This is a genomic window from Hydrogenophaga sp. (assembly GCF_026125825.1).
GTDB lineage: Bacteria > Pseudomonadota > Gammaproteobacteria > Burkholderiales > Burkholderiaceae_C > Hydrogenophaga.
In genome coordinates this window covers 1-48,731 of sequence record NZ_JAHCKK010000027.1, presented here as the reverse complement: position 1 = coordinate 48,731, position 48,731 = coordinate 1, and the positions used below count along the sequence as shown (strand labels likewise).

At 67.4% G+C, this 48,731-nt stretch carries 50 protein-coding genes and 1 pseudogene; 13 read left to right on the top strand and 38 right to left on the bottom strand.

Annotation, left to right across the window (positions count from 1 at the left end; translation table 11 throughout):
• Nucleotides 1-142 (top strand): helix-turn-helix domain-containing protein (locus tag KIT86_RS11345; RefSeq protein WP_297398368.1); only part of this gene is annotated, 142 nt, incomplete at its 5' end.
• Between the two features lie 36 nt (nucleotides 143-178).
• Here KIT86_RS11345 and xth read toward each other — a convergent pair.
• The 3 genes from xth to KIT86_RS11330 all read right to left on the bottom strand — a co-directional run bounded on the left by xth (nucleotide 179) and on the right by KIT86_RS11330 (nucleotide 2,827).
• Nucleotides 179-955: an exodeoxyribonuclease III gene (xth, locus tag KIT86_RS11340; RefSeq protein ID WP_297398366.1), complete on the bottom strand. Its 777-nt coding sequence runs from the start codon at nucleotides 953-955 to the stop codon at nucleotides 179-181.
• Between the two features lie 102 nt (nucleotides 956-1,057).
• On the bottom strand, nucleotides 1,058-1,375 hold the full coding sequence (locus tag KIT86_RS11335) for a tetratricopeptide repeat protein (protein WP_297398364.1): 318 nt from the start codon (nucleotides 1,373-1,375) through the stop codon (nucleotides 1,058-1,060).
• A 9-nt stretch (nucleotides 1,376-1,384) separates the two neighbouring features.
• Complete coding sequence (locus KIT86_RS11330; protein ID WP_297398362.1) at nucleotides 1,385-2,827, bottom strand: MFS transporter; 1,443 nt, start codon at nucleotides 2,825-2,827, stop codon at nucleotides 1,385-1,387.
• Nucleotides 2,828-2,897: 70 nt separating this feature from the next.
• On the opposite strand from KIT86_RS11330, the gene KIT86_RS11325 reads away from it, so the two are divergent.
• Nucleotides 2,898-3,557, top strand: a complete 660-nt coding sequence (locus KIT86_RS11325; RefSeq protein ID WP_297398360.1) for a transcriptional regulator — start codon at nucleotides 2,898-2,900, stop codon at nucleotides 3,555-3,557.
• Here the strand turns inward: KIT86_RS11325 and KIT86_RS11320 are convergent.
• Genes KIT86_RS11320 through KIT86_RS11310 form a run of 3 tightly spaced genes read right to left on the bottom strand, consistent with a single transcriptional unit; the run spans nucleotide 3,533 to nucleotide 5,784 of the window.
• Nucleotides 3,533-4,042, bottom strand: coding sequence for a dihydrofolate reductase (locus tag KIT86_RS11320; protein WP_297398358.1), 510 nt, complete (start codon nucleotides 4,040-4,042; stop codon nucleotides 3,533-3,535). The genes KIT86_RS11325 and KIT86_RS11320 overlap by 25 nt on opposite strands.
• A gap of 4 nt (nucleotides 4,043-4,046) precedes the next feature.
• Nucleotides 4,047-4,949 carry a DMT family transporter gene (locus KIT86_RS11315; RefSeq protein WP_297398356.1) on the bottom strand — a complete coding sequence of 301 codons (903 nt, stop codon included), beginning with the start codon at nucleotides 4,947-4,949 and terminating at the stop codon, nucleotides 4,047-4,049.
• A 22-nt stretch (nucleotides 4,950-4,971) separates the two neighbouring features.
• Nucleotides 4,972-5,784 (bottom strand): thymidylate synthase, encoded by an 813-nt coding sequence (locus KIT86_RS11310; RefSeq protein ID WP_297398354.1) that lies wholly within the window; start codon nucleotides 5,782-5,784, stop codon nucleotides 4,972-4,974.
• 87 nt (nucleotides 5,785-5,871) lie between these two features.
• Between KIT86_RS11310 and KIT86_RS11305 the strand changes: the two genes are divergently transcribed.
• Nucleotides 5,872-6,450, top strand: coding sequence for a PAS and helix-turn-helix domain-containing protein (locus KIT86_RS11305; protein WP_297398352.1), 579 nt, complete (start codon nucleotides 5,872-5,874; stop codon nucleotides 6,448-6,450).
• 7 nt (nucleotides 6,451-6,457) lie between these two features.
• Here the strand turns inward: KIT86_RS11305 and KIT86_RS11300 are convergent, their stop codons facing one another.
• The 12 genes from KIT86_RS11300 to KIT86_RS11245 form a co-directional block, all read right to left on the bottom strand.
• Nucleotides 6,458-6,988, bottom strand: coding sequence for a cupin domain-containing protein (locus KIT86_RS11300; protein WP_297398350.1), 531 nt, complete (start codon nucleotides 6,986-6,988; stop codon nucleotides 6,458-6,460).
• A 34-nt stretch (nucleotides 6,989-7,022) separates the two neighbouring features.
• Nucleotides 7,023-8,030, bottom strand: coding sequence for an MBL fold metallo-hydrolase (locus KIT86_RS11295; RefSeq protein ID WP_297398348.1), 1,008 nt, complete (start codon nucleotides 8,028-8,030; stop codon nucleotides 7,023-7,025).
• A gap of 37 nt (nucleotides 8,031-8,067) precedes the next feature.
• The gene (locus KIT86_RS11290) at nucleotides 8,068-8,832 is read right to left on the bottom strand and encodes an ABC transporter permease (protein ID WP_297398346.1); all 765 of its coding nucleotides are present in this window, start codon (nucleotides 8,830-8,832) and stop codon (nucleotides 8,068-8,070) included.
• Nucleotides 8,829-9,605, bottom strand: a complete 777-nt coding sequence (locus KIT86_RS11285) for an ABC transporter permease (RefSeq protein ID WP_297398344.1) — start codon at nucleotides 9,603-9,605, stop codon at nucleotides 8,829-8,831. The genes KIT86_RS11290 and KIT86_RS11285 overlap by 4 nt, the downstream gene beginning before the upstream one ends.
• 1 nt (nucleotide 9,606) lies before the next feature.
• Nucleotides 9,607-10,377 carry an ABC transporter ATP-binding protein gene (locus KIT86_RS11280; protein ID WP_297398341.1) on the bottom strand — a complete coding sequence of 257 codons (771 nt, stop codon included), beginning with the start codon at nucleotides 10,375-10,377 and terminating at the stop codon, nucleotides 9,607-9,609.
• 40 nt (nucleotides 10,378-10,417) lie between these two features.
• Nucleotides 10,418-11,362: an ABC transporter substrate-binding protein gene (locus KIT86_RS11275; RefSeq protein WP_297398339.1), complete on the bottom strand. Its 945-nt coding sequence runs from the start codon at nucleotides 11,360-11,362 to the stop codon at nucleotides 10,418-10,420.
• Between the two features lie 42 nt (nucleotides 11,363-11,404).
• Nucleotides 11,405-12,352, bottom strand: coding sequence for an ABC transporter substrate-binding protein (locus KIT86_RS11270; RefSeq protein WP_297398336.1), 948 nt, complete (start codon nucleotides 12,350-12,352; stop codon nucleotides 11,405-11,407).
• A gap of 36 nt (nucleotides 12,353-12,388) precedes the next feature.
• Complete coding sequence (locus tag KIT86_RS11265) at nucleotides 12,389-13,336, bottom strand: fumarylacetoacetate hydrolase family protein (RefSeq protein WP_297398334.1); 948 nt, start codon at nucleotides 13,334-13,336, stop codon at nucleotides 12,389-12,391.
• Entirely contained in the window at nucleotides 13,333-14,865 is a 1,533-nt protein-coding gene (locus KIT86_RS11260; protein ID WP_297398331.1) for a class I adenylate-forming enzyme family protein, read from the bottom strand. Before KIT86_RS11260 ends, KIT86_RS11265 begins: the two co-directional genes overlap by 4 nt.
• Before the next feature lie 162 nt (nucleotides 14,866-15,027).
• Nucleotides 15,028-15,942 carry a lytic transglycosylase domain-containing protein gene (locus KIT86_RS11255; RefSeq protein WP_297398329.1) on the bottom strand — a complete coding sequence of 305 codons (915 nt, stop codon included), beginning with the start codon at nucleotides 15,940-15,942 and terminating at the stop codon, nucleotides 15,028-15,030.
• The gene (locus KIT86_RS11250; RefSeq protein WP_297398327.1) at nucleotides 15,939-17,423 is read right to left on the bottom strand and encodes an FAD-binding oxidoreductase; all 1,485 of its coding nucleotides are present in this window, start codon (nucleotides 17,421-17,423) and stop codon (nucleotides 15,939-15,941) included. Before KIT86_RS11250 ends, KIT86_RS11255 begins: the two co-directional genes overlap by 4 nt.
• Nucleotides 17,420-17,875: a DUF2069 domain-containing protein gene (locus KIT86_RS11245; RefSeq protein ID WP_297398325.1), complete on the bottom strand. Its 456-nt coding sequence runs from the start codon at nucleotides 17,873-17,875 to the stop codon at nucleotides 17,420-17,422. Before KIT86_RS11245 ends, KIT86_RS11250 begins: the two co-directional genes overlap by 4 nt.
• Nucleotides 17,876-17,924: 49 nt before the next feature.
• On the opposite strand from KIT86_RS11245, the gene KIT86_RS11240 reads away from it, so the two are divergent.
• Nucleotides 17,925-19,214: a YihY family inner membrane protein gene (locus KIT86_RS11240; protein WP_297398323.1), complete on the top strand. Its 1,290-nt coding sequence runs from the start codon at nucleotides 17,925-17,927 to the stop codon at nucleotides 19,212-19,214.
• 9 nt (nucleotides 19,215-19,223) lie between these two features.
• On the opposite strand, the gene KIT86_RS11235 is transcribed toward KIT86_RS11240, so the two are convergent.
• The gene (locus KIT86_RS11235; protein WP_297398320.1) at nucleotides 19,224-20,507 is read right to left on the bottom strand and encodes a cytochrome P450; all 1,284 of its coding nucleotides are present in this window, start codon (nucleotides 20,505-20,507) and stop codon (nucleotides 19,224-19,226) included.
• A gap of 103 nt (nucleotides 20,508-20,610) precedes the next feature.
• On the opposite strand from KIT86_RS11235, the gene KIT86_RS11230 reads away from it, so the two are divergent.
• Entirely contained in the window at nucleotides 20,611-20,880 is a 270-nt protein-coding gene (locus tag KIT86_RS11230; protein ID WP_297398318.1) for a hypothetical protein, read from the top strand.
• A gap of 19 nt (nucleotides 20,881-20,899) precedes the next feature.
• On the opposite strand, the gene KIT86_RS11225 is transcribed toward KIT86_RS11230, so the two are convergent.
• A complete protein-coding gene (locus KIT86_RS11225) occupies nucleotides 20,900-21,718 on the bottom strand; it encodes an alpha/beta hydrolase (protein ID WP_297398316.1) in 819 nt (272 codons plus the stop codon).
• A 2-nt stretch (nucleotides 21,719-21,720) separates the two neighbouring features.
• Nucleotides 21,721-23,031: an O-acetylhomoserine aminocarboxypropyltransferase gene (locus KIT86_RS11220; RefSeq protein ID WP_297398313.1), complete on the bottom strand. Its 1,311-nt coding sequence runs from the start codon at nucleotides 23,029-23,031 to the stop codon at nucleotides 21,721-21,723.
• A 127-nt stretch (nucleotides 23,032-23,158) separates the two neighbouring features.
• Between KIT86_RS11220 and KIT86_RS11215 the strand changes: the two genes are divergently transcribed.
• Nucleotides 23,159-23,626, top strand: coding sequence for a CBS domain-containing protein (locus KIT86_RS11215; RefSeq protein WP_291114768.1), 468 nt, complete (start codon nucleotides 23,159-23,161; stop codon nucleotides 23,624-23,626).
• Nucleotides 23,627-23,690: 64 nt separating this feature from the next.
• Here KIT86_RS11215 and KIT86_RS11210 read toward each other — a convergent pair whose 3' ends face one another.
• A complete protein-coding gene (locus tag KIT86_RS11210) occupies nucleotides 23,691-24,902 on the bottom strand; it encodes a polyhydroxyalkanoate depolymerase (protein ID WP_297398309.1) in 1,212 nt (403 codons plus the stop codon).
• Nucleotides 24,903-25,039: 137 nt separating this feature from the next.
• Here KIT86_RS11210 and KIT86_RS11205 point away from each other — a divergent pair, with 137 nt between their 5' ends.
• Nucleotides 25,040-25,696: a glutathione S-transferase gene (locus tag KIT86_RS11205; protein ID WP_297398307.1), complete on the top strand. Its 657-nt coding sequence runs from the start codon at nucleotides 25,040-25,042 to the stop codon at nucleotides 25,694-25,696.
• Nucleotides 25,697-25,759: 63 nt separating this feature from the next.
• Here the strand turns inward: KIT86_RS11205 and KIT86_RS11200 are convergent, their stop codons facing one another.
• Nucleotides 25,760-26,182 carry a cupin domain-containing protein gene (locus KIT86_RS11200; protein ID WP_297398305.1) on the bottom strand — a complete coding sequence of 141 codons (423 nt, stop codon included), beginning with the start codon at nucleotides 26,180-26,182 and terminating at the stop codon, nucleotides 25,760-25,762.
• 144 nt (nucleotides 26,183-26,326) lie between these two features.
• Between KIT86_RS11200 and aroC the strand changes: the two genes are divergently transcribed.
• From aroC to KIT86_RS11180, 4 genes and pseudogenes are all read left to right on the top strand, one after another.
• Entirely contained in the window at nucleotides 26,327-27,427 is a 1,101-nt protein-coding gene (aroC, locus tag KIT86_RS11195) for a chorismate synthase (RefSeq protein WP_297398303.1), read from the top strand.
• A 165-nt stretch (nucleotides 27,428-27,592) separates the two neighbouring features.
• A pseudogene (locus KIT86_RS11190) lies at nucleotides 27,593-28,762 on the top strand (MFS transporter); the annotation flags it as partial.
• Between the two features lie 157 nt (nucleotides 28,763-28,919).
• The gene (locus tag KIT86_RS11185; RefSeq protein WP_297398301.1) at nucleotides 28,920-29,834 is read left to right on the top strand and encodes a 4-hydroxyphenylpyruvate dioxygenase; all 915 of its coding nucleotides are present in this window, start codon (nucleotides 28,920-28,922) and stop codon (nucleotides 29,832-29,834) included.
• Between the two features lie 4 nt (nucleotides 29,835-29,838).
• Nucleotides 29,839-30,750, top strand: coding sequence for a sugar phosphate isomerase/epimerase (locus KIT86_RS11180; protein WP_297398299.1), 912 nt, complete (start codon nucleotides 29,839-29,841; stop codon nucleotides 30,748-30,750).
• Between the two features lie 52 nt (nucleotides 30,751-30,802).
• Here KIT86_RS11180 and KIT86_RS11175 read toward each other — a convergent pair whose 3' ends face one another.
• From KIT86_RS11175 to KIT86_RS11135, 9 genes are all read right to left on the bottom strand, one after another.
• The gene (locus KIT86_RS11175) at nucleotides 30,803-31,678 is read right to left on the bottom strand and encodes a DMT family transporter (protein ID WP_297398297.1); all 876 of its coding nucleotides are present in this window, start codon (nucleotides 31,676-31,678) and stop codon (nucleotides 30,803-30,805) included.
• A 5-nt stretch (nucleotides 31,679-31,683) separates the two neighbouring features.
• Entirely contained in the window at nucleotides 31,684-32,517 is an 834-nt protein-coding gene (locus tag KIT86_RS11170) for a shikimate dehydrogenase (protein WP_297398295.1), read from the bottom strand.
• A gap of 15 nt (nucleotides 32,518-32,532) precedes the next feature.
• Complete coding sequence (gene aroQ, locus KIT86_RS11165; protein WP_297398293.1) at nucleotides 32,533-32,979, bottom strand: type II 3-dehydroquinate dehydratase; 447 nt, start codon at nucleotides 32,977-32,979, stop codon at nucleotides 32,533-32,535.
• 233 nt (nucleotides 32,980-33,212) lie between these two features.
• On the bottom strand, nucleotides 33,213-34,214 hold the full coding sequence (locus tag KIT86_RS11160; protein ID WP_297398291.1) for a TRAP transporter substrate-binding protein: 1,002 nt from the start codon (nucleotides 34,212-34,214) through the stop codon (nucleotides 33,213-33,215).
• An 88-nt stretch (nucleotides 34,215-34,302) separates the two neighbouring features.
• Nucleotides 34,303-35,586 carry a TRAP transporter large permease subunit gene (locus KIT86_RS11155; protein WP_297398289.1) on the bottom strand — a complete coding sequence of 428 codons (1,284 nt, stop codon included), beginning with the start codon at nucleotides 35,584-35,586 and terminating at the stop codon, nucleotides 34,303-34,305.
• 18 nt (nucleotides 35,587-35,604) lie between these two features.
• The gene (locus KIT86_RS11150) at nucleotides 35,605-36,141 is read right to left on the bottom strand and encodes a TRAP transporter small permease (protein WP_297398287.1); all 537 of its coding nucleotides are present in this window, start codon (nucleotides 36,139-36,141) and stop codon (nucleotides 35,605-35,607) included.
• Between the two features lie 99 nt (nucleotides 36,142-36,240).
• Entirely contained in the window at nucleotides 36,241-36,921 is a 681-nt protein-coding gene (locus tag KIT86_RS11145; RefSeq protein WP_297398285.1) for a TetR/AcrR family transcriptional regulator, read from the bottom strand.
• A 34-nt stretch (nucleotides 36,922-36,955) separates the two neighbouring features.
• Nucleotides 36,956-39,190 (bottom strand): arylsulfatase, encoded by a 2,235-nt coding sequence (locus tag KIT86_RS11140; RefSeq protein WP_297398282.1) that lies wholly within the window; start codon nucleotides 39,188-39,190, stop codon nucleotides 36,956-36,958.
• A 17-nt stretch (nucleotides 39,191-39,207) separates the two neighbouring features.
• Nucleotides 39,208-40,191, bottom strand: coding sequence for a tripartite tricarboxylate transporter substrate-binding protein (locus KIT86_RS11135; RefSeq protein ID WP_297398280.1), 984 nt, complete (start codon nucleotides 40,189-40,191; stop codon nucleotides 39,208-39,210).
• A gap of 182 nt (nucleotides 40,192-40,373) precedes the next feature.
• Here KIT86_RS11135 and KIT86_RS11130 point away from each other — a divergent pair, with 182 nt between their 5' ends.
• Entirely contained in the window at nucleotides 40,374-41,315 is a 942-nt protein-coding gene (locus KIT86_RS11130) for a LysR family transcriptional regulator (protein WP_297398278.1), read from the top strand.
• Here the strand turns inward: KIT86_RS11130 and KIT86_RS11125 are convergent.
• Both KIT86_RS11125 and aroE read right to left on the bottom strand, forming a co-directional pair.
• On the bottom strand, nucleotides 41,312-42,193 hold the full coding sequence (locus KIT86_RS11125; RefSeq protein ID WP_297398276.1) for a DMT family transporter: 882 nt from the start codon (nucleotides 42,191-42,193) through the stop codon (nucleotides 41,312-41,314). The two genes, KIT86_RS11130 and KIT86_RS11125, sit on opposite strands and share 4 nt — an antisense overlap.
• Nucleotides 42,190-43,011: a shikimate dehydrogenase gene (gene aroE / locus KIT86_RS11120; RefSeq protein WP_297398274.1), complete on the bottom strand. Its 822-nt coding sequence runs from the start codon at nucleotides 43,009-43,011 to the stop codon at nucleotides 42,190-42,192. The genes KIT86_RS11125 and aroE overlap by 4 nt, the downstream gene beginning before the upstream one ends.
• Before the next feature lie 88 nt (nucleotides 43,012-43,099).
• Here aroE and KIT86_RS11115 point away from each other — a divergent pair, with 88 nt between their 5' ends.
• Nucleotides 43,100-43,765, top strand: a complete 666-nt coding sequence (locus KIT86_RS11115; protein WP_297398271.1) for a DsbA family oxidoreductase — start codon at nucleotides 43,100-43,102, stop codon at nucleotides 43,763-43,765.
• A 27-nt stretch (nucleotides 43,766-43,792) separates the two neighbouring features.
• Here the strand turns inward: KIT86_RS11115 and KIT86_RS11110 are convergent, their stop codons facing one another.
• The 4 genes from KIT86_RS11110 to KIT86_RS11095 all read right to left on the bottom strand — a co-directional run.
• The gene (locus tag KIT86_RS11110; RefSeq protein ID WP_297398269.1) at nucleotides 43,793-44,947 is read right to left on the bottom strand and encodes a serine protease; all 1,155 of its coding nucleotides are present in this window, start codon (nucleotides 44,945-44,947) and stop codon (nucleotides 43,793-43,795) included.
• Complete coding sequence (locus KIT86_RS11105) at nucleotides 44,913-47,030, bottom strand: S8 family serine peptidase (RefSeq protein ID WP_297398267.1); 2,118 nt, start codon at nucleotides 47,028-47,030, stop codon at nucleotides 44,913-44,915. The genes KIT86_RS11110 and KIT86_RS11105 overlap by 35 nt, the downstream gene beginning before the upstream one ends.
• Nucleotides 47,031-47,032: 2 nt before the next feature.
• A complete protein-coding gene (locus KIT86_RS11100) occupies nucleotides 47,033-48,055 on the bottom strand; it encodes a hypothetical protein (protein ID WP_297398265.1) in 1,023 nt (340 codons plus the stop codon).
• Nucleotides 48,056-48,209: 154 nt separating this feature from the next.
• Nucleotides 48,210-48,731, bottom strand: a 522-nt coding sequence (locus tag KIT86_RS11095) for a TonB family protein (RefSeq protein ID WP_297398263.1), incomplete at its 5' end; no start/stop codon positions are given.

The following is a 48,731-nucleotide window of genomic DNA, read 5'->3' as shown; positions in this document are numbered from 1 at the left end:
CACCCTGGTCGGCCGCGCCGAGGCGCGCCTGATCCAGGCCGCGCTGGCCAGCACACGCGGGCGCCGCATCGAGGCGGCGCACAAGCTGGGCATCGGCCGCAACACCATCACCCGCAAGATCCAGGAACTGAACCTGGAGTAGGCCGCGACGGGTTTGGTTCGCCTTGGTGCGGCTGGCTCAGCCCAGCGTCACCACCACCGGCGCGTGGTCGCTTGGCTGGGGGTTCTTGCGCGGAAGCCGGTCGATCTGGCAGGCCGTCACGCGGCCGCGCAGCGCCTCGCTCACCAGAATGTGGTCGATGCGCAGCCCCCGGTTCTTCTGGAAGCCCAGCATGCGGTAGTCCCACCACGAGTAGCTTTTCTCGGGCTGCTCGAACAGGCGGTAGGCATCCGTCAGTCCCAGGTCGAGCAAGGCCTGGAAATGCGCGCGCTCTTCCACCGTGTGGTGGATCGTGTCTTTCAGTCCGACAGGGTCGAACGAGTCGCGGTCTTCCGGCGCCACGTTGAAATCGCCCATCAGCACCAAACGCTGGTGCACCTTCAGTTCTTCCTGCAGCCAGCGGTGCAGCGCCTCCAGCCAGAGCATCTTGTAGGCAAACTTCTCGCTGCCCGGCGCCTGGCCGTTGACGAAATAGCAGTTGACCAGGCGCAGCGGGCCGTCGGGTGTGTCCAGGGTGGCGGCGATCACGCGCGACTGGTCGTCGGTGTGCTGCGGGATGTTGCGCACGATGTCGGTGACGGGGGTGCGGCTGAGGATGGCCACGCCGTTGTAGGTCTTCTGGCCGAAGACGGCGGCGTGGTAACCCGCTTCCTTGAGCGCGTCGTGCGGGAACTTCTCGTCCACGAGCTTGAGTTCCTGCAGTCCCAGCGCATCGACCGGATTGGCGGCCAGCCAGTCCAGCACCTGAGGCAGGCGCACGGAGAGGGAGTTGATGTTCCAGGTGGCGAGTTTCATGGGGGACCCATCGGAATGGTTGGTCAGCGAAATGGTGCGTGCCGGCCGTGCAGCCGGAAGTGCCAAGTATGCGATGAACCGCGGCCCGGCCGCAGGGGGGTGTCACTGCGCGGGAGGGCGCCGCAGGCGTCGGAGGAAGACCCTCATCTCCTTGACCGACTGGTGGTCGCCCTGTTGTTCGGCCACCGCCACGCCTTGGGTCCAGGCCGCTTCGGCCGCGTCCAGGCGCTCGAGGCGGCGAAGCGCCACGCCCAGGAGTTTCCAGGCGGCCGAGTGCCTTGGGTTCTGCGCCGTCGCCTGGGTCAGGTGCAGGGCCGCCGCTTCGGCGTCCTCGTCTCTCAGGCAGGCCTGTCCCAGGCCGAAACGCAGCAGGGCGTTGTCGCGGCCCTGGGCCAGCATCTGCTCGAGGCGTTCGCGCATGGCATCTCCTTAGGGGTGAACGCCCGGCGCGCGGGTGATGCGGCGCGCCAGCCAGGTTGCCAGGGCCGGTGCCAGGGAGAAGCTCGCGAACAGCCAGACCGCGGCAGAGCGCGCGCCGGCCGGGCCACCGGGGTCGCTGAGGCCTGCGGCGTTTGCCACCAGGCCCGCCACCGCAGCGCCGATCGCCATGCCATAGAGCTGGATGGTGGTGATGGCGGCCGATGCCACGCCGCCTTCGCCGGCCGGCGCGAGGTTGAGCACGCGGTTGAGCAGATGAGGCCAGCCGATGCCCACGCCGGCCCCGGCACCGGCCAGGGTCAGGCCGCAAAGCAGCAGGCGAACCCCCGGGCCCAGGTTTTCGCCGACCGGTATCACCACCGCCAGAGCCAGCAGGCTGAGGGTGGTCAGCAGCGGGCCGGCCCGCAGCAGGCGGTCGGCCGTGGTTCCGCCGCGCCCGGACGACAACAGGGAGCCTGCGCTCCAGCCGGCAGCCATGGCCGCGGTGAGGTAGCCCGCCGCGAGCGGCGTCTGGCCGTGCAGCATCTGCAGGAAATAGGGCACGTAGATTTCGGTCGTCATGCCCACCAGCAGCAGCGCCACGATGGCGTACACCGAACCCAGCGGTGAGCCCAGCGCCGTCGCACCTGACGGCAGCAGGCGCACCACCGCCCGACGGTCCACCGCGACGGCGGCGGCGCCCAGCGCCAGGCCACCGGCCACGCCCAGGCCTTGCCACAACAGCAGCGGCGACAGGCTTCCTGCCGCGATCAGCAGCACGGAGCCGGCCAGGAGACCCACTTGCACCAACGGCACCTCCGGTTTCTGCCCGCGGCTCGCGGTGGCACCGGGCGCGGGGCGCAACTGCACCATCACCACCAGGGCTTGCGACAGCGAGATCGGCAGCAGGATCCAGAACGCCCAGCGCCAGTGGCCCGCTTCGGCAAACAGCCCGCCGGCCGCCGGGCCGCACAGCGTGGCAATGCCCCACATGCCGGAGACCAATGCCACCGCGCGCAGCCACAGGGCGGGCTCGAACACGACCCGGATCAGGGCGTAGCTCAGGGCCGCCAGGGTGCCGCCCCCCAGGCCCTGCACGCTGCGGCCGATCAACATCCACCCCATGGTGCCCGCGCTGGCGCACACCGCCGAACCGAGCGCGAACAGGCCCAGCGCCGCCAGGCAGGCGCCGCGTGGCCCGAGCGAGGCCAGCACGCGCACCGAAAGCGCGGCGCCGATGATGGAGGCCACCACGAACAAGGTGGTGTTCCAGGCGTACCAGTCCAGCCCGCCGATGTCCTTCACCACGGAAGGCAGCACCGTGGTGACGATATGCACATTGATCGCGTGCAGGGCAACGCCACCGGTCAGTGCCAGCGCGAGCCAGCCGTTTTTGCCCTTGAGCAGATCACCCCAGGAGGCCGTGGCGGGTAAAGGGGCGGTGAGTGAAGACATGGGCGGTTCTCGACAGTGCGCAGCAGCGCGGCTATTATCCAAGCAATTGTTTGCATATTAGGACCCGGCCATGGTGAATGCAAGTAAACACCCGGAAAACCCAGGTGCATCGCCCACGGCGGAACGCATCCTGTTCCTGATCAAGACCAGGGGGCCGACCGCCACTGCCGACCTGGCGCGTGCGCTGGACCTCACGCCAGAGGCGGCGCGCCTGCAGGTGCTCAAGCTGGTCGCGGCGGGTTGGCTCGAAGGCTTTCAGGAGGCTGCGCTCGGCGTGGGTCGGCCGCGTCAGAGCTGGGCGCTCACCGAGGCGGGCCACCGCCGTTTTCCCGATGCCCATGCGCATCTGACCGTGCAGTTGATCGGCTCGGTGCGGCAGCTGTTTGGCGAGCAGGGGTTGGCGCGCCTGATCTCACAGCGCGAGGCCGATGCCCGCACCCTGTACCAGCAGCGCTGCAACGGCAAAACGCTCGCCAGGCGCCTGGAGCAACTGGCGGCGGTGCGCAGCGAAGAGGGCTACATGGCGCGGGTGGAGCGCGATGGCAAGGACTGGTTGCTGATCGAGGACCATTGCCCGATCTGTGCCGCCGCCCGCAGCTGCCAGGGCTTTTGCCGATCGGAGCTGCAACTGTTCCAGGACATCGTCGGCTGCGACGGCCGCGTCACGCGCGAGCAGCACGTGCTCGCCGGTGCGCCGCGCTGCGTCTACCGCGTGGTGGCCCGGGCGTAGTTGACGAACGCGAACGGCAGGCCGTTGGCGGACGTGTGTGCTTCGCGCGAGGTCTCCCGCCATTCGGGGCCCAGCACCGGTGCGTGGGCATCGCCCTCGAAATCGCGCGCGATGTCGGTGACCACCACGGTCTGGGCCAGCGGCAGGGCGGCGGCGTAAATCTGCGCGCCGCCGATCACCCACGCGTCCGAGCCTGCCGGACACAAAGACACGGCCTCGGGCAGCGAATTCGCACGGGCAGCGCCTTCGGCGTGCCATTGGGCATCGCGCGTGACGACGATGTTGAGCCGCCCCGGCAGCGGGCGGAACTTTGGTGGCAGCGAGTCCCAGGTCTTGCGCCCCATGATCACGGGATGGCCGAGCGTGGTGCGCTTGAAGTGCGCCATGTCCTCAGGCAGGTGCCAGGGCAGGGCGTTGTCCTTGCCGATCACGCCATTGGCGGCGCGCGCGAAGATGAGGTGCAATCGGGTGGTGGGCTGGAGCATGGGGCTATTGTGCCGCCCTGGCTGCCGCGGTCGCGCCGCGCGAGGGCCAGAGGACGCTGGCGATGGCCATCATGACGAATCCGATGGCGGCCCAGTCCTGCCAGTGCGGCACCTCGCCCACGATGAAGGTCGCGCTCAGCGTGCCCACCAGCGGGATCGCCATGACGCTCATGGCGCTCGTGGCCGGAGGCAGGTTGCGCGCCATGCCGAACCAGATCAGCTGGGCCACCCCGTAGTTGATCAAGACGCCATAGAGCAGGCTGATCCACATCGGCGCCGAGAATCCGGCCAGCCGGGGCACCGGTTCCAGCGCGACGGCCAGCGCCCCCACCACCCCGCTGCCCAGCAGCAGCATCCACACCGTGACCACCATGGGAGAGAGCGTGAGGTGGGCGCGGCGGAACTGCAGCGTGCCCACGCCCCAGCAGAAGGCAGCGCCCAGCATCCACGCGATGCCCGTGGGCCGGCCGCTCAGGCTTTGCAGCTCGTGCCACAGCAGCAGCGCGATGGCGGTGCCTGCGCACACCACGGCCGCGCGCACGCGCGGCGTGATGCGCTCGCCGAAGAAGGCCGCGCCGATGAGCACGGTGAAGATCGGCATGGTGAAGCCCAGGATGGCCGCGCGGCCCGAGGCGAGTTCCTGCACGCCGAAGATCGACAGGGTGTGCCAGCCCAGCACATTGGGCAGGCCAAGCCAGGCGATGGCGGCCCATTCGGCGCGCGCAGGGCGCATGCGCTCGCCTTGGCTGGCAACATAGATGAACAGGCCGAGCGCACCCAGCATCATGGTGCTGGCGCGGAAGTAGAGCGGCGTGAGCTCCTGCAGCGAGAGCTTCATCATCGGCCAGTTCACGCCCCACATGATCGTGAGGGCGAGCAGCGCCCAGAGCTGGCGGCGGGTGATCACGTGGCCGAGGGCGGGTGCGGGTTCAGACCGCCACCGGCGCCTTGATGGCCGGGTGGTGCTGGTAGTCCAGGATCTCGAAGTCGTCGAGCTCGTAGTCGAAGATCGATGCGGGGCGCCGCTTGATGCGCAGCGTGGGGTAGGGGAGCGGGGCGCGCGCGAGCTGCGTCTGCACTTGTTCGTGGTGGTTGCTGTAGATGTGGCAGTCGCCGCCGGTCCAGATGAACTCGCCCACGTCCAGGTCGCATTGCTGCGCCAGCATGTGCGTGAGCAGCGCGTAGCTGGCGATGTTGAACGGCACCCCCAGGAAGATGTCGGCGCTGCGCTGGTAGAGCTGGCAGCTCAGCTTGCCGTTGGCCACGTAGAACTGGAAGAACGCGTGACAGGGCATCAGGGCCATCTTGTCGAGGTCCGCCACGTTCCAAGCGCTCACGATGATGCGGCGCGAGTCGGGCTGGGTCTTGAGCTGCTTGACCACCTCGCTGATCTGGTCGATGTGCCGCCCGTCCGGTGTGGGCCAGTTGCGCCACTGAACGCCATACACCGGGCCGAGGTCGCCGTCTTCGCGCGCCCATTCGTCCCAGATGGTGCAGCCGCGTTCCTGCAGCCACTTCACGTTGCTGTCGCCACGCAGGAACCACAGCAGCTCGACGATGATGGCCTTGGTGAACACCTTCTTGGTGGTCACCAGCGGGAAACCTTCATGGAGGTCAAAGCGCATCTGGTGGCCGAACACGCTGGTGGTGCCGGTGCCGGTGCGATCGGTTTTCTGCACGCCCGTGGTGTAGACGTGGCGCATGAAATCTTCGTACTGCGAGCGGATGGGGCGGTCGGTCATGGTGGGAATTGTGCCTGTTTCGGGCCGGGGCCGAGGCGGCTGCGGGCCGAACCCCTGCGCCATAATGGCCCATCACGCCGATGCCCGATGAATCCCAAGACCCTGTCTGAATCGATCGCCGAGCCCGAGATGATCTTCGAACTGGCGCCCGTCGGTTTGATGGTGACCCGTCAGCGCATCATCGAACGCTGCAACCGCGCCATGTCCGAGATGTTCGGCTACCCGGTCAGTGCCCTGGTCGGGCAATCGACCGAGATGCTGTACCCCTCGCACGAAGAGTTCGAGCACATCGGCGAGACCTGGGTGGCCAGCATGCGGCAGAACGGCAACCACCGGGACCAGCGCATCATGCGACATGCCAACGGGCGCATGTTCTGGTGCGCGGTGTCCGGGCGCTCTTTCACGCCGGAGTCGCCCTTCGCGTCGGTGATCTGGGTGTTCGACGACATCAGCGAGGCCCGCCCGGTGAACGCGCCGCTGACCGCGCGCGAGCGCGAGATCGCGGCGCGGGTCATCACCGGCCTGACCAGCAAGCAGATCGCCAAGGACCTCAACGTCAGCCACCGCACGGTGGAGGCGCACCGCTTGCGGCTCATGCGCAAGCTGGACGTGAACTCCACCGGCGAGCTGATCGCGCGCATCCTGGGCATGCCGCCCTCGCCCTGAGCGCGGCTCAGGCGTGCGGCGTGGCCCCGATGAGGATGGCCGCCACGATGCAGGGCTCGGTGCCGCGCACGCTCCAGGAGTGCATGGTCCCGCGCTGCACCAGCACGTCCCCGGCCTTGAGCAGCGTCTCGCCCGTGTCGAGGATGGCGTAGATCTCGCCCTTGAGCACCACGATGTAGTCGATGGTGCTGGTCTTGTGGCGCATGGGGTCGTCCGAATGGGCGTCGGGCGCGTGCCCCGCGCCGATGGACTCGAAGGCCTTGGCCGCGTCGGCGCCCTGCCACATGGTGTCGGGCGGGAACTCCACGATGCGCAGAATGCTGCCCACCTGCGGCGGCTCGAGCTTGACCGGGCGCGCGGCGGCGTCCGCCGTGCCGGTGTTGTCCGCCGGTGCGGTGGTGGTTTCCCACAGGTCGGTCAAGGCAACGCCCGGCATGGACGCCATTTCCTTGATGTTGGGCGCGAGGCCATCCATGATGAAGGTCGAGCGACCCTGGGCATCGTGCCCGGTCACGACGCGGCGGATTCTCCAGGCCATGTGTGTGTCTCCTGTGAAAGTGGTTCTGAAAGGGTCAGTGTTTGGCGTGGTTGCAGTTGGGGCCGCAACCGATCACGTTGCCATGCAGCCGGCGCTGGCGCTCTTCGTAGTGCGCCATGAGTCCGAAGAGCTTGATGGTGTCCGGTGGCGAGGTGTCGCCGCTGAACTCCTGGTACAGGTTGTTGACGGTGACGTAGATGCGCTCCGCGTCGGTCCAGGAGTTGAACTCGCGCAGCGAGATGTCGTCCACGGCCTGTTCCAGCGTCATGCCCTGGTCGTAGCGCTTGCGCGCCTCGGCCTTGACGTACTCCAGGTAGTGCTTGAGCGCGCGCACCCCCGTCTTGTCGGTGATCGGGCCGTGGCCGGGCACCACCACCTCCACGTCCCAGCCCAGCATGAGGTCGCAGGCGCGGATCCAGTTGTCCACCGGGCCTGCCCACACGATGGGGTGGCCGCCGTTGAACAGGATGTCGCCGGTGTAGACGATCTTGTCCTCGGGGATGTAGGCGAGCACATCGCCCTTGGTGTGGGCCGGGCCGACCTCGACCAGCTTCACCGTCTTGTTGCCCACCTTGAGGTCGATCTCGCCACTGAAGGTCTTGGTGGGTGGGGTGTAGACGATGCCGCGGAAATCGAACACGCGGCCCATCGCCTTCATGAGGAATTCGCCGCCGTCGCCGAGTTCCTTGTAGTTGCGGAAGCGGTCGATCAGGGCCTGGGGCGGGTGGGCCAGCATCTCTTCGGCGCAGGCCTGCGAGACGATGATCTCCGAGTCGGCCACCAGCTGGTTGCCGAAGTAGTGATCGCCGTTGGCGTGGGTGTTGACCACCTGCGCGATCTCCTTGGCCTCGGGCACGGCGTTGCGCATGGCATGCAGCATCTCGCGCGTGAGCTTGAGGTCGAACAGGGTGTCGACCAGCAGCGACTCGCCGCTGTCGGTCACCAGGCCCGCGTTGCTCCAGCCCCAGGTGCCGTCGGGCAGCAGCCAGGCGTAATTGCCGTTGCCGATGTCGTGCAGTCCCTTGGTGTATTGCCATTTCATGGTGTGTCTCCTGTGGTGGGGGTGGGTGATGCCGGGTTCAGGGCGTGCGCCAGCGCAGCAGGTGCTGTTCGGCGCGTTGAAGCAGGATGTTGGACACGTAGCCGACCGCGCCAAGGACGATGATCCCGGCGTAGAGGTCTGCGCTGCGGAACGAGCGCGCGGCCAGCGTGATGTTCTGGCCCAGGCCGACGGTGCCGGCCAGCATCTCGGCCACCACCGCGAGGATGAGCGACACCGTCAGGGCCAGCCGAAGGCCCGCGAAGATGTCGGGCAGCGCGTTGGGCAGGGCGATCTTCCAGACCATCTCCAGCCGCGAGAGGTGCAGGATGCGCGCGACCTCCACCAGCCGCGGCTCGATGGTCTTGAAGCCGTGCACGGTGTTGAGCAGCACCGGCCAGAGGGAAGAGAAGGCGATCGCGGTGACGATCATGCGGTCGTTCAGGCCGATCAGCAGAACGAAGACCGGGATCATGGCCGAGGCGGGCAGGGGGCGGATCAGCTCCAGCGTGGGCTCCACATAGGCCCGCACCCGGGGCGAGAGGCCGATCGCCGCACCCAGTGCGACGCCCGCGACCGAGGCGGTCACGAAGCCCAGCACCATGCGCCGCAGCGTCTCGCGAAACGCGAGCCAGAAGTCCGCCGTGCCCATCTGGTCCCACAGCGACTCGAAGCTGCGCAGCGGCGCCGGGAAGAACACCGGCGACACCAGTTCCAGGTGCGCGGCGAGTTGCCACAGGCCGACCAACGCAGCGAGCACGCCCAGGCTGGCGAACCACATCAGGACACCATGCTCTCTTTTCATGACGATTGCTCCGCCCAGTTGCCCATGCGCCCGAACCAGCGCTGCTGCGCGCGCAGCAGCGAGGCATTGAGTGCCCACCCGATCAGGCCGATCCAGCCGATGAAGGCGAACACGCGATCGGGCCGCATGCTCTCTTGCGCGACGATGAGCGCGTAGCCCAGGCCCATCGGGTTGGCCGTGATCTCCACCGTGACCGCCACCACCAGCGAGACCGCGGCCGCCAGCCGAAGGCCGACGAAGATGCGCGGCAGCGCGGCGGGCAACACAATCTTGGTCACGCGCTCGCGCAGGCTCAGGTTGAGCATGCGCGCCACCTCCAGCAGGCGCGGTTCGATGCCGCGCACCGCGCTTTCGGTGATGATGAGCAGCGGCCAGAAGCACGAGAAGGCCACGATGCTGCTCTCCATCTGGAAGCCGTAGCCGTGAATCAGCAGCGCCAGCGGGATCAGCGCCACCGAGGGAATGGGCCGCAGCGCCTCGGTGGACACGCGCATCAGCTGCGACAGGCTGCGCGAGAGACCGAAGGCCACGCCGACCAGGATGCCCGCTGTGGCCCCGACGACCAGGCCGCCCACGGCGCCGCCGAAAGTCTCCAGGGCCGCCTTGAACAGGCTGCCATCGACGACCACACCCACCGCCGCGCGGAAGATCGCGATCGGGGACGACAGGCTCTCGGCCTTGAGCAGCCCGGAGCGGGCCGCGAACTCCCAGAAGATCAGGACCGCCGCCGGGAACAGCACCCCTTTGAACACGCGCACCAGGGTTGCATTCATCTCAGTGCCCCGGTGGCAGGAGGTTGAACAGGCGGTGGCGATAGGCCAGGAAGCGGGCGTCTTCCCTGGTGGTGAGCTGGTTGCGAGGCCGCTCCAGCTCGATGGTCAGCGTCTCCGACAGGCGACCCGGGTGCTTGTCCATGGAGATCACCCGGTCGCCCAGGTAGATCGCCTCCTCCAGGTCGTGCGTGATGAACACCACCGTCACGCCTGCGTCGGCGCACAGGCGGGCCACTTCGTCCTGCAGCGTCTGGCGCGTCATCGCGTCGAGCGCGCCGAAGGGCTCGTCCATCAGCAGCACCTGCGGCGCCTGCGCCATGCAGCGCGCGATCTGCAGGCGTTGCTGCATGCCGCCGGAGAGCTGGATCGGGTAGGCGTCGGCGCGCTCGGCCAGGCCGACCCGTTCCAGCATGTCGCGGATGATGGGCGCGCGCTCGTCCTTGGGCACACGGCGCGCTTCGAGCGCCAGCTCCACGTTGCCGGCCACGGTGCGCCACGGCAGCAGGGCGCGTCCGTAGTCCTGGAACACCACCGCGAGCTCGGGGTCGGGCCCGTCGATCGCGCGGCCCCGGTACAGCACCTGGCCCTCGGTGGGGCTGAGCAGGCCGCCCATCAGGCGCAGCAAGGTGGTCTTGCCGCAGCCCGAGGCGCCGACGATGCAGACGAACTCCTTTTCATGCACCGTGAGCGAGATGTCTTTCAGGATGTTGAGGGAACCGACGGTGAAGTCCAGCCCGCTGACGGACAGGATGGGGGCGATGGCTTGGCTCATGCGTTGAGGTCTTGTGGTCCGGGTGGGAAGAGGGCGCGCGTCACTTGTAGAGCAGCCTGGCCGGATCGACCGGCTTCTTGAGCATGTCCTGCTCCATCAGGATGGAGTTCCATTTGGTGACCACCTCGGGGGTGATCACCGCCTTGAACTTCGGGTCGATGAACTGGGCCTGCACTTCGGGCGGCACGGGGATGTACACCAGCATCGCCTTGCGCACCACGGAGGGGTCTCTGGCCGCCAGCGCCGTGGCTTCGTCGATGGATTTCTTGAAGGCGGCGGCCTGGGCGGGGTTCTCGTTCACCCACTTGCGCGTGGCCACGTGCCACCCGGACTGCGTGTCGCCTTCGAGCTCGCTGATGTAGTACGACACCACGCGCCCGATCTTCGTTTCGACGGCACGGCCCAGGTAAGGGCTGCCGGTGAGCACGGCGTCCACCTGGCCGGAGCGCAGCACGTCCAGCGACGTGGCGAACGCATTCTCGGTGTACGTCACCTTCTTCGGATCGCCGCCGTTCTCGCTCATCCACTTGCGAAACAGCACGTGCAGGAAGGCGTTGAGGCCCGGCGTGGAAACCCGCTTGCCCTCAAAGTCCTTGGCGGTCTTGATCGGGCCATCCGGCCTGACGATCACGCCGATGTCTTCCATGCCCTTGGTGTAGTAGCCGCCTCCGGCCAGCACCACCAGATCGATGCCCGAGTCCACGGCCTGCAATGTGTTGGGGGCCGTGGGCGTGGCGATCTGAAGACTGCCGGCCATGAGGGCCGCTGGCGTGGTGGCCGAGTTCGGCACCAGCTTCATCTCCACATCGAGGCCGTTGCGCTTGAAGATGCCTTCGTTGGCGGCGACGAAGGCGTTGCCGAAGACCGCGGCGCCCGAGTAGCCGTAGACGATCTTCTGGGCCAGGGCGGGCGCCGCGCTGGCCGCACCGATCAGCAGGGCCAGGAGCAGGCGCTGCCAGGCGCGTCGAGGAGGGAATCGCGACATGGTGGTTCTCCGATGCGATGAATGGGCTGGAGCCAACCGGCGTCACTTGTAGATCAGCTTGGCCGGGTCGATCGGCTTCTTGAGCATGTCCTGATCCATCATGATCTTGTTCCAGTTCTGCACCACCTCGGGCGTGATGACCGGGCGGAACTTCGGGTCGGGGAACTTGGCCTGCACCTCGGGCGGGAAGGGGATGTAGACCAGGTTGGCCTTGCGCACCACGCCAGGGTCTTTCTGGGCCAGGGCCGAAGCTTCCTCGATGGCGGCGCGGAAGGCCGCGACCTGCTTGGGGTTGGCATCGGCCCACTTGCGGCTGGCGACGTGCCAGCCCGACTGCACTTCGCCTTCCAGCGCGGCGATGTAGTAGGCGACCACGCGGCCGGCACCGGTCTCCTGCGCACGCGAGAGGAAGGGCTGCACCGCGAGGATGCCGTCGACCTGGCCGTTGCGCAGCACGTCCACGGACTGCGCGAACGCGTTCTCGGTGAAGGTCACCTTCTTGTAGTCGCCGCCGTTCTCGGCCATCCATTTGCGGAACAGCACGTGCAGGAAGGCGTTGAGCCCCGGGGTGGACACCCGCTTGCCCTCGAAGTCCTTGGCGGTCTTGATGGGGCTGTCGGGACGCACCATGATGGCCACGTCTTCCATGCCCTTGGTGTAGTAGCCCCCGCCCGCCAGCACCACCAGATCCAGCCCCTGCTCGACGGCCTGCATGGTGTTGGGCGCGGTCGGCGTGGCGATCTGCAGGCTGCCCGCCATCAGGGCGGCCGGCGTGGTCGCCGAGTTGGGGACCAGTTTCATCTCCACGTCCAGACCGTGCTTTTTGAAGATGCCCTCGTTGGCCGCGACAAAGGCATTGGCAAAGGCGGTGGACGCCGAGAAACCGAACACGATCTTCTGGGCCCAGACGGGGGCCGCCGCCGCACTCAGCAGCGTGGCCACCGCCAGGGGGCGCACAAGGGAACGCAGGGTCGTGATAAAGGTGTGCATGGCTTGTCTCCAGAGGGTTTTAGGGAGGGAACGCCGTCACGGGCTGTCGTGACGGAACACCACACGGTTCTTGAGCACGCCGAGCTTCTGAACCTCCAGCTCGACGACATCGCCGTGTTTCAGGAAACGGCCCAGTTCCAGTCCGCATCCGCTGCCGACCGTTCCTGAGCCGAAGAACTCGCCTGCGTGCAGCGTCTCGTCGCGCGAGGCGTGGACCAGCACGTCTTCGAAACGGTGGTGCATCTCGCCGCTGTTGCCGCGCGACCACTCCTCGCCATTGACGCGCGCGACCATGGTCAGGTCGTAGGGATTGCCGACCTCGTCGGCTGTGACCAGCCACGGGCCGAGCACGTTGCCGGTGTCGAAGTCCTTGCCCTTGGTGGGGCCGAGCGTGCCGCCCATCTCGCGCATCTGCTGGTCGCGCGCGCTCACGTCGTTGAAGATCAGGTAGCCGAAGATGTGCGAGCGCGCGTCTTCCTTGCGGATGTTTTTGCCACCCTTGCCCAGGATGGCGGCGAACTCGAGTTCGTAGTCCAGCATCTGGCAGTACGCGGGGTTGACGATGTCCGTGCCCGTGCCCACCACCGAGAAGCGGTTGCACTTGTAGTAGATCGGCTCCTCGTACCAGATGGGTGGAATCTCCACCTTGGCCGGGTCGCGTTCGCTGTCGGTGGCGCCGAAGAGGTGGCGGTTGGCGCGCGCCTGCCGGAAGTGCTTCTCGAAGCACAGGAAGTCGCGCATCTGGCGCGGTTCGGGCAGTGGCGCGGCCAGCGTCACGTCGGCAAGCGCATGCGTGACGGCGGCCTTGTCCAGCCATTGCCGGGCTTCCTGGAGCGCGGCCTCGCCGCCGTCGATCAGGGCCAGCATGTCGCGCATGGCGGGCGAGGCCGAAGACGCGGTGAAGTCCACCAGGCGCTGCTCGCCCGCGAGCATCGCGCCGATGTGGCGTTGGCCGCCGGGAAGATCGAACGTGACCAGTTTCATGGAAGGGGTCTCCTGTCTTTGGGGGAATCGCCCAGGTCCCGCAGAGCGGTCTTGAGCACTTTGCCGTAGCTGTTCTTGGGCAATTCGTCGAGCAGCAGGTACCGGCGCGGGCGCTTGAAACGCGCGATGCTGGCGAGGCAGAGCGCGTCGAGCTCGCTCGTGTCCAGCGCGTGGCCGGGGCGTGCGACGACGCAGGCCAGCACCTCCTCGCCCCACTCGCTGTGCGGGCGGCCGATCACGGCGACTTCGCGCACGCCGGGATGGCGCAGCAGCACCTCCTCGACCTCGCGCGGGTAGATGTTGGAGCCGCCGCTGATGATCAGGTCCTTGGAGCGGTCCTTGAGCGAGAGGAAGCCGTCGGCATCGATTTCGCCGATGTCGCCGGTGTGCAGCCAGCCGTCGCGCAAGGTCTGGGCCGTGGCTGCCGCGTTGCCCCAGTAGCCCGGCATCACCGGGTCGCCGCGCACCAGGATTTCCCCGGTTTCGCCGCAAGGCAGGGCGGTTCCGTCGGGTTGCGCGATGCGGATCTCCACGCTGCTCTGGGCCACGCCGACGGAGGCCATGCGCTGCGCGTGGCGCGGATGGCCGAGATCGGCCAGGTGTTGCCGCGACAGCGCGGTGATGGCCATGGGGCACTCGCCCTGGCCGTAGATCTGCACGAAGCGCGGGCCCATCACGGCAATGGCCTGCTGGATGTCGGCGGCGTACATCGGGCCCCCGCCATAGACGATGGTCTTGATGCCGTCGCCATCCAGGCCGCGCGCCAGCGCGCTTTCGACCAGCCGCTTGACCATGGTGGGGGCCGCGAACATCGAGACATCGCGCAACTCGCGGGCCAGCGCGAGGATCTCGTCGGGGTCGAAACCGCCGGACTCGGGGATCACGTGGCGCGCGCCGGCCAGCACGTGCGGGATGTTGTAGAGACCGGCGCCGTGCGACATCGGCGCGGCATACAGGCTCGCGTCGTCCGGCCGCACCGTGTCCACGTCGGCGAAATAGCACAGCGTCATCGAGAGCAGGTTGCGGTGGGTCTGCATCACGCCCTTGGGGCGGCCGGTCGTGCCCGAGGTGTAGAACAGCCAGGCGATGTCTTCGGGCGCGCGGTGCACCGGTGCCATGGTGTCGTCCGCGAGCAGGGACAGGTAGCCGGCGCCGTTCACGTCGATGGCGACCGCCGGGTCGGTTTGCAGGTCCGTGCCCAGGTCGGCCGAGGTGAACAGTGCGCGCGCGCCGCTGTCGGCCAGGATGTACTCGACCTCGCGCGCATGCAGTTTGTGGTTGATCGGCACCACCACCAGGCCGGCAAACCAGGCCCCGTACAGCACCTCCAGGTACTGCGGGCAGTTGTGCAGCAGCAGGGCGACGCGTTCGCCGGGCTGCAGGCCCAGGCGGCGCGACAGGCTGGTGCCCAGCGTGGCGGCGCGGCGCGCCAGCTCCCGGTAGTCGCAGCACACACGCGCACCCAGCAACACGGCATCCCGGTCGGGGAAGGTTCGGGCCGAACGCACGAGCAGCTGCGCGATGTTCATGAAGCTTCGTCTCCTGTGACCATGCCCGGGTGCTGTGGCGCATGGCTTGTGATTCGAAAATTCTAGGAACGCGCCTGGGCGCCCGATAGTCGTAGGACTACCTCATGGGGTTACTACTGATCCGAGCGCGCGCCGCGCTCGCAAGGCCTGCCCGGCGGCCGCTCAGGGGCGCACGGACGCGATGCCGGGCAAGGCCGGCGACGGCGCGGTGATGCGCTCGTCAAAGGGGTGCTGCTGCAGGGCGAAGATCTGCTGGATGCGCTTGATGTAGCCCTGCGTTTCGGGGAAGGGCGGCACGCCGCGGTAGCGGTCCACCGTGCCTTCGCCCGCGTTGTAGGCGGCCAGCACCAGCGACACATTGCCCTTGAAGTACGCCAGCAGCCACTGCAGGTACGACAGGCCACCGCGGATGTTCTGCTCGGGGTCGAAGGGCTTGTTCACCCGGAAGCGCGCGGCGGTTTCGGGGATGAGCTGCATCAGGCCCTGGGCGTTCTTGTCCGACAGGGCGTGCACATTGAAATTGGACTCCGCCTTGATCACGGCGAAGGCCAGGCCGGGCTCGATGCCGAATTGCGGCGCGAGCTTGTAGACGATCTTCATGATGCGCTGCTGCTCGGGCGTGTTGACCCAGTCGCGGTAACGCGTGACCACCGCGTCGGCTTCGGCGCTGAGCCGTTCCTGCTCGGCGCGTTGCTGCTCAGCCCGCTCGGCCTGCAGCACGCAGTCGGGCTTGTCGGCCGGCGTATCCAGGCGCTTGAACATCGCCTCGGCCTGGGCATCGCCCAGCAGGGCCGCGCGCGCGAACCAGTGGGCGGCATAGCCGTCGTTCCGTGGTGTGCCGCGGCCATTGGCGTAGAGCCAGCCCAGGTTGTAGGCCGAGACTGCGTCCCCCGCCAGCGCGGCGCGGCAATAGAGCGCGATCGCGGCGTGGGTGTCGCGCGCCACGCCCTCGCCGTGTTCGTAGGCCAGCGCCTGCTCCCGCCAGGCCTGCCGCTGGCTGGCCTCGACCGCGTGCGCCCAGCCCGTGGCGGCCAGTGCGCACACGAGCAGCAAGCGGACGGGGCGGCGGAGGTTCATGGCGAGGTGAGCACGCGGCCAGGGTTCAGGAGGTGTTGAGGATCGAGCGCCTGCTTGATGGCGCGCATCAGGCCCAGGGCAACCGGGTCCTTGTAGTGCGGCAGGTGGGTGACCTTGAGGCTGCCCACGCCGTGTTCGGCACTGATCGACCCATCGTAGCGCGCCACCGCGTCGAAAACCAGGGTGTTCACGCGCGTTTCCTGCTCATTCAGGAATTTTTTGGCATCTCCACCGGCCGGCGCCTGCACGTTGTAGTGCAGGTTGCCGTCGCCCAGGTGGCCAAAGTTCACCAGGCGAACGCCGGGCATCTCGCGCTGCAGCAAAGCGTCGGTCTCGGCGCAGAAGGCGGGGATGCGCGAGACCGGGATGCTGATGTCGTGCTTGATGTTCAGACCCTCCTCGGCCTGGGCCAGCGGAATGCTCTCCCGGATGTGCCACAGGCCGCGCGCCTGCGAAATGCTCTCGGCCACCACCGCGTCGCTCACCAGGCCCTGCTCGAAGGCGGTCTCCAGCAGGCGCTCGAACTGGGCGCGCGCATGCTCCTCGGACTCGCTGTCGCTGTTCTCCAGCAGCACGCAATAGGGGCTCTCTTTCCAGAGTGGCACCCGCAGGTCGGGGAAATGGCGGTCGACCAGGCTCAAGGCGAACTGGCCCATCACCTCGAAGCCGGTCAGGCCGGCGCCCAGGTGCTGGTGCGCCAGGCCCAGCAGCGCCACGGCAGCGTCCAGGGTGGGCACGGCGGCCCAGGCGGTGAGCTGGGCCGCGGGCAGCGGGTAGAGCTTGAGCGTGGCCGCGGTGATCACGCCCAGCGTGCCCTCGCTGCCAATGAACAGATCGCGCAAGTCGTAGCCGGTGTTGTCCTTGCGCAAGCCGGTGAGGCCCTGCCAGACCTCGCCCTGCGCGGTCACCACCTCCAGGCCCAGGCAGAGTTCGCGCGCGTTGCCGTAGCGCACCACCTGGGTGCCGCCAGCGTTGGTGGCCAGATTGCCGCCGATCGTGCAGCTGCCCTCGGCCGCCAGGCTCAGGGGAAACAGAAAGCCGGCGTTCTCGGCCGCTTCCTGCAGCGACTGCAGCACGCACCCCGCCTCCACCGTCATGGTGAGGTTGGCCCCATCGATGGCGCGCACGGCGTTCATGCGAGTCAGGCTGAGCACCACCTGGGTGCCGGACCCATCGGGCACCGAGCCCACCACCAGGCCGGTGTTGCCGCCCTGGGGCACGATGGCCGCGCCGGCGCGCGCGCAGGCGCGCACCACGGCGGCCACCTCGGCCGTGCTGCCCGGGCGCACCACGGCAAGCGCGCGGCCCTGCGCGCGCTTGCGCCAGTCGTTTTCCCACGCGGAGAGGTCGGCGGCCGGGTCTTCGTGTGTGAGCACCTGGGCCGGCCCCACGGCCGCGCGCAGCGCCTCCAGCAAGGTGGCGGCCGCTGGCGCTTCTTCTCCCGGCAAGCTGGCTGGGGAGCGGCCTGGCGCGGTGCTCATGGCTGGGCCACGCGGGATTCGGCCGCGGCGGTCGAACTGGCCACATCGGCGGCCACGGCTTCCTTGCCGGCGGCGCGCAGGCGCATGCGCACATGCAGTGCGCAAGCCGCGAAAAGGGCGATGCACAGCAGCACCTGCAGCCAGGCCAGCCACATCGAGGTGCCGGACTCGCTGGTGGCGCGCACCGCGCCCTCGGTGAAATACAGCCACACCAGCAGGCTGACCCAGCGGTAGGTGTACATGCGGTTCTTCAACAGGCCGGCCAGCGGCACGGTCAGCGGCAACACCTTGATGGCCCACCAGGAGCCTCCTTCGCGCAGCGGCGCGAGCCACAGCTCCCACGCCAGGCCGAGCAGGATGAGGCCCAGCAGGCTGCCCACGGCGAGCCAGCGGGTGCCGCGCACGGCAAAAGGGGTGTCCAGGGCGCTGGAAAGCGGGGCAGAAGAGGGCATGGAGGAGCTGGGGGGACAGGGGCGGGAGGGCAGGTGGCATGATACCGGGATGACCCTCAAAGAGCGCCTGCGGGCCCTTGAAACCCTGGCGCGCGCGTTGTGGCGCGACGCCCTGAAATTCCCGTGGCGCACCACGGCACTGACGCTGCGCGAGCGCTTCCGCGAGGACCGGCTGGGCATCACCGCCAGCTCGCTGACCTTCACCACCACCATCTCGCTGGTGCCGCTGTTCACCGTCGCGCTGGCGATCTTCAGCGCCTTCCCGATGTTCGATCGCCTGCAGGTCACCCTGCAGCGCTGGCTGGTGCAGAGCCTGGTGCCGCCGGACATCGCCAAGCAGGTGTTCAGCTACCTCAACCAGTTCGCCAGCAAGGCCGGCCAGATGGGCTGGGCTGGCGCGCTGGTGCTGCTGGTGACGGCGCTGGCCCTGATCCTGACCATCGACCGCAAGCTCAACGACATCTGGCGCGTGCGCCAGCCCCGTTCGCTGACGCAGCGCGTGCTGGTGTACTGGGCCGTGCTCACCCTGGGTCCGCTGCTGCTGGCGGGCAGCCTGGCGGCCACGTCCTACGCCGTCACGGCCTCGCGCGGCGTGGTCTCGGGCCTGCCGGGGGGCGTGCGATTCCTGCTCGATGCCTCCCAGTTCGTGCTGCTCACCGGCGGCCTGGCCGCGCTCTACCGCTACGTGCCCAACACCCGGGTGCGCTGGAGCCACGCGCTTTCGGGCGCCCTGTTCGTCGGCGTGGGGCTGGAGCTGGCCAAGAAGGTGCTGGCGTGGTACCTGACCCAGGTGCCCACCTACTCGGTCGTTTACGGCACCTTCGCCACCGTGCCGATCCTGCTGGTGTGGTTCTACGTGGCCTGGGTGATCGTGCTGCTGGGGGCGGTGGTTGCGGCCTATCTGCCCAGCCTGCTCTCGGGCATTGCGCGGCGCAGCGACACGCCAGGCTGGAGTTTCCAGCTCGCGCTGGAGGTGCTGGAGCAGCTGAACGTGGCGCGCGACACCGCGCCCAAGGGCCTGAGCCTGGAGGCCCTGGCCCAGGTGCTGCGGGTGGATGCGCTGCAGCTGGAGGAATCGGTGGCGGTGATGGTCAGGCTGGACTGGCTGGGCCGGCTCGATGAAGACGGCGAGCGCTACGTGCTGCTGATCGACCCGGCCATGACGCCGGTGGCGCCGCTGGTGGAGCGGCTGCTGCTCGCGCACCAGCCACACACCGCGCGCTTCTGGTCCGAGAGCCGCTGGATGGACCTCTCGGTGGCGCAGGCCATCTCGACCACGCCGGCCCTGCCCGGCGGTTCGAGCGAGGTGGTGGGGGAGGCCTCGATCGCGTCGGGCTGAGGCCTGCCCTCAGGCCGCGGCAAACGGCGCGCGCAGAAATCCGCGGAACCGCGCCCGCCCGCCGCGCGTGGGCGCCTCGGTCAGCCGGTAGCCGGGGAAACGCCGCAGGAAGCGCCCGATGGCGATGCGTCCCTCCAGCCGCGCCAGGCTCAGGCCCGCGCACTGGTGAATACCGAAACCGAACGCCAGGTGCTTGTTGCCTTCGCGAGCGAGGTTCAACACCTCGGGGTCGGCGAACTGCGCCGGGTCGCGGTTGGCCGCGCCGATGCACAGCGTCACCAGCGTGCCGGCCGGCAGGTCCACGCCGCCCACCTGCGTGTCCTGGACCGCGCGCCGGTTGCCGAGCTGGTTCGACGACTCGAAGCGCAGGAATTCATCCACCGCACGGCTGAGCACGGCCTCCTCGGCGGCGGCATCGCCCGCTGCGGCCTGCAGGTCGCGCAGCAGGCCCGCGCGGGCCTCGGGGAACTCCTGGAGCGAGATCAGGCCGTTGCCGATCAGGTTGGTGGTGGTCTCGTGGCCGGCATTGAGCAGGAAGATGCAGTTCTGCAGCAGCTCCACCTCGCTGAGTTGCTCGCCGTCGGTCTCGCCCTGAATGAGGCGGGTGAGCACGTCGCGCTCCGGGTCGCCCGGTCGCTGGCGGCGCGCGGCCACCAGTCTGCGCAGGTAGGCCGTCATTTCGGTCACAGCCCGGTTGCCGCTGGCCTGCTGCTGGGGCGTGAGGGTGGGTTCCAACGCGCCCAGGATCGCGAGCGACCAGGCGCGCAGCGGGCCCCGGTCCGCGTGCGGCACGTCCAGCAGGTTGCCGATGATCTCCACCGGAATGGCCGAGGCGAAATCCTCGATCAGGTCGCCGCCACCGCGCGCGTCCAGCTCGTCGAGCAGCTGGTCCACCAGCATGATCAGGCCGGGCTCCATCTCGGCGATCGCGCGGCGCGTGAGTGCGCCCATGATGAGCCGGCGCACGCGGGTGTGCAGCGGCGGGTCGTTGAACACCAGGCTGGTGGTGTGGTGCTCGAACAGGGCCGAGTCCGCGCCGTACTTGGGCGCGAACTCCACGTGCTTGTCGGAGCTGAAGGCCTGCGCGTCGCGGTACACCGCCATCAGATCGGCGCAGCGCGTGAGGAACACCGAGCCGTCGGGCATGCGCCGCACCGGCTGGTGTTCCCGCAGCGCGGCGTACACCGGGTACGGGTTGGCGAGGAAGTCGGCGGGCAGGGCGCGCAGGTCGAAGTGCTCGGCGATCTCCTGTGCGCGGGCGGCGGTCATGGGCGGCGTGATCGGGGGCGTCATGGTGTGCGCATTGTGGCAGCGCCAGGGCATGGACGAAATGGGCTTGCAATCCCGAGGCGGCGGCGTAGCATGGATCGCGCCCCTGTTCACCTGAGGAGTTGCCATGTCCCAGCGTCCCCTGCGCGGCGTGCTGATCGCTGCGATCCTGCTCTTCCTGCTGGTCGTCTCTCTGGTGGCGGCAGTGCCGCTGCGCCAGGCCTCGGCCCAGTCCAAGAACATCATGGAAGCGCCGGCCTGCCAGTGCTCGGCGCCCACGTCCGTGGTGTCGGGCGGCACCCGCCTCGTGCACTGCGTCTGCGGCGGCATGTCCTGCGTGATGAGCGTGCCGCCAAGTGGCGGCAAGGACACCGGCCAGCTGCAGTGCGTGAAGTAGCCGCCAGGAGGGCGGCGCTTCAGCGGTTCAGGAAATCGCGGATCGCGAAGAGCGTGGCGTCGGGCGTTTCGGTCATCTGGTGGTGGCCCACCGGCAGCGTGGCGATGCTCACCGCCTTGCCCGCCGTGCGCGCGGTCTGCACCAGCAACTGGGCGGCCTTGGGGTTCGTCATCTGGTCCTGCCCGCCGAGCACGAACAGCACCGGGCAGGTGATCTGCGCCATGGCCTCTTCGCCGCCGGCATAGCGGTCACAGGCCACGAAGCCGCGGTGGAACACGTTGACCCGGGCGTTGCTGCGCAGCACGCGCCGGCCCAGCGCCATGCTCGAACCGTAGACCCAGGTGCCCGGGCCGAGCGCGGAGGGCGGCGCGGCCAGGGTGCTGCGGCTGAACACATTCACCATCGTGAGCGCCTTCTCGGGCTCGTTGAGCGACGCCTCGATCAGCGCGGGTGACACCTTCATGGGATAGGCCGTGCCCACCAGCACCAGGTGGCTCACGCGCTCCTTGAGGCGCGCGGCCGATTCGAGCGCGATCAGCGAACCCCAGCTGTGGCCCACCAGCGCGGCCTTCTGCACGCCTGCGGCGTCGAGCAGGGCGGCCACGAAGCCGGCGGCTTCTTCCACCGAGGCGGGGGCGTCACCTTCGCTCTTGCAGTGGCCGGGCAGGTCCACCGCCAGCACATTCCAGCCATGGTGGGCCAGGTAGCGGCTCTGAAGGATCCACACGCTGTGGTCGTTGATCACGCCATGGATGAAGACCACGGTGGGCTTGGCGGCATCGAACGGCTTGCCGCCGGTGTAGCAGTAGGTGCTGGCGCCATTGACTTGCAGGTACATGCTCAGGCCCCCGCTTTCTCGGCCGCCTTGAGCGCGCGCTTGAGGTCGTCGATGAGATCGTCCGGGTCCTCCAGGCCGATGGACAGGCGGATCGTGCCCGGGCCGATGCCGCCAGCGGCCAGCGCCTCATCGCTCATGCGGAAATGCGTGGTGCTGGCCGGGTGGATCACCAGCGAACGGCAGTCGCCCACGTTGGCCAGGTGGCTGAAGATCTTGAGCGCCTCGATGAAGGCCTTGCCCTGGGCGCGGCTGCCTTTGATGTCGAAGCTGAACACCGAGCCCGCGCCTTTGGCGCCAAAGCGCAGCAGTTTCCCGGCCAGCGCGTGGCTGGGGTGGCTCTCCAGCAGCGGGTGGCCCACACGGCCCACCAGCGGGTGGCTGGCGAGGAATTGCACCACCTTCTCGGTGTTGCCCATGTGGCGGTCCATGCGCAGCGACAGCGTCTCGATGCCCTGCAGGATCAGCCAGGCGCTGTGCGGGCTCATGCAGGCGCCGAAATCGCGCAGGCCCTCGCGGCGCGCGCGCAGCAGGAAGGCGCCCACGGTGCTCTCCTCGCTGAACACCATGTTGTGAAAGCCTTCGTAGGCCTCGGTGAGCTCGGGGAATTTGCCCGACTTCTCCCAGTCGAAACTGCCCGCGTCGACCACCACGCCACCGATGACAGTGCCGTGGCCGCTGAGGAACTTGGTGGCCGAGTGGTAGACGATGTCGGCGCCCAGCTCGAACGGTTTGACGAGGTACGGCGTTGTCAGGGTCGAGTCCACCAGCAGGGGCGCGCCGGCCTCGTGCGCGATCTGCGCGACGGTGGGGATGTCCAGCACGTCCAGGCCCGGGTTGCCCACGGTCTCGCCGAAGAACAGCTTGGTGTTGGGCCGCACGGCCGCGCGCCAGCCGTCGATGTCGCCCGGTTTGACGAAGGTGGTCTCGATGCCGAAACGGCGCATCGTGTAGTGCAGCAGGTTCTGGCTGCCGCCATACAGCGCCGTGCTGGCCACGATGTGCGAGCCCGCGCCCATCAGCGTGGCCACGGCCAGGTGCAGCGCGGCCTGGCCGCTGGCGGTGGCGATGGCGCCGATGCCGCCCTCCAGCGCGGCCATGCGCTGCTCCAAGACGGCGTTGGTCGGGTTGCTGATGCGGCTGTACACGTGGCCCGCGCGCTCCAGGTTGAAGAGGGCGGCGGCGTGGTCGCTGGACTCGAAGACGAACGAAGTCGTGAGGTGGATGGGCACGGCGCGCGCGCCGGTGGTGGGGTCGGGGGAGGCGCCCGCGTGCAGCGCGAGGGTGTCGAAGCCGGGATCGGCGTAGCCGGACATAGGGTCTCCTGATGGTGCTGGCGTTGCGGCGGCCACGGGCGCGCGCAGTGGTTTTGATTTGTATTGTGGGCTATATTGTCAGCACCCCTGCCCCATGGGGGACACACCAGAATTGAGGAGCACAGCCATGAAAGTCAGCGATATCCTGCGCGTCAAGGGAGGCACGCTGTACACCGTCCAGCCCCAGGAAACGCTGGAGCGCGCGATCGAGACCATGTCGCAGTTCGACATTGGCTCGCTGGCCGTGATCGAACACGGCGACCTGGTGGGCATGTTGACCTTCCGCGAAGTCATCCACACGCTGGCCAAGAACGGGGGATCGCTGGGCGGTCGCACGGTGCGCACCGTGATGGACGACCACCCCATGACCTGCACGCCGCAGACCGAACTGGAGCAGGTGCGCCCCATGATGCTGGAGCGCCACACCCGCTACATGCCGGTGATGGACAACAAGATGCTCATGGGCGTGATCAGCTTCTACGACGTGGCCAAGGCCGTGGTGGACAGCCAGAACTTCGAGAACAAGATGCTCAAGGCCTACATTCGCGACTGGCCCGAGGAAGAGTCGAGCAAGAACGAGCCGAACTTCCCCTGAAGCCCCGCGCTTCCCACCGGAACGCCCCGCCCGCCGGGGCGTTTTTCATGGGGCGCACGCAGCTTCAGTCCGAACTGGCGTGGATCATGTCGCGCACGCGCGGGTAGATCTGCTGGTTCCAGCGCCGACCGCTGAACACGCCGTAGTGGCCCACCCCGGTCTGCACGTGGTGCGTCTTCATGTAGGGCCGCACGCTGCGGCACAGGTCCTGCGCGGCCACGGTCTGGCCCACCGAGCAGATGTCGTCGCGCTCGCCTTCGACCGTCATCAGCGCGGTGCGGCGGATCGCCGCGGGGTTCACGGTGCGGCCGTTCCAGGTCAGCACGCCGCGCGGCAGGTCGTAGGTCTGGAACACCTTCTCCACCGTCTCCAGGTAGAACTCGGCCGGCAGGTCATTGACCGCGAGGTACTCCTCGTAGAACGCCTGGATCACGCCGGCCTCTTCGGTGCGCCCGGCCAGCAGGTGGTCGTAGATGTGGCGGAAGGATTGCTTGTGGCGCTCCGGGTTCATGCTCATGAAGGCGGTGAGCTGCACGAAGCCCGGGTAGACGCGGCGCATCATGCCGGCGTGCGGGAAGGGCACGTGGCTGATCAGGTTCCTCTCGAACCAGTCGATGGGCTTGCTGGTGGCGAGCTTGTTCACTTCGGTGGGGTTGACGCGGCAGTCCACCGGGCCGGCCATCAGCGTGAGGCTGCGCGGCTGGGCCGGGTTGTCGTCCTCGGCCATGATGGCCGTGGCGGCCAGCGCGGCCACGCAGGGCTGGCACACCGCCACCATGTGGCTGCCAGGGCCCACGGCCTCGGTGAAGCGGATCATGTAGCTGATGTAGTCGTCGAGCGAGAACGCGCCATGGCGCAGCGGGACGTCGCGCGCGTTGTGCCAATCGGTGATGTAGACGTCGTGGTCCTGCAGCAGGGTGCGCGCGGTCTCGCGCAGCAGCGTGGCAAAGTGGCCCGAGAGGGGCGCGACCAGCAGCACCTTGGGCTGGGGTTCGGCGCCATCCTTGCGAAAGCGAAGCAGGGTGCCGAAGGGCAGGGTGAGCACGGCCTCTTCGGTGACGGGGTATTCGCCGTCGCCCACTGCCACGCCGTGGATCTGGTACGGCGGGCGCGTGTGGGTCAGGCGCAGGCGCGAGACCACGTCGCAGGCGGCGGCCAGCTTGCGCATCACGCTGCCTTCGGTTTCCCGCAGCCAGAGCGCAGCGCTCAGGTGCTGCGCGGCCATGCGCAGGGGCGAGATCAGGTCGGACTGGAATTGGTAGGCCTGATACAGCATGGTTTCTTTCCTGGGACAACGTGTCGCATCGAAGGCAAGTTGCGGGCCAGCAGGGCGTTGCACCGGCGCGGTGCGCACCCGGCGCACAGCGATGGCACAGGCCTTGCTGTGAGGAGGGGCCCAAGAGGAGCATGTCCATGGCCAAAGCGGTACTCACGATCAGCAGCAAGAACTACGGCGCCTGGGCCTTGCGGGGCTGGCTGATGGCGCGCATGGCGAAGCTGGAGTTCACCGAGAACGTGATTTCGCCGGACGATCCGGCGATGAAAGCCGAGATGCTGCTGCTCTCGGCCTCGATGCGGGTGCCGGCGCTGGAGCACGAGGGCATCCATGTGTGGGACACGCTGGCGATTGGCGAGTACCTCAACGAGGTCAAGCCCAAGGCGGGCCTGCTGCCGGCGGACCGGGCGGCCCGGGCGCATTGCCGGGCGATCTGTGGCGAGATGCACTCGGGCTTCTCGGCAATGCGCTCCTCGTTGCCGATGAACATCAAGGCCTCGTTTCCGAATTTCAAGCTGTGGTCGCGCGCGCAGACCGACATCGATCGCATCGAGACCATCTGGAACGAGTGCCTGCAGACGTATGGCGGGCCTTATCTGTTCGGCGAAAAGCCCTGCATGGCCGATGCGATGTTCGCGCCGGTGGTGACCCGTTTCATCACCTACCAGGTGGCGATCAGCCCGGCCTGCGTGGCGTACTGCGACACCATCATGGCCCTGCCCGCCATGAAGGAATGGGTGGCGGCGGCCGAGGCCGAGCCCGACGACATCGACGAACTGGACGCCGAGTTCTAGGCGTTCGTGGCCGTCATGCCCCGGCCTCGCGGGGCCCGAGGCAGGGCCTGCAGGAGGGCCTGTTCACGCCCAGGGCGTGGGCTTGGGAATCTCACAGACCGGCTCCACATCGATCGACTTGAAGTCCGCCGGAGACACGATCTCCAGGTATTCCATGTCAGGCGAATAGTCGAACAGGTAGTGCCGGATGCCGGGCCGCTGGTGCACGCAGTCGCCGGCCTCCACCAGCGTTTCCTGGTCCTCGTACATGAAACGGGCCCAGCCCTTGAGCATGATCACGATCTGGAAGTCCGCCTCGTGCCGGTGCCAGCCCGTGCCTTCCTCCGGCGGCAGATTCGCTTTCACCAGGTGCGCAATCACCTTGCCATGCGTGGCCTGGGCGATCCCCAGGTCCCGGTAGAGGAAAAAATCGCGCAGGCCACCACTTACATAGTCGCCTTCGTCGCCCTTGAGGTGAGAGAACAGGGTGGCGGTTCGATCAAGCATGGAACGCTCCTTTCTGGGGATGAACAGCAAGCATCTGCTGCGCTGCAGCACAAAGCACAAAATGTTCCTGTGCGCCCGGGCACCCGCCATGCACCAGACTGGCCCGCCGGCGCACCAGCCTGCCTCAGGGATAATCGCCCTCTTATGAGCGGCAACACCTTCGGCACCCTGTTTTGCGTCACCAACTTCGGTGAATCCCACGGCCCGGCCATTGGCTGCGTGATCGACGGCTGCCCGCCCGGCATGGCCTTGAGCGAAGCCGACATCCAGGGCGAGCTCGACCGCCGCCGCCCCGGCACCAGCAAATTCGTCACCCAGCGCAACGAGCCCGACACCGTCGAAATCCTCAGCGGCGTGTACGAAGGCAAGACCACCGGCACCCCCATCGCCTTGCTGATCCGCAACACCGACCAGCGCAGCAAGGACTACGGCAACATCCTGCAGACCTTCCGCCCCGGCCACGCCGACTACACCTACTGGCAGAAGTACGGCATTCGCGACCCGCGCGGGGGCGGGCGCAGCTCGGCGCGCCTGACCGCGCCCACCGTCGCCGCCGGTGCGGTTGCCAGGAAGTGGCTCAAGGAGCGCTACGGCACCACCTTCCGCGGTCACATGACGCAGGTCGGCGAGCTGACCATCCCGTTCGAGAGCTGGGACCACGTGCCGCATAACCCCTTCTTCGCCCCGGTGGCCGATGTGTCGGCCATCGAGGCGTACATGAACGAGCTGCGCAAGAGCGGCGACTCCTGCGGCGCGCGCCTGCGGGTGACCGCGCAGGGCATGCCTGTGGGCCTGGGCCAGCCGCTGTACGACCGGCTCGATGCCGACATCGCCTACGCCATGCTCGGCCTCAACGCCGTCAAGGGCGTGGAGATCGGCGCGGGCTTCGCCAGCGTGGCGCACCGGGGCAGCACGCACGGCGACAGCCTCACGCCCGAGGGTTTCAAGGGCAACAACGCCGGCGGCGTGCTCGGCGGCATCAGCACCGGGCAGGACCTGGAGGTGCAGATCGCGATCAAGCCGACCAGCTCCATCCTGATCCCGCGCGAGACCATCGACACGGCTGGCCAGCCCACCGAGGTCATCACCAAAGGCCGCCACGACCCCTGCGTGGGCATTCGCGCCACCCCCATCGCCGAGGCCCTGCTGGCCCTGGTGGTGATGGACCATGCGCTGCTGCACCGCGCGCAATGCGGCGACGTGCAACTGCCCACGCCCGACATCGCGGCCCAGGCGCGCGGCTGAGCCTCCTTGGCGAACGATCCGCCGCCGGGCCGCCCCAAGGCGGATCAGCCCCCTCGGGGGGCAGCAAGCCGCGCAGCGGCGCAGCGTGGGGGCAACAATCCGCCGCCGGGCCGCCCCAAGGCGGATCAGCCCCCTCGGGGGGCAGCGAGCCGCGCAGCGGCGCGGCGTGGGGGCCTTCTCCCTTTTGCCGCGCTCTCCGCGAGCTATTTCGCCCACATCGGGTTTTTCAACCCCTATTTGCCGCTCTGGCTCAAAGAGTTGGGCTTCGGCCTGATTGCCATCAGCGTTCTGACCTCGGTGCAGTCGGCCACGCGCCTGTTCGCGCCCTACCTGTGGGGCTCGCTGAGCGACCGCACCGGCGAGCGCGTGCGCCTGCTGCGCTTTGGCGCCACCGCCGCGCTGCTGCTTTCGCTGGGCCTGTGGTTCGACGCAGGCGGTGTGGTGCTGTTCGTGGTGCTGCTGCTCATGTTCAGCCACACCAGCGGCATGATGCCCATGAGCGAGGCCGCGCTGGCCCACCTGGTCAGCCAGCACGGCGCCTTTGACGCGAAGCGCTACGGCCGCGTGCGCCTGTGGGGCTCGCTGGGCTTCCTGGTCACCGTGGTCGCCGCGGGCCTGTGGTTCGAGCGCTTCGGCCTGGTGCACTTTCCAGCCTGGACGCTGGGCACGCTCGCCGCCGTGGCCCTCAGTGCCTGGATGCTGCCCGACTTCCGTGAGCCGGCCCACGCCACGCCATCGCCGCAGTCTGGCGTGTGGCCGGTGCTGCGCCAGCCGCCGGTGCGCTGGTTTTTCGCCGCCGTGTTCTTCCACGTGCTCGCCCACATCTTCGTGTACGTGTTCTTCTCGCTTTACCTGGATTCGCTGGGCTACAGCAAGACCGTGATCGGCCTGATGTGGGCGCTGTCGGTGGTGATCGAGATCGGCTGGTTCTTCACCCAGGGCCGCTGGCTGCCCCTGCTCTCGCTCTCGGGCTGGCTGGTGCTGGCTGCGGCACTGATGTCGCTGCGCATGGGCCTGACCGCCGGCTTCGCGCCACTGTGGCCCGTGCTGCTGCTGGCGCAGGCCCTGCACGCCATCACCTTCGCTGCGCACCACACGGTGTGCATTGCCATGCTGTCCCACCATTTCCCCGGCCGCCTGCGCGGGCGCGGCCAGGCGCTGTACACGGTGGTGGGCTATGGCCTGCCGGGCGTGGTGGGCGGGATCAGTGGTGGCCTGCTCAGCTCGGCCTTCGGCCTCTCCAGCGTGTTCTGGCTGTCGGCCCTGCTCGCGCTCGTGGCCACCGCCTGCGCGCTGCGGGCCCGGGCTCTGACGGCAGCCGTGCCGCCGGGGTGAACCAAAAACCCCTGCATGGATCGTTTATCGAACGAAGCCGTGCGAATATCGAACACCTGATGGGTGCAAAAGCTGGTCATGCCTGAGCTGGGCCCCTAAAGTGCGGGCTGGGCCTCGGCCTGCCTGTTCCGTTTTCTGAATCCCCGGAGTTGTCGACATGAGTGATTTCCTGCTCAACCCACAGGAGGGCCGCGAGCCTCTGCAAGCCTCTTTCAGCGACGCGGCCAACCCGCTGGGCCTGGACGGCATCGAGTTCATCGAATACGCCACCAGCAAGCCGCAGGCGCTGGGCCAGGTGCTGGAGATGATGGGGTTTCGCCCTGTCGCGCGCCACCGGTCGCGCGAGGTGCTGTTGTACCGCCAGGGCGGGCTCAATGTGGTCGTCAACGCCAACCCGGTGGACGCCAAGGGCGCTGGCCACGGCAGCGAGGTGCCCTCGATCTCCGCCATGGCCCTGCGCGTGCGCGATGCGCGCGCGGCCTACCACTACGTGCTGGAGCGCGGCGCCTGGTCGGTGCCCACGCACGCAGAGGTGATGGAGCTCAACATCCCCGCCATCCACGGCGCGGGCGGCAGCCGCATCTACTTCGTGGACCGCTACAAGGACTTCTCGATCTACGACGTGGACTTCGTGCCCATCCCCTCGGTGGACCAGCACCCGCCGGCCACCGCCGGCATCCACTTCTTCGGTGTCGTGCAGTACATCGGTCCCGAGCGAAGCAACGACTGGATCGCGTTCTACGAAGAACTCTTCGGCACCGAGCTGATTCCCGACGAGCAGCGCTTCGGCATCATGCCCAAGGGCACGCTGCTGCGCACGCCGGCACTGGACCCCTCGCAGCGCTTCATGCTCCAGCTCATCGAGCCCGAGCTGCACGTGGTGGATGCCGACGAGCGCCTGCAGCGCATCGGCCTGGGTGTGCCCGATGTGCTCGAAGCCGTCAAGGCGCTGCGCGCGCTCGGCGTGGAGTTCGTCGAGACCCAGGCCGCACACACCGAGCAGCGCGGCGCCATCAGCAAGACCTACCTGGGCTCGGTCGTGTTCGAGCTGGTGCACAGTGAGAAGGAGTGAGGCCATGAGCCCGAACCGTGCTTCCATCGAGGCCATCAGCGGCTTCGGCATGGACACCATCACGCTGGCCGGCCCGCTCGAAGCCAAGCTGGCGGCCATGAAAGCCGCCGGTTTCTCGCAGGTGATGCTCAAGGCCAACGACCTGGTCGGCCACCCCGGCGGCCTGGGCGCGGCCGTGCAGGCCGTCAAGGACAGCGGCCTGCGCGGCACGGGCTTTCAGGTGCTGCGCGACTTCGAGGGCCTCTCGGGCCACCTGCACCACTACAAGGTGGACATCGCCAAGAGCATGCTCGAGATGTGCGCCGCGTTGGGTTGCAAGGTGCTGCTGGCCTGTTCCTCCACGTCGGCGCATGCCTCGCAGGACCTCGACCACATCGCGCGCGACCTGCGCAAGCTCGCCATGCTGGCCGTTCCTTTCGGCATCCGCATTGCCTACGAAGGCCTGTCCTGGGGCCGCACGGTCAACGAGTTCACCACCGCCTGGGACGTGGTCTGCCGCGCCGACTGCCCCAACCTCGGCCTGGGCATCGATTCGTTCCACATCTTTGCGGCCAAGACCTCGCTGGAAGAGATCGACTACCTCGATCCGGCCAAGATCTTCCTGGTGCAGCTGGCCGACTTCATGTGGCAGGAGACCAAGACCTTCGAGGAACGCATGACGACCGCGCGCACCTTCCGCGTCTTCCCCGGCGAGGGGGTGCACAGCGAGCAGCTGGCCGAGCTCGTGCTCAAGCTGGACAAGCTCGGCTATGAGGGCGACTACAGCTTCGAGGTGTTCAACGACGACTACCAGCAGATGCCCTTGCCGGTGGTGGCCGAGCGCGCGCGCCGTTCGGCGCTGTGGCTGGCCGAGGACGTGATGCGCCGCTCGATGCCACTGCCCAACCAGATGCGCCTGAAGACCTTGAGGGCCTGAGGAAACGCCCAGACCCACGCTGCCGCCGAAGGCGGCGCAGGGGAGGGCCGTTTCACCCGCGCCGCAGGCGCACGCCCAGCCAGCCGCAGAGCGCGATGAGCGCGATGCCGATCACCGTCCAGGCATCGGGCGCATGGCCGAAGACCACCCAGCCCGCCAGCGTGGCGAAGGCGATCTGTGCGTACAGGTAGGGGGTGAGGCGCGAGGCCGGCGCATGGTGGTAGGCCTGGATCAGCAGGTAGTGGCCCACCGAGCCGAACACCCCGAGCAGGCCCGCGAGCGCCCACAGAGTCCAGTCGGCCATGGGCGCCCAGCCCCAGGGCAGCAGCAGCGAGCAGCAGGCCAGGCCGAGCAGCCCGGTGTAGAAGTGCATGGTGCCCGGGTCCTCCGTGCGCACCATGCGGCTGGTGAGGATCTGGTAGGCCGCGTTCACGAGCACCAGCAACAGGGGCAGCAGCATGGCGCCGTGAAAGTCGCTGCCCTTGGGGCGGATCACGATCATCGCGCCGGCCAGGCCCCCGATCACCAGCGCCCATGTGAGCGCAGACACCGGCTCGCGCAGCATCAGCGCGGCCAGCAGCGTGACCGCCAGCGGCACCAGCATCATGATGGCGGTGAACTCGCCCACCGGCACGTGGCGCAGGGCCAGGTAGGCCACCACGCTGGAGCCCAGCATCAGCACGCCCCGGCCGAACTGCCAGCCGGGTGCGCGGGTGTGCAGCAGCGTGCGTCCTCGCTGCGGCCAGAGCAGGGCGGTGGTCATCAGCGTCTGGGTGAGGTAGCGCAGCCAGACCGCCATCACCACGGGCACGGCCGGGCCGACGTATTGGGAGGTGGTGTCCAGCAGGGCGAAGCACAGTGTGGCGCCGATCAGCAGCGCGATGCCCAGCGCGGTGCGTTTCGGGGAAGGGGTGCTGTGGCGGGTCACGCGGCTCAGTAGCTCAGGCGGGCCACGGAGCGCAACACCTCGGCCGTGGTGGTGGGCAGGCCGAAGAATTCCAGGTAGGCCGGGATCTGCTCGAACAGCATGTCCGAGCCCACCTGCACCGGGCAGCCGCGCGCCCGCGCGGCCGCGAGGAAGGCCGTCATCTCGGTCCGCATCACCACCTCGCCCACGAAGGTGCGTGCCTCCAGGCGCGACACGTCCATCGGCAGCGGGTCGCCCTCGTTCATGCCCATGGGCGTGGCGTTGACCACCAGGTCCATGCCGGCCGGGTCGTTGCTGCCGGTGCTCACCTCGATGCCGGGGTAACTGGCCTTCAGCCGCAGGCCCAGGGCGCTGGCCGACAGGGCGTTCACATCGTGCAGGGCGATCGCACCGATGCCCGCGCCCGCCAGCGAGGCCGCGATGGCGCAGCCCACCCCGCCGCAACCCACCACCAGCACGCGCGCACCTGGCAGGCTCAGGCCCTTTCGCTGCACGCCGCGCACGAAGCCCGCGCCGTCAAACAGGTCGCCCACCAGGCGGCCGTCCTCGGTGCGCCTGACGGCGTTGCACGCGCCGGCGACCTTCACCGTGGGCGTGACCTCGTCCATCAGGCCCACCGTCGCCACTTTGTGCGGCATGGTGATGAGTGCGCCCCGGATGTTGGTGAGCGTGAAGACCGATTGGAGGAAGGCCGGGAAGTCGGGCCTCTGGCAACCCATGGGCACCACCACCGCATTCACTCCGACGTGCTCGAAGTACGGGTTGTAGATCATCGGCGACTTGAAGGTGTGCGTCGGGTAGCCGATGTGGGCGATGAGCTCGGTGTTGCCGTTGATCATGGTCGTTGCAGGGCGTCAGGCCTTCTTGGCTCGCGCGTGGTTCACGGCGGAGCGCAGGCCCATGAGGTAGCTCTCCACACCGAAGCCCGCGATCTGGCCTTGCGCGATCTCCGCGAGCACCGAGTGGTGGCGGAACGTCTCCCGCGCATGGATGTTGGACATGTGCACTTCGACGATGGGGCAGGGCAGGATGGCCAGCGCGTCGCGAATGCCATAGCTGTAGTGCGTCCAGGCGCCGGCGTTGATCATCACCGCGTCCACCTGATCGAAGTAGGCCTGGTGGATGCGTTCGCACATGGCGCCTTCGAAGTTGGTCTGGAAGGCTTCCACCTCCACGCCCAGTTCCTTGCCGAGCGCGCTCACCTGCTCGTTGATCTGCTCGAGCGTGATCGTGCCGTATTGCTTCGGGTCGCGCTTGCCGAACATGTTGAGGTTGATGCCGTGCAGCATGAGAACTTTCATCGTGGCTCCAGACGTTGGGATGGTTGAAGAGAAATGGGGGGCGGGCCCGTTCGACGGCCCGGCAGACGGTGCCCGCACACGCGATGGCCTGCAGGGGATCGCCGCGCACCGCGCCGACTGTACCCACCTCGAAAGGCTTGCTCCCCGAGCGGCCTTCGGCGCGCGGGTGGCCCCCGGGCCCGACCAGGGTCAACCGGCCGTGCGGGTCTGGCTCAGGGGCGCCGCGGGCAGCCTCACTTGCCCCTGGCTTTGGCCAACTCGGCTTGCAGGCTCTGCACCGTCTCCTGGCCCACGGACACGGCGAATTTGGCGATCACCGGGCGAAGCCGGTCGCGCAGCTTGTCGGTCTCGGCGGGCGACAGCTCGGTCACCTGCATGCCGCCCTTCTTCATGTTGTCCAGCGCGGCCGAAACCTGGCCACGCGCCTGCTCGCGCTGGTATTTGGCCGACTCCTGCGCCGCATCGGCAATGATCTTCTTCTGCGCGGCGTCCAGGGTGTCCCAGAACTTCTTGCTGATGATCACCGACTGCGGGTTGTACTGGTGGTTGCTCAGCACCACGTGCTTCTGCACCTCGTAGAACTTGTTGGCGTTGATCACGGTGAGCGGATTTTCCTGGCCGTCGATCGCCTTCTGCTCCAGCGCCGCGTACACCTCGGGGAAGGGCAGGGGCGTGGGGTTGGCGCCCAGGGCCTTGACCCACTCCACGTTGATCGGGTTGGGGATCACGCGCAGCTTGAGGCCTTCGAGGTCTTCCAGGCGCGTGATGGGGCGCTTGCTGTTGGTGATGTTGCGAAAGCCCAGTTCGTAGTACGCCAGGCCAATGAGGCCCTTCTCCTGCAGCTTGTCGTGCAGCTTCTTGCCGAAGGGGCCGTCGACCACGGCGTCGGCTTCCTTCGAGTTCGCGAACATGAAGGGGAAGTCGTAGATCGCGAACTCCTTGACCTGGCTGGCGAAGATGCCCGAATTCATCGACGCCATCTCCAGCGTGCCGCCCTGGATGGCCGACACATTGGCCTGGTCGCTGCCCAGCGTGCCGCCGGGGAAGAGATTGACCTTCATCTTGCCGCCGGACCTGGCCGCCACGAGCTCGGCGAATTTCTCCATGCCCATCACGATCGGGTGGCCCTTGGGGTTCTGGGTTGCGAACTTGATGGTCTTGTCCTGCGCATGCGCAGCGCCAAAGGCGGCCACCGCCAGCGCGGCGACCAGGGTTTTGAGCATCGGGCGTTTCATGGTGTCTCCAAAAAGTTGTGGGCAGTGCGCTGGCATCCGGGAGCATCGGCCCGCGGCGCACCGCGCACAGGCCGGGTGTGAAGAAGGGTCAGTTGCCGATGAGCCATCGCGCCGGCACCATCACCAGCGAGGGGAACAGCACCAGCAGGAACATCACCGCAAACTGCATGAGCATGAAGGGCATCACGCCACGCGTCACATCGTCCATGCGCATGCGGCCCACGCCGGCCACGGTGTTGAGCACCGTGCCCACCGGCGGCGTCACCAGGCCGATGGAATTGTTGATGATGAAGAGCACGCCGAAGTACACCGGGTCGATGCCGGCGGCTTTCACGATGGGCATCAGCACCGGCGTGAGGATCAGGATGGTGGGCGTCATGTCCATGGCCGTGCCCACCGCGATCACCAGCAGCATGATGGCCAGCATCAGCAGGGTCGGGCTGTCCAGCAGCGGCTGCAGCAACGTGACGATCTGGTCCGGCAGCTGGGCCACCGTGATCAGCCAGGCCGACACCATCGCCGCGGCCACCAGGAACATGATCACGGCCGTGGTCTTGGCCGCGTTGAGGAACACCTCGTGGAGCTGCCTGAGCGTGAGTTCGCGGTAGACCACGCCAGCCACGAAGAGGGCATAGACGGCGGCCACCACGGCCGCTTCGGTGGGCGTGAACACGCCCATGCGCAGGCCCACCAGAATGATCAGGGGCAGCATCAGCGCCCAGCCTGCGCTGCGCATGGCGCCCACCACCTCGCGCGCCGACTTGCGCGGGGGCGGCTCCAGCTTTTCACGCCGCGTGCTCCACCACCAGGTGGCCCACAGGCCGGCGGCCAGCAGGATGCCGGGGAAGATGCCCGCGAGGAACAGCTTGGAGATCGACACGTTGGCCGCCACGCCGAAGATCACGAAGCCGATCGACGGCGGGATGATGGGGCCGATCACGCCACAGGCCGCGATCAGGCCGCCGCTGCGCGCCTTGTCGTGGCCGGCCTTGACCATCATCGGCAGCAGCAGGGCCGTCAGCGCGGCCGCGTCGGCCACGGCCGATCCCGAGAGAGCCGACAGCAGGCAGGCCGCGACGATGGTCACGTAGCCCAGGCCGCCGCGCACATGGCCCACCAGCGCCATCGCGAAATTCACGATGCGGCGCGACAGGCCGCCGGTGTTCATGATCTCGCCGGCCAGCATGAAGAAGGGCACTGCCAGCAGGGGGAAGCTGTTGGCACCCTCGATGAGGTTCTGCGCGAGGATCTGCGCATCGAACATGCCCAGGTGCCACATCAGGGCCACGCCGCTGAGCAGCAGCGCGAAGGAAATGGGAATGCCAATGGCCATGGCGGCCAGCAAGGCACCGAGGAAGATGGCAATGGTCATGGCGGTCTCCTGGCGCGCTCAGGCCTGAGGGTTGCCCGGCGGCGGCGCGTCTTCCGACTCGCGGATGCCGATCAACTCGTCCTCGCTCATCTGGCCCGCCAGCAGGCGCCAGAGGTTCAGCAGCAGGATGGGCGCGGCCAGCCAGGCGAACACCATGCCGCTGGCGTAGAAATAGCCCATCGAGGTTTCCATGACCGCGCTGGTGGAATCCCAATTGATCTTCACCTGCTCCCAGGCGCCCTGGTGGATCAGCCAGCACACGTACAGCATCAGCACCAGGCTGGCGGCCAGGCACAGCTTGCGGCCCGGAACGGGCAGGCGCGAGATCAGCGAGTCGGTGCCGAGGTGGGCGCGTTCATTGAGCGCCACCACCGCGCCCAGAAAGGTCATCCACACGAACAGCCAGCGCGAAAGCTCCTCGGACAGGGTGATGCCCGAGTTGAAGCCGTAGCGCATCAGCACATTGCCAAAGACCATCACCACCATGCAGGCGAGGGACAGCACCATCAGCCAGGCCAGCAGCCGGCAGTAGGTGTTGATGAGCTTCTGGATCACGCAGGTCTCCTGGGTTGTTCCCGTCGAGCGTGTAATGTACGAACTGGTTAGTTTTCAAAGAATGGGTAATTACCCTGAGTCGGCTCGCCGGCCGTCGCCTCAGGCGCGCACGTAGCGCAGGACCATTTCGGCGATGGCGGTGCGGCGCGCGGCGGCGATCTGCGGGTCGCTCAGGTCGCGCTTGAAGATCATCCCGAAGGTGTGGCGGTTGGAGACATTGAAGAACGTCAGCGCCGAGATCGAGGCGTGGATGTCGATGGCATCGAGCCCCGGGCGGAACACGCCCGATGCCACGCCCCGTTCGTAGAGCTCACGGATCGCCGAGATCGCCGGCACATTGAGCTGCTGGATGCTCTGGCTCTGCGCCAGGAACTGGCCCCGGTTCATGTTCTCCGAGATCACCAGCCGGATGTAGTTCTCGTGGCTGGCATGGTGGTCGAACGTGAACTCCACCAGCTTGCGCAGCGCGGCCTCGGGCTCCAGGTCCTCCAGGTGCTGCTGACTCTCGATCTCCCGCATGCGCCGGTACGACTCTTCCAGCACGGCCAGGTACAGGCCCTCCTTGCTCTGGAAGTAGTAATAGATCATGCGCTTGCTGGTCTGCGTGGCCGCCGCGATCTCGTCGATGCGTGCCCCCGCCAGGCCCTTCTCGGCAAACTCCGCCATGGCCACCTCGAGGATGTTGGCCATGGTCCGCTCCGGGTCGTTGGTGCGGGTGGTTTCCTTGGGGGACGCCACGCTGCGCGCGGCCCGTCGCCGGGAATGTACCGTTTCGTTCATTTTCCCAGTATAGGGGCGGCACGCGCACGGCGGATCACTCCTCTTCCAGCATCGCGGAAAACGAAGGGGGCATCGCCAGGCGGTCGTCGTCGATCTGCACCACCACCTGCTTGATCTCGTCGCTGAACACGGCCGGCGGCAGACAGGCCTGGCTCACCGGGGCGTTGCCGTAGCCGCAGGTCAGCCCGGCCGTGATGCCATAGGTGGTCCAGGTGCCAGGGGCGCGCACCTCGCTCATGCGCTCGCCGTTGAGCCAGAGGCTGAACACGCCGCCCGCCGCTTCCGTGCGCTCGAACTGCACCTTGAGCACGACGGCGCCGGGGCGAAGTGGCGCGCGCAGGGTGTGGGTCACCGTGTCGGTGTAGACGTACTCGAACACCGCCATGCCGTGGGCGCAATACAGCACGTAGCCGCCGAAGCGGTTGCCGCAGGCGAGCACGATGCCGTGGGCATGCGCGGTGGCCAGGCGAAGTTCGGCCTCGATGTGGTAGCTGCGGCCATTGATGGCGGGCACCATCAAGCGGTCCACGCGCGCCATGCCGGCCTGGTACTCGTAGCGCCGGGGCATCTCGTCGCGAAACCAGGCGAAAGCGCGTTCGGACTCGCGGTCGTCGAGCGGCAACACCTGGTAGCGGCGCGCCTCCTGCCACCACAGGTCCACCATCTCGCGCACGCGCAGCGGGTGCTGCGCGGCCAGGTCCCTCGTCTCCGAAAAGTCGGTGGCCATGTCGTACAGCTCCCACCGGTCCTCGGCGAAGTCCGCGCCCTTGGTGTGGCGCGCCACCACCTTCCAGCCCTGGTGCCACAGCGCGCGGTCGCCCACCAGCTCGAAGTGCTGGATCTGCTTGCGTGTGGGCGCATCCGCCTGGTCGAAGGTGTAGCCCATGGGCGTGCCGTGCAGCGGCAGCTGGCTCACGCCCCGGTAGACCTCGGGCGCTTTCAGGCCCAGCTCGTCGAGCAGCGTGGGCACGATGTCGATGACGTGGTGGTACTGCCCGCGTACCGCGCCTCCATCGATGATGCGACGGGGCCAGTGCACGATCAGTGGCGCGCGGATGCCACCGCCATGGGTGTTTTTCTTGTACCACTTCAGGGGCGTGTTCGACACCTGCGCCCAGCCCATGGGGTAGTGCGGGAACGAGTGCTCGCCGCCAATCAGCTCCAGCCGTTCCAGGATGTGCGCCACGCTTTCCTTCTCGGTCTGCAGGTGCTTGCGGATGTTCACCGCCCCCATGGGCCCGCCTTCGCCGCTGGCGCCGTTGTCCGAGAGCAGCACGATCACCGTGTTGTTCAGCTGCCCTGTGTGTTCGAGGTAGTCGACCAGCCGGCCGATCTGTGTGTCGGTGTGCGAAAGAAATGCCGCATACGTCTCCTGCAGGCGCGCGCAGACTTTGCGCTCGTCGGCGTCCAGCGCGTCCCAGGCCGACACGCCCGGGTTGCGCGCGGACAGCGCGGTGTCTGGCGGCACGATGCCCAGCGCTTTTTGCTTTTCCAGCCTGCGCGCGCGGATCACGTCCCAGCCCTCGTCGTAGCGACCGTGCTGGCGCGCGATCTCGTCGGCCGGCACGTGCAGCGGCCAGTGCCCTGCACCGAACGCCAGGTAAGTGAGCCAGGGGCGGTGCGGCGCCGAGGTGACATGGTCGCGCACCGAAGCGATCGCCTGGTCCACCAGGTCTTCGCTCAGGTGGTAACCCGGCCGAGGCGTGTGCCGGATCGGGTGGTTGTCCTCGTGCAGGTCGGGGTTCCAGTGGTCCACATACCCACCGAGAAAACCATACCAGCGGCTGAAGCCACGCCCCAGCGGCCACTGCTCGTGCGGGCCCGCCGCGCCATAGTTCGCCAGGTTGGAGAGATGCCACTTGCCCACGGCGTAGGTGCCATAGGCGTGATCGGACAGCATCTCGGCCACCGTCGCCGCATGGCGGGTGATGTGGCCCTGGTAGCCGGGGAACCCATTGGACCACTCGGCGATGGCGCCCACGCCCACGGCGTGCGCGTTGCGCCCTGTCAGCAGCGCCGCCCGCGTGGGCGAGCACATCGAGGTCACATGGAAGTTGTTGTAGCGCAGCCCACCGGCGGCCAGTGCGTCCATGCGCGGCGTGGGGATCTCCGAGCCGAAGCAACCCAGGTCGGAGAAGCCCACGTCGTCGAGCACGATGAACAGGATGTTGGGCGCACCGCTTGGCGCGCTGGCGGGCCGGGGCCACCAGGCCTCGGACTCGCGGTAGGTGGGGCCGATATGGCCCTGGAACTCGTCGATGCCGGGCATGTGTCTCGTGTTCCCTGTCAATCGGCCTTCAGACCCAGCTTGCGAATCACACCGCCCCAGCGCTCGGCCTCGGTCGCCGCGTAAGCGCCGAACTCGGCCGCGCTGCTGCCCAGCGGCACCGCCCCCAGCGCTTTCAGCCGCTCCTGAACCTGCGGGTCGGCCAGGGCCGCCTTGAACGCCTTGTGCAGGCGGTCCACCACCGGCTGCGGCGTGCCCCTGGGCGCGAGGATGCCGTACCACGCGGCGCCTTCAAAGCCCGGCAGTACCGACTCGGCCACGGTGGGCACGCCCGGCAGGCTCGTCGAGCGCGCGCTGGAAGTGACCGCCAGCGCGCGCAGCTTGCCGGCGGCAACGTGGGGCATCAGCGAGGCGATGGCGTCCGAATCGCAGTCGATCTCACCGCCGAGCAGGGCGGTGATGGCGGGGCCCGAGCCCCGGTAGGGCACGGCCGTGATGTCCAGCTTGAGCTCTGACTTCAGCAACTCGAACGCCAGGTTGGTCACCGTGGCGCCGCCCCCGCCACCGGCGCAATTGAGCTTGCCCGGCTGGGCACGGGCCTCGTTCACCAGGTCCTGCAGGGTGTTGAACTTCGAGCTGGCGTTGACCGCGATCACCACGGGTGAAGTGGCCAGACCGATGACGGGGGCGAAGTCCTTGACCGGGTGAAAGGGCAGCTTCTCGTACAGCGCGCCCGTGCCCGCGTGCCCCGCCGTCACCAGCAGCAGCGTGTACCCATCGGCCGGCGCGCGCGCCACCACGCCCGCGCCAATGGTGCCGCCCGCGCCAGCCCTGGCATCCACCACCACGGGCTGGCCGAGCTGGGGCGAGATGCTCTGGCCCAGCACGCGAGCCAGCGCATCGGCCGCGCCACCGGCAGCAAACGGCACCACCAGGGTGATGGGCTTGGAAGGGTAGGACTGCGCACACGCTGCGCCGATGGCCAGCGTGGACAAGGCGGCGGCGGCCAGCCGCCGAAGGTGGGTGGGGTGGAACAAGATCATGGATGTCTCCATCAATTGTGGGAAGGCGCCACGTCGAGGTGCATGGACTACAGTCGACTCTAGGCCCACGCCGAGATGTGCGGAAGTGTTGATTTCAGAACACGTGATGCACAAGACGCAACACCACCCAACGCCTTGACCTGTCCAGGATTGTCATGAGACCGCAGCGCCCACCCACCGCCATGCCCGCGCCCAACCGCCTCATGCGGCGCGCCCACCTGCTGGGTGACTTCCTCGTCGTCGCCAACGAAGGCGGCATTCGCCAGGCGGCGGAAAAAATACACCTCAGCCAGTCCGCGCTCACGCGGCGCATCCAGGACCTGGAGTCCGCGCTCGGCGCCAGCCTGTTCGAGCGCACCTCGCGCGGGATGAGCCTCACCCCCTTCGGTGAGGCCTTGCGGCACCACGCGCAACTCGTGGCCCTCACCTGCAAGTACGCGGTCAGCGAAGTGGGCGATTTGCTCGAAGGCGAGGCGGGCGAACTGCGCATCGCCGCCGGCCCCGCCTGGGCCTACGCGCTCGTGCCCGACGCCGTCGCGCGCATGCAGGCCGCTCACCCCAAGGTGCAGGTCACCCTGAACAACCAGCTCAGCGAGTCCACCCTGCCCATGCTCTCCAGCGGTTTGCTCGATGTGGTGATGAGCGGCCTGCCGCCTCCGCGCGAGCGCGAGTCCCAGCTGAGTTACGAGCCCATGCTGCGCATCGAGCACCTCGTCTATGCCCGGCAGGGCCATCCCCTGCACCGGCTCGCCACCGTGCGCCCGGCCGACCTGCAGCAACACCCCTGGATCTGGTTCGTCGAAGCCGTCAAGGCGCGCGAGCTGCTCGCCGCCCACTTCCGGCGCGCGCGCCTGCCCATGCCGGGTGCGGCCGTGGAAACCTCGTCGGTGCAGTTCGGCTTCCGGCTCATGCAGACCGGCAACCACCTCATGGTGCTGCCCTCCACCCTGATCGAACTCGCCGCGCAACGCGGCCTCGCACCCTTGAAGCTGGACCGCAGCCTGGGCCGCTACGTCGCGGGCATGGTCTACCGCCCCTCGGTGCGCCGCCTCAAGGCCTTCGAAGCCTTCCGCGATGCCCTGGCCGTGGAGCTGGGCAGGTCCTTCGCCGACGCCCTGGTCTAGGGCACTGGCGGGTTGCGCCGCAGCGGGTTGAATCCCGTCACCAACGCCGAGGCCAGCAGCACCAGCGCGCCGCCCACGAAAATGCCCGGCGACAGCGCTTCGCCCAGGAAGAGGTGGCCCCAGGTCACGCCGAACACCGGGATCAGGAACACCGGGCTCATCGCCGCCACCGGCGTCACGTGCCGGATGATGCGCAGGTGCGCCCAATAGGCCAGCCCCGAGGTGACCACCCCCATCACCAGAACGGCCGCCATGCCGGTGGGGGTGAACGTGGCCTGCGGCCAGGCCCAGAGCGCGCCAGGCAGCACCAGCACCATCGCGCCTGCGTGGATGCCCGCCGCGATCGCCAGCGGCTGCATGCGTGTGGTGGCCCGCTTCATCAGCGGCGTGGAGCAGCCGTAGCACGCGGCGGCCAGCACGCAAGCCAGCGCCGCCGCGATCGTGGCCGCGTCCGGCTGCACCGGGCCAAGCCGCACGATCAGGCCCACGCCGACGAAGCCGCACGCGCAGCCCAGCAGCTTGCGCACTGTGAGCGTGTCTTCCTTGAACCAGCTGGAGGCGAGCGTGCCGAAGAGCACGGCCGTGGTGTTGAGCAAGGCGCTGTAGCCCGCCGGCAGGCGCAGCCCGGCCCAGGCATACAGCAGGAAGGGCAATGCCACCGACAGACCCCCCATCAACAGCAGCTCGCGCCAGTAGCGCCACGGCCACTGCTGCTTCATCCCGCGCATGATCAGCGCCAGCGTGAGCCCGGCCAGCGCCACGCGGCAACCCGCCAGCACCAGCGGCCCGATCTCTGGCACCGCCACGCGGATGAACAGGAACGACGCGCCCCAGAGCGCCGACAGGCCGACCAGTTGCAGGAAGTGGCGGGCCTTCAAACCAGCGGCACGGTGAGCTGGCGCACCACGGGCTGGGTGTCGGGGCGCACGCCGCGCCACCACAGAAACCCTTCGGCCGCCTGCTCCACCAGCATGCCCACGCCGTCGGCCACGCGCTCCACACCCGCGGCCCTGGCCTGCCGCAGGAAAGGCGTGAGGCCCTTGCCATAGACCATGTCGTACGCCAGCGCGCCGGGGGCGAAGAGGCCCTCCGGCAGCGGCAGCGCCTCTTGCGAAAGCCCGGTCGACGTCGCATTGATCACCACGTCGAAACTTTGGCCCAGCAGCGTGTCGTAGCCGCCGGTCTGCAGCGGGACATGGGCCGCGAAATCATGGCGCAACGCGTGCGCCTTCTCGGGCGTGCGGTTCGCCACCGACAACAGCGCCGGCTGCTGCGCCGCGATGGGCAGCAGCGCGCCGCGCGTGGCGCCGCCTGCGCCCAGCAGCAGCACGCGCCGGCCCTTGATTGCAACGCCCAGGTTGCGCTGCAGATCGTTCACCAGGCCCACGCCGTCGAAGTTGTCGGCCAGGATGCGCTCGCCCTCGAACTTCAGGCAATTGGCCGCACCGGCCAGCCGCGCGCGCTCGCTCGGCTCCGTAGCGATCTCGAAGGCCTGCAGCTTGAACGGCAGGCTCACGTTCAGCCCGCGCCCGCCGCTGGCCCGAAAGCCCAGCACCGTGTCCGCAAAACCGTCCAGCGGCGTCTCGATGGCGGTGTAGACCAGGTCCTGCCCCGTGCTGCGGGCGAACTCGGTGTGGATCAGGGGCGACTTGCTGTGGCCAATGGGGTGGCCGAGAACGGCGTAGCGGTCGGTCATAGAGCGGCAGGTGGGGCGGGGCGTGTTGAGAAAGCAACATTGTGGCGCAAGCCCCTGAGCCGGCCACGGGCTTGGCCCCCGGCCTACCATGGCAGCCATGAACACCACCCCCCTCAAGATCGATTTCGTGTCCGACGTGTCCTGCCCCTGGTGCGCCGTGGGCCTGGGCGCGCTCGAAGAAGCCCTGCAGAAACTGCAAGGCGACGTGTCGGCCGAATTGCACTTCCAGCCTTTCGAACTCAATCCCAAGATGGGCCCCGAAGGCCAGGACATCGGTGAACACCTCGCCGAGAAGTACGGCTCCACGCCCGAGCAGCAGGCGCAGATCCGCAACACCATCCGGGCGCGCGGCGCCGAGGTGGGCTTCGCCTTCAATCCCGAAGGGCGGGGCCGCATCTGGAACACCTTCGACGCCCACCGCCTGCTGCACTGGGCCGGCGAAGAAGGCGCGCCCGGCCAGCAGCACGCGCTCAAGAAAGCGCTCCTGGCCGCCTGCCACACCCGCAGCGAAGCCATGGGCCACCACGATGTGCTGCTCGGCTGCGTGCGCGAAGCCGGGCTGGACCAAGCGCGTGCCAAGGCCATCCTTGCCGGTGACGAATACGCCAAAGACGTGCGCGAGCGCGAAGCCTTCTACACCAGCCACGGCATCCACTCCGTGCCGGCCGTCATCATCAACGACAAGCACCTCATCTCCGGCGGCCAGCCTGCCGCGGTGTTCGAGCAGGCGCTGCGGCAGATCGCGGCGGCGTGAGCCATCCGAGGTGCGCTTTGCCTAAAGTCATTGCTCCTTGAGCTTCGACAGAAAACGAAACACCGGTCCCTCGATCCTGATGGCCCTGTTCAGGTCGTGATAGCCCGGTTCTTCGACGAAACCCCAGTGGTGAATGCCGACCACCTTGCCTTGCTTATCGAGAACGGGAGAGCCCGAGCTTCCATCGGCTGTGTCGCACCGATGCCCGAAATCTGCCATTGACCCTTCAGTGGGTGATTTCGCGGGCCACTTGGCTACGTCGCAACCTTCCCGCACCAATCTCATGGGCCAGCCAAAGGGGTGTTGGAGCAGGGCCAGTGGTTGTCCTTGCTGCAATCCAACTTCTGAAATCATCAGCGGCACGGGCGGGTTCGTGATACCTGCTGGTACGTCAATCTCAAGCACGCCCACGTCGAAGGCCTGGACCGCGGTGTTGTCCAAGACGCGCTTGCATGCAAACCAGCGACCGGGCTCGACCCGATCTGGCTGCTCGCGGTAGTCAAAGATCACCCGCGCACTCTCACAGTCCGTGGCCGTCGCCACACAGTGATGGTTGCTCACGAAGTGATGGCGGCTCACCATGAAGCCCGAGCACACGCGCCATTGCGCCCCGTTCACCCAATAAACCGCTGCAACGCTTTTCCCCGTTTCCTGGTATTGAGACGGGCTCAGCGTGTTGAGAGGCTCAAAGCGGGGTGGGTCCCGAAAGCTGAATGGCCGTCCGCGTGGAATGGCGATTCCGAACTCCAATTGCATTCGCAACCACGGTGTGCCGCTCACGTTCCCTATTGCCTCGACCACGACGGCGGACGAGCCCATCACAGGAACCCAATGAGGCCCGGTACGGGCACCCTCAGCCTTTATCTCAAGCTCTGGAACGGTCGAATTCGGTCGCCTCACGACAAGCGTGGAGCCTGGCGGTAACTCAAGATCGCGCACGCCGACAAACACACCCGAACCCGCCGTTGCTCCGGGGTAGGGCAGGTCCACGGACCAGAGCACGCCGGAGGGATCGTTCGCCACGCGCAAGCTGACCAAACGGCTCTGGGTTTCTCCAACGACGGGTGCGATGGCCTGCGCCCTGTTCTCCTCGCATACCACGAGGCCGAGGAGAAGCAGGCCGAATCCCGTTGCCAACGCCTTGTACTTACTGGACCTGCGGAACCATCGCAATGTAGTCATCGATGTGCCTCAGTGTGTACGATTCCATGCGCTTGCCGGGTTGGGTGACATCGACGTTGAGGGCCAGGGTTTCATTCGTGAGCGTGCCATCCACCCGCGTCAGCCGCGCTCCGCGCGCTTTGGGCTCTATGTAGAAAACCGTGTAAGGGCGAGATAAATCCTTCGAGTGGTTGCGATAGAGGCGCTTGACCTGCCCCATCGGAATCTTCACAGAGTCATATCCGGTGCGGATCACCAGAATAGGGTCCGTGCTCGCCTTGCTGGACACATAAAAGTCCACTGTGCCTTTCACTTCTCTGCCATCGAACACCACCCTGGCCACATCGATGTCGAGCGCGTGAGCGAAATTCAAACGCCCGCCGAACAGCTTTCCACCATCCTCCTGCAACTGGGGCGTCAGATCCGAGGTGTAGATCAGGCGATTTCTTGCCTGCGAAGGTTTCATGTCAGTGGCATACATGAGCATGCTTGCGGCCGCCGCCGCCGTGGCCGCCGCCTGCGAAGAGCCCGAGGCTCTTCCCGCCAAGTGGCCTCGAATCGTGCTCCAGAGATTTTCCGCTGGCACGCCAATGTCGATCTGGTGCCCATGGTTTGAACGCGATCCGATCTTCGGGTCGTCATCGTCGTTCGAGAGCGCCGCAACCGTCAGCACATGCGCGCGATCCTTGGGGCCACATACCGGTGTGATGTCGCAGGCACCGTCGTCAAGCCTGCGATTGTCATTTCCCGCAGCCACGACGAACAGAACGCTGCTGCGGCCCGTTTGCGCGGGCCTCATGATCGCCTCGGCTACCGGGTCCTTGCGGGGACGCATGGACAGGTTGCCTTGGCTGCTCAAGGGCAGGCTCGCGGTCACGCCCCAGCTCAGATTGACGACGCTGTACTTGCTGGCCATCTGTTGAATCAGGGTGCCCACCTTCGTGTAGTACGCATGCTGGGTCATCCGGCTGTAGTCCACCGTTCCAACCCCCAGATGGGTCCTTTCATACGGCAGCATTCCTTGTCCCGTCTTGGCGCCAGGGCGCGAGAACCAAAGACCGAGCAAATGGGTGCCGTGCTCAGATGCCAGTACCTCCTTCGAGCTTCTTTCACCACAGACCTTCTGGCTGTCGCTCGCCGTGACGGCCTGTGGCAGCAGGTTCTCGGCATCCAGCTCGAAAAGCTGCGACGCTTCCTTGAACTGCTGCTTGAAGTCGAAGTCGCAATGATCCAGGTAAGGCCGGGAGTCAATCAGACTGATGGCGAGGCGCTTGTCGAGGAGCTCGCCGTTCACGCGGTGATACTTGATGAGTGCCAGGAGCTTTTCCTTCGTCAGATCCTGCATGGTGCCCGTGGCCGCACTCTGGTTGATCTTCACGGCGGCCGGAGGCATCACCACATTGCCCAGGAAGCGGTCCGCTGTGGACGGGCTTACACCCAGCTCAACGATGCCGCCATTAAGAATGGCATCTGCCATGGGCTTGTCCAATGGCAGCGGCGTGCTGTAACTCGCCGATGGCACCAGAATATCTCCGCGATACTCGTTGCGCAGCTTCCTCGCATCGATATTGAGATGCCGGATCTTGGCCTCGCACTGTGCGTCGTAGCTCTCGCATCCGCCGCGGTCCTTCACCACGATGGAACTGATTCTGTCCCCCTTCTTCTTGGGGTAAACCTGGATCAGTTCCTCGTAGCCGAGCCTGATGTCCGGAATGAGGACTTCCGCATCCCTCAGCGAACGCCATTGCACTCTAGGCGCGCCGCGCGGCCGGGGCCTCACCTCGCACAGCGGCCCATTGAGCTCGCACAAAAGCATATTCAGCGCCGCGGGGAAATTCTCGCCCTGGCCAATGTACAGACCTTCGCTGCCGACCATCTCCATGATGCTGGCTCCTGCCTCGGTCTTGAGGAGCGCCTTTCTCGTGATCAACTTGCCATTGGCCTTGTACAGCTCATACAGCGTCTGATAGAGATTGGTGACCTCAGCTTGAATGCCGGGCCTGCTCGCCTCGCTTGACATCCAGATCGGCAGGTCGGGGGGCATCTGGGCTTGCGCTGCGGGCAGATGAGCCAGCAGGACGCATGCGAACGAAGACGGGCGCATGGTCAGTCATCCCCATTGCTTTTGCCGATGATCTCCTGCAGGCGCGAAATCAGAGGCTCATTGATCTTGGCCTTGTTCTTGGTGACGAACTCTGCAAACTTCAGAAGAAAATCGCCCCCGTCCTCCGTTTCCACCGCCGTCACCAACAGGTTCGCGTATGTCACCGTGCCGATTTGCTGCATCGGCGCGGTCATCCCTGCCAGAGAGCTGGCATGAAACCGCGAGCCAACACGGATCGTTCCAAACGTAACGGGGAAGGCGGCTATCGCGGTTCCGATAGCAGCTGCTGGCGCCTTGGGCACAGGCTTGGCATTGGCAGGGCCACCACCTGCGGCCGGTGCTGCCGGTGGCGGGCCACCATGAGACAGCGACGCAGGAGGGCTCAGCGTCGGGGCGCTCAATTCGACGACAAACGACAGATTCTTGCGAGCGGGCTCGCTGGAGTGCGCCGATTGGGGTTTGAAGAAATCGAGATGAACCGGGGTGAGCGTCACGTTCGTGCCGGCGCTGTCCAAGCTGTGAACGACCCATTCCACATAGACGTCGGGCCTGCGTACCAAGCCCAACTGCCGCAGCTTGTCGGGAGCCCAATCAGCGCCTGGAGCGTCTTCCAACTTGTCGCCAAACGCACCCGCGACATAAATCAGACACCCTTTGATCGACCCCGCCGGCAAGACAGCGGAGCCCGCCGCGGTGGAGGTTGACGAATATCCGCGGCCCCGTTGTTCCGCATACGCTGCGACGAAATCGACCAGATGCTCCACGATGGATGGCGCCAGATTCACGAGCAGCCCCGCGAACGCCCCCGCTTCAGCGCCCCCTGGTTGCGCTGCGGTGGCTGTGTGGTCGCTGATTTTTGCGACCACGCAATCCTTTTGGAGGAAAGTCCGCGCTCCCTCCATGGTGCCGAGGGTGGGGGCAGACCTCGGGTTGGTGGACACGCACCCCACGAGCATGGCGCAGGCCAGTAGGCTGAAAGTGAAGGCGGAGGGTAAGCCCCAGGGAGATCGATGAATGCGCACCATGGCTCCTCCTGGCAAAGAAACGTTTGCCTATGGTGAGGGCTTTCCCTTCCAGTCGCATCCTCAAATTGATTAGGAGATCGGCTTGCGGTATTGCGCCTTTGTGTTTCCGCAACGACGTGCGGTTGCCCACCCGTCGGCACGGTGGACCCGGAAATCAGTACAGCCGGATCGCCACGTCGAAATGCCAGGTGCGGCGGATCTCCACCACGTCGTACTGCCGCGAGAGGGCGGGTGAGAACGCCGGGTAGTTCGCCAGGCTCTGGATGATGCGGGTCACCGCCTCGTCGATCGCCGGCACGCCGCTGGTGCGCACGAATGTGACCGACTCCACCGAGCCATCGGCGCGGATCGCCACCGTCACCACCGGGTTGCTGTGCGGCTGCTTCACCGCCTCGCGCACCATTTCGAAGGTGTTGCTGTTGAGCTGGATCTTGCGCGCCCAGGCCTCGGCATAGCGCACCAGTTCCTCGTTGTTGTCCACCAGCCCGAACAGGCGGCCCCGGCGCAGGGGGCTCCCTTGTGGGTCGCGCAGCGCCGCCGCATCGGCTGCGTCGCGCCGGGCGCGCTCCTCGTCCAGCTGCCGGCCGATCGCGCGCAGGCGCTCTTCGCGCTTGGCCTCGTGTTCCGCGCGCTCGGCCGCCAGGCGCGCGGCCTCGGTGCGGGCGCCGTCCTGAGC

Bases quoted from the DNA above. Each gene is read 5' to 3' on its own strand.
- KIT86_RS11330 (WP_297398362.1), bottom strand. From the start codon at position 2,827: ATGTCTTCACTCACCGCCCCTTTACCCGCCACGGCCTCCTGGGGTGAT.
- KIT86_RS11295 (WP_297398348.1), bottom strand. From the start codon at position 8,030: ATGAAATGGCAATACACCAAGGGACTGCACGACATCGGCAACGGCAAT.
- KIT86_RS11250 (WP_297398327.1), bottom strand. From the start codon at position 17,423: ATGAGCACCGCGCCAGGCCGCTCCCCAGCCAGCTTGCCGGGAGAAGAA.
- KIT86_RS11280 (WP_297398341.1), bottom strand. From the start codon at position 10,377: ATGAGCCAAGCCATCGCCCCCATCCTGTCCGTCAGCGGGCTGGACTTC.
- KIT86_RS11205 (WP_297398307.1), top strand. From the start codon at position 25,040: ATGGCCAAAGCGGTACTCACGATCAGCAGCAAGAACTACGGCGCCTGG.
- KIT86_RS11335 (WP_297398364.1), bottom strand. From the start codon at position 1,375: ATGCGCGAACGCCTCGAGCAGATGCTGGCCCAGGGCCGCGACAACGCC.
- KIT86_RS11265 (WP_297398334.1), bottom strand. From the start codon at position 13,336: ATGAAACTGGTCACGTTCGATCTTCCCGGCGGCCAACGCCACATCGGC.
- KIT86_RS11145 (WP_297398285.1), bottom strand. From the start codon at position 36,921: ATGAACGAAACGGTACATTCCCGGCGACGGGCCGCGCGCAGCGTGGCG.
- KIT86_RS11260 (WP_297398331.1), bottom strand. From the start codon at position 14,865: ATGAACATCGCGCAGCTGCTCGTGCGTTCGGCCCGAACCTTCCCCGAC.
- KIT86_RS11115 (WP_297398271.1), top strand. From the start codon at position 43,100: ATGGCAGCCATGAACACCACCCCCCTCAAGATCGATTTCGTGTCCGAC.
- KIT86_RS11200 (WP_297398305.1), bottom strand. From the start codon at position 26,182: ATGCTTGATCGAACCGCCACCCTGTTCTCTCACCTCAAGGGCGACGAA.
- KIT86_RS11105 (WP_297398267.1), bottom strand. From the start codon at position 47,030: ATGCGCCCGTCTTCGTTCGCATGCGTCCTGCTGGCTCATCTGCCCGCA.
- xth (WP_297398366.1), bottom strand. From the start codon at position 955: ATGAAACTCGCCACCTGGAACATCAACTCCCTCTCCGTGCGCCTGCCT.
- KIT86_RS11155 (WP_297398289.1), bottom strand. From the start codon at position 35,586: ATGACCATTGCCATCTTCCTCGGTGCCTTGCTGGCCGCCATGGCCATT.
- KIT86_RS11255 (WP_297398329.1), bottom strand. From the start codon at position 15,942: ATGAACCTCCGCCGCCCCGTCCGCTTGCTGCTCGTGTGCGCACTGGCC.
- KIT86_RS11320 (WP_297398358.1), bottom strand. From the start codon at position 4,042: ATGCTCCAGCCCACCACCCGATTGCACCTCATCTTCGCGCGCGCCGCC.
- KIT86_RS11130 (WP_297398278.1), top strand. From the start codon at position 40,374: ATGCCCGCGCCCAACCGCCTCATGCGGCGCGCCCACCTGCTGGGTGAC.
- KIT86_RS11135 (WP_297398280.1), bottom strand. From the start codon at position 40,191: ATGATCTTGTTCCACCCCACCCACCTTCGGCGGCTGGCCGCCGCCGCC.
- KIT86_RS11305 (WP_297398352.1), top strand. From the start codon at position 5,872: ATGAATCCCAAGACCCTGTCTGAATCGATCGCCGAGCCCGAGATGATC.
- KIT86_RS11210 (WP_297398309.1), bottom strand. From the start codon at position 24,902: ATGCTGTATCAGGCCTACCAATTCCAGTCCGACCTGATCTCGCCCCTG.
- KIT86_RS11285 (WP_297398344.1), bottom strand. From the start codon at position 9,605: ATGAATGCAACCCTGGTGCGCGTGTTCAAAGGGGTGCTGTTCCCGGCG.
- KIT86_RS11160 (WP_297398291.1), bottom strand. From the start codon at position 34,214: ATGAAACGCCCGATGCTCAAAACCCTGGTCGCCGCGCTGGCGGTGGCC.
- KIT86_RS11235 (WP_297398320.1), bottom strand. From the start codon at position 20,507: ATGACGCCCCCGATCACGCCGCCCATGACCGCCGCCCGCGCACAGGAG.
- KIT86_RS11225 (WP_297398316.1), bottom strand. From the start codon at position 21,718: ATGTACCTGCAAGTCAATGGCGCCAGCACCTACTGCTACACCGGCGGC.
- KIT86_RS11325 (WP_297398360.1), top strand. From the start codon at position 2,898: ATGGTGAATGCAAGTAAACACCCGGAAAACCCAGGTGCATCGCCCACG.
- aroE (WP_297398274.1), bottom strand. From the start codon at position 43,011: ATGACCGACCGCTACGCCGTTCTCGGCCACCCCATTGGCCACAGCAAG.
- KIT86_RS11110 (WP_297398269.1), bottom strand. From the start codon at position 44,947: ATGACTACATTGCGATGGTTCCGCAGGTCCAGTAAGTACAAGGCGTTG.
- KIT86_RS11275 (WP_297398339.1), bottom strand. From the start codon at position 11,362: ATGTCGCGATTCCCTCCTCGACGCGCCTGGCAGCGCCTGCTCCTGGCC.
- KIT86_RS11270 (WP_297398336.1), bottom strand. From the start codon at position 12,352: ATGCACACCTTTATCACGACCCTGCGTTCCCTTGTGCGCCCCCTGGCG.
- KIT86_RS11180 (WP_297398299.1), top strand. From the start codon at position 29,839: ATGAGCCCGAACCGTGCTTCCATCGAGGCCATCAGCGGCTTCGGCATG.
- KIT86_RS11310 (WP_297398354.1), bottom strand. From the start codon at position 5,784: ATGACCGACCGCCCCATCCGCTCGCAGTACGAAGATTTCATGCGCCAC.
- KIT86_RS11215 (WP_291114768.1), top strand. From the start codon at position 23,159: ATGAAAGTCAGCGATATCCTGCGCGTCAAGGGAGGCACGCTGTACACC.
- KIT86_RS11240 (WP_297398323.1), top strand. From the start codon at position 17,925: ATGACCCTCAAAGAGCGCCTGCGGGCCCTTGAAACCCTGGCGCGCGCG.
- aroC (WP_297398303.1), top strand. From the start codon at position 26,327: ATGAGCGGCAACACCTTCGGCACCCTGTTTTGCGTCACCAACTTCGGT.
- KIT86_RS11185 (WP_297398301.1), top strand. From the start codon at position 28,920: ATGAGTGATTTCCTGCTCAACCCACAGGAGGGCCGCGAGCCTCTGCAA.
- KIT86_RS11245 (WP_297398325.1), bottom strand. From the start codon at position 17,875: ATGCCCTCTTCTGCCCCGCTTTCCAGCGCCCTGGACACCCCTTTTGCC.
- KIT86_RS11100 (WP_297398265.1), bottom strand. From the start codon at position 48,055: ATGGTGCGCATTCATCGATCTCCCTGGGGCTTACCCTCCGCCTTCACT.
- KIT86_RS11170 (WP_297398295.1), bottom strand. From the start codon at position 32,517: ATGATCAACGGCAACACCGAGCTCATCGCCCACATCGGCTACCCGACG.
- KIT86_RS11220 (WP_297398313.1), bottom strand. From the start codon at position 23,031: ATGTCCGGCTACGCCGATCCCGGCTTCGACACCCTCGCGCTGCACGCG.
- KIT86_RS11300 (WP_297398350.1), bottom strand. From the start codon at position 6,988: ATGGCCTGGAGAATCCGCCGCGTCGTGACCGGGCACGATGCCCAGGGT.
- KIT86_RS11230 (WP_297398318.1), top strand. From the start codon at position 20,611: ATGTCCCAGCGTCCCCTGCGCGGCGTGCTGATCGCTGCGATCCTGCTC.
- aroQ (WP_297398293.1), bottom strand. From the start codon at position 32,979: ATGAAAGTTCTCATGCTGCACGGCATCAACCTCAACATGTTCGGCAAG.
- KIT86_RS11140 (WP_297398282.1), bottom strand. From the start codon at position 39,190: ATGCCCGGCATCGACGAGTTCCAGGGCCATATCGGCCCCACCTACCGC.
- KIT86_RS11290 (WP_297398346.1), bottom strand. From the start codon at position 8,832: ATGAAAAGAGAGCATGGTGTCCTGATGTGGTTCGCCAGCCTGGGCGTG.